The sequence below is a fragment of the Streptomyces sp. NPDC001933 genome, assembly GCF_042890955.1.
GTDB lineage: Bacteria > Actinomycetota > Actinomycetes > Streptomycetales > Streptomycetaceae > Streptomyces.
Genome location: NZ_JBIASS010000004.1, coordinates 1 through 57671 on the forward strand (window position 1 = coordinate 1; position 57671 = coordinate 57671).

Here is a 57671-nt window from a genome sequence, read left to right on the forward strand (position 1 = left end):
ACCCCCGTCGACGCCAACTACACCGCGGCCAACGGCACCTCGATGGCCACCCCGCACGTGTCCGGGGCAGCGGCGATCCTCGCCCAGCGCCACCCCGACTGGTCCGCCGACCGGCTCAAGCAGGTGCTGGTCAGCACCGCCAAGCAGGGCTCGTACAACGCCTACCAGGGCGGTAACGGCCGCGTCGACGTGCCCAAGGCGATCGGCGCCACGACGTACTCGAGCCCCGCCGTCGTCAGCATGGGCAAGAAGTCGGCCGAGAGCGCGCCGGTCACCAAGACGGTCAGCTACGTCAACACCTCCGCTACGGACACCACGCTGTCGCTCCGCCTGTTCAGCGCCGGAGAGACAGCGCCGCCGCCGGAGGGCATGTTCACGCTCAGCGCCGACAGCGTGACGGTCCCGGCCAACTCCACCGCGAGCGTGACGGTGACCTACCACCCCGAGCTCGGCGCCGTGGGCGACTACACCGGTGTCATCACGGCCACCGCGGCCGACGGCACCGCGATCCGCACCACCGTCGGCGCCACGAAGGACGTGCCCACCGTCGACCTCACCCTCAACACGATCGACCGGAACGGAGACCCGGCGCTCGGCGAACTCGTGGTGTTCGACCTGGACAACGGGGTTGCCCTTCAGGTGTTCCCCGAGGGCGGAACCAAGACGGTCGCACTGCCGCAGGGACGCTACTCCGTCATGGGCATCGTGTACACGACGGACAAGGCCACGGGCCGGACCCTGAGCCACACGCTCGCCGGTGAGCCCGTCGTGGATCTGAAGGCGGACCGGACGATCACGATGGACGCCAGGCTGGGCAAGGAGGTCAAGGTCGCGACCCCCAAGGAGTCCGAGTCGAACGGCTACAAGCTCGGGTACCGCCAGAGCCTCCCCGGCAAGCGGGGAGTCGACTACATGAAGGCTGCATCCGACCCGTTGTGGGACCACGCCTACGTGGTGCCCACCGAGCCGGTGACGGACGGCACATTCGAGTTCAGCTTCCAGCAGCGCAGGTACTCGCCGGTGATCCGGGCGTCCTATGCCGGGAAGGGAGACGCGCTCCCGCTTGAGCCGGTGGTCTATGCGGATTGGTTGTACGGCTCCAGCAGGCTCCAGGCGGTCGACGCCGGCACGGGACGGCCGGAGGACTTGACCGGCAAGGACCTCGACGGCAAGCTCGCGGTCGTCACCCGCGATGCCACCTTGAAGGCCGTCGACCAGATTGCCGCTGTGGCCGGTGCCGGCGCGAAGGCAGCGATCATCGTCAACGACCGGCCCGGCCCATATTACGCCGGCGTGCCACGCTCCACCGGCACTGCCATTCCGGCCTGGAGCCTCACCCAGGACGAGGGCGCGGTGCTCTTCGGCCGGATGGCCGACGGTCCCACGCGGATCAACCTGCAGGGCATCAAGAAAGACCCCTCCGTGTACAACATCGCGCTGATGGTTCCCGGTGGAATTCCGGCCGACCCCACCGACGCGGTCACCACGGAGAACTCGGCCGTGGTGAAGTCCCACTACCGCAGCACCAAAGGCACTCTGCTCGGCGACACCGACTCGGCGATCCGCCCGGGAGAGGGCGCGATCTTCCAGTTCGTGGAATCCTTCGAGGCGCCGCTGGACCGGGAGGAGTGGTACTCCACCGGCAGCAAGTGGCCGACGATGAAGGACATGGGGTGGTGGCACACCGTCAAGCCGGACCGCACCGATACCTTCCGCGTCATGCGTGACGTCATCCGCAACTACAGCCCGGGCGAGCGGCGCGAGGAGACCTGGCTGGGTGCGGCGAACGGCCCGGCCGGGCCGATGACCACCAACGCGTTCCGCGACGGTGACCAGGTCACCCTCAATATGTCGGAGATGGGCGACAGCGAGCCGGGACACTACGCCTTCTTCCTGAACGATGGCGACAACCTGGACGATGACGACAAGTCGACGGTGCGGCTGTACCAGGACGGCAAACTCCTCACGGAAACCAACCGGTTCGCGTGGACCACGGTGCCGGTCGGCCCTGACCCAACGACTTACCGGATCACCAAGGACGCCGAGCACCGGGAGTGGTTCCCGCTGTCCACGAGGACCAGCACCGCGTGGACGTTCAAGTCCGCCCGGCCGGCGAACGGCCAGGAAGACCTGGCGCTGCTCTGGCCGAGGTACGGCCTGGACCTGGACGCGGAGAACACCGCCAAGGGCGGCAAGAACTACCACTTCGACCTGGCCTTCGTCCTCCAGAACGGCGCCACCCCGGACATCGACGGGGTGAAGGTGGAGGCGTCCACCGATGACGGTGCCACCTGGCAGCCCGCGAAGCTCAAGAGCAAGAGCGACGGCAGCTACAAGGTGTCCGTCAACAACCCGGCATCGGGCTACGTGTCCCTGCGCATCAAGGCACAGGACACCCACGGCAGCAAGATCGAGCAGACCCTGATCAAGGCCTACGCCGTTCGCTGACCCGCACAGCAGCCCTTCCCCGACCGCGCCCCTGGCGCAAGGCACGCCCTTGCGCCAGGGGCACACTCCTGCCTCAGCGAGCCCAACGCCCGCGTGATCGACCGGACGGCACGCGGCGGCGATTCCTGACACTGTGCTCTCGTCCGGCATCCGGCGCTATGGGCCCGCAGCCTTCAGAAGCCCTCCTTGCCGGCAGTCCCGGCGGTGGCCGCGGCGACGTCGTCGGCCGGCCCCAACCGCAGGGCATCCAGGATCTGGCACCACCAGCCGCCCTGCTCCGGTTGGCCCGGCCCGGGACGGGGTATCGGGTCGGCCGGGCCGGTGCTGGCCTCGGTCTCGTCCTCGACGGCACTGGCGAGCCATGGAGTGGCAGGCCCGCTGCGACCTGCAGGTGCGCCACGACCGTGAACTGACGCAAGTACGGACGGTGTCGGAGATCACGCAGAACGTGGTCATGCGGCCCCTGCCACGCCGGATCGGCCCGCTGCGGGTGGCGTCGATGTACCTGGGGCGCAGGAGCACGCCATGAGTGGTCCCGCTTGAGGTCCTTTAATGCGTGCTGCCCGGAGCGCAGGGGCCGTAGCGTGAGCGTGCCGTCGGGCCCGCCGTCGACGTGGGTGCCGAACTTCCGGCTGTGTCTGTCGAGGACGGCGCGCAGCCACTCGGTGTCCTCGGGTGAGGCGTGTTCCAGTCGCATCCTGCGTGCCTGCAGGGGCACCATACGAGCGTCAATCAGTCGGCCGGTGTCCGCCTCCACCGAGACCAGGTACAGCACTCGCAGGTCGTCCCGGTAGCTCTCGTAGCCGCCGATGCCTTCATAGTCGTCGATGAGGTCGCCGCAGCCGTACAGGACGAGCCTGTCCCGGTACACCTCCAGCGGGCGCGGGTGGTGCGAGGAATGTCCGTACACGACGTCCACGCCTGCGTCGAGGAGCGCGTGGGCGAAGCGGACCTCGGAGCGGGAGACGTCGTAGCCCCAGTTGGGGCCCCAGTGGACCGAGGCGACCGTGATGTCTCCCCGCTGCCTGACCTGCCGAAGACGGTCTGCGAACGCGGACGCGGCGGCCGCCGAAGGCTCCGCGAGGACGTTGACACCGGCCCGCTGCCCGGTGGCGGCCCAGTCCTTCGGGATTCCGCTGGACGGCATCCCGAAGGAGAAGACCAGCACCCGCCCGCAGGCGCCCAGGGGTACGATCGCCGGCTGTCTCGCGCGCACCTCGTCCCGGCCTGCCCCCGCCGTCCGCAGTCCCGCATTCGCCAGGGCGTCGAGCGTCTCGTGGAGGCCGAGTGGGCCGAAGTCGAGCACATGATTGTTGGCCAGCGCGCAGACGTCCGGCCGGGCCGCGGCCAGGCACGGCAGATTGGCCGGGCTCATCCGGTAGTGAACGCTCTTGCCGGGCGCGAAGTCCCCGTCACTGGTGACGGCGGTCTCCAGATTGACCACCCGCACGTCCGGCGCGGCGTCATCCAGGACCAGCAGCGCCACGCCCCACGGCCAGCGGAAGCCGACCGGCCGGGGGATCGGCCCGCTCGCAGCCTCCGCCAGGTCGACGTAGGCACGGGCGTCGCGGATGTACGCCTCCCGCAGCGCCGGGTCACTAGGGTGCGGGAGAATCTGATCGACGCCCCGGCCGAGCATCACGTCCCCGCCGAGGAACAGGGTGACCACGCCCTTGTACACCCTCCCACGCTAAAGCCGTCGCGAGCGATGCGCGAAGAATCCGCGCGACGGGGGCGCCATGCGGCTGTGCGTGTGTGGCGCGCAGAAGCCCTGTGACCGGCGAACCGGCTCCTCGACGGCCCACGGGACGGCGGCAGCAAACCCCTCCTCCGGCTCGACCATGTCCGGGTCGAGCCGGAGGTAGACCAGGATCACCTCGTGCTTCGGACGGAAGATCACCGAGGCGATGTTCACCATGCGCTGGTTGGCGATGTAGTGCCTGAGCGGAGCCACCTCGACCTCGCCCCACACGGTGAGCGCCTCGTCCAGCTCGACGTACAGGTCCTGCAGGCAAGCAGGAGCCACGGTCGAGCTCGCCTGGACCGGCGGCCCTCCGCTGCCCCCGCCGGCACGGACTGCCTCCTCCCGCTCCCGTCGGGGCTGCCGAGCCGGAGCAGGTCGGGGAGAACCAGGCGTGGACTCGATCAGCAGCAGGCTCAACAGCCCACCGTCGAAGATGCGGTAGCGCACCAGGTCGATCCGCTCGTGCAGACGCTGCACCGCGACCCGGTCATGGTGCGAGAAGCTCGCCGCGATGATGGTGAAAGAGGCCGTGAATCGTGTGTTCGAGACCACCCTCACCGAAGGGATCCGCTTCGAACACCGCCTCGTCCACGCTGTCTTCGCTACCGCAGACCAGAAGGAGGGCATGACAGCCTGCACGGAAAAGCGCCCCCGGTGTTCACCCACCGCTGAGCCATGGGCCATCGCGCCCGGACCTTGACGGACCGCGGGCGGTGGCCGTCCACCGGCTCGTTCCGGACAACCGGCCGGTTGCGCCGAGCGGCTCCGTTCGACCCTCGCGGCAGTCGGTCTCGTCCTGGCCGCCTGGCTCACCGAACGGCTCAAGGCCGAGGCCGTCTGCCGGGACTGGGCGCCGTTTTCGCTGGAACCGGCGCCTGGACCTCGGAACCGCTGGTGCTACTTCGGCCTCGCGTACGCGCGTAGCCGCTCCTCGCGGCTTGTCAGACAGCAGCTCGCACAGCGCACCGCCTCCGCGCTCGTGTAGTACAGACAGCAGGTGTTACGCAGATAGACCAGCCGCTCCGGGCCGTCCGGCGCTCGCCGGACCCTTGCGACCTCGCCCAGCGTCGCGAGTCCGCCGGGGGCGGTGTCCACGAACTGCCACCAGCGGGCAGCCAGCAGATCCACCTGGTCGCCGTACGCGCACAGCGCCGTGGCGCAGCCATGGGCGATCCCTCCACTCAACTGCCTGGCCCCGGCGCGGGTACGACGGTGCAACGCATCGGCGATGGGCAGCAGATGCCCGTCGAGCACGGTGCGGTGCAGCAGCCGTACGGAGTCCTCCCCGGCCCGGGGCGCCAACAGCCGGGCACTGCGGACCCGGACTCCGCCGATCCCGTGCGCGGCGGGGAGCACCAGGACATTGCCGGACCGCATGTCCGGGACCTCGTCGTACAGCGCCCAATGGAGCACGGCGGCGGCAGTGACCCAGCCCGCGTACACCGCCATCAGGGTCAGGGCGGTCGCATGGCCGGTGCGGTGGCCACTGCCTGTGCGTTCGCGCTCCAGCAGCGTGGACAACTCCTCGCCCGCCGGATCGGCCAGTCGGTCGGCTGCCAGCCACTGCCCTGTTTCGCTCGCGGGCGGTTCGCCTTCGGTGACCTGCCAGCGTGGTCCGTGCGGCACGGGCGCCCAGACGGAGGAAGTGTCGTCACTCATGACAGCGGGAGGTAGACGACGTTGGGGGAGCCGGTGACCGGGTGGGCGCCGATCCGGGACCGTATCCCGTAGACCTCGGACAGCAGCTCTTCCGTCAGTACCGCGTGCGGGGAACCGGACGCCACCAGTCGTCCGGCGTTGAGGACGAACAGCCGGTCGCAGTAGGAAGCAGCCAGGTTGAGGTCGTGCAGCACCAGCAGATTGGTGGTGCCCAGGGTCCTCACCAGGCCGAGGATCTCCAGCTGATAGCGGATGTCCAGATGGTTCGTGGGTTCGTCGAGCGCAAGCAGCCCCGGTTCCTGGACCAGGGCGCGGGCGATCAGGGCCCGTTGCCGTTCTCCGCCGGACAGTTCTTCGAACCGTCGGTCGGCCAGGGGCGCCGCGCCGACGCGCTGGAGCGACTGGTCTATGCGGCGGGCGTCGTCGGCGTCGTCCTGCTCCCAGAACCGTTTGTGCGGGCTTCGGCCCATCGCCACGACCTGGCGTACGGTCAGGCCGAAGGTGCCGGGGCTGTCCTGCGGTACGACGGCGACGCGGCGGGCCCGTTCCTTCACACCGAGGGTTGCGGCATCCACTCCATCCAGCAGGACCCGACCCGTTGCGGGTCGCAGGGCGCCGTACACACAGCGCAGGAAGGTGGTCTTGCCGCTGCCGTTCGGCCCGACCAGGCCGACGGTCTCGCCGGGGGCGGCGTCCAGCGTGACCGCGTTCAGCAGGGTACGGCCGGCGACCTCGTAGCTGATTCCGTCGGCGGCGAGTGCCGTCGGGGACGGTGCCGGGCTCATCCGGTGATCCCTTCGGTACGGCTGGAGCGGCGCAGCAGCCAGAGGAAGAACGGGCCGCCCACCAGGGCGGTGACCACCCCGGCGGGAATCTCCCGGGGAGCCGCCACCGTCCGCGCCAGCAGATCGGCCAGCAGCAGGAAGACCGCCCCGCCGAGCGCGGTCACCGGCAGCAGCCTGCGGTGGGACGCGCCGACGATCAACCGAGCGGCGTGCGGGACCATCAGGCCGACGAAGCCGATCGCCCCGCTGTAGGCGACCAGCACCCCGATGATCAGCGACACCAGCACGAAGACCCCGCCCCGGAAACGGCCGGGGTCCAGGCCGAGGCTGCGGGCCCCTTCCTCCCCGGTAAGCAGCAGATCCAGCGGACGGGCCAGGCTGATCAGGAGCACGGCCCCGACGCACAGGACCACTGCGGGCAGGGCCAGTTGGTCCCATCGGGCGCCGCCCAGGCCGCCCAGGGTCCAGAACATGATCTCCCGCACATGCTCGGCCCGGGAGGACAGCACCAGGATCAGGCTGGTGAAAGCGGACAGCACGTACTGGATCGCCACCCCGGCCAGGATCAGCCGGCCCGTTGTCATGGTGCCGCCGCGCCGGGCCATCGCGTAGACGGCGACCAGCGCGGTCATGGACCCGGCGAACGCTGCGAGGGGCAGCGCCACGTCGGTGGCCACCCCGGCGCCGACCCCCAGCACGACTACCACGGCGGCGCCCGCCGACGCCCCGGACGAGGCGCCCAGCAGAAACGGATCGGCCAACGGGTTGCGCACCAACGCCTGGAGCACCGCGCCCGACAGCGCCAGACCGGCACCGACGACGGCCCCGAGCAGCACCCTGGGCAGCCGTACTTCCCACACGATCGTCGGGAACGCACCGGAGCGTTCACCGCCCAGGACCGTACTCAATACCTCGCCCGGCGGAATCCGTACCGGGCCGAGCACCAGACCGGCCACCGCCGCCGCGAGCAGCAGCATCGTGAGGGCGCCGATCACGACGGGAGTCGAGCGGAGGACGGACTTCGGGCCGGGGCGGGCGGACCCCGCGCTCACGGAGTGCCGGGGTGCAGCTGCCCGGCCAGGTCCTGTACAGCGTCGGCGACCCGGACACCGAGCACGGCCGAGGACAGCGGGAGTACCGCGAACTTCTCGTTCTTGATCGCCGGCACGTCCGCGAGTGCCGGGTCGTTCAGCAGCCGCTTCTTCTTGGCCTCGACCGTGGTGCCTCCGTAGTCGTAGATCACGACCACTTCGGGCCTGCGCTTGATGACCTGTTCCCAGGACACGTCGCCGAAGGTGGCGTCGAGGTCCCCGAAGACGTTCCGGCCCCCGGCGAGCCGGACGATCTCGTTGCCGATGCCCTTGCCGCCCGCCGTGAACGCGGAGTTGTTGCCGGAGTCGTACACGAACACCGAGGGATGTGCGGAGCCCTTGAGCTCCGTTTCGACCGTCGTGATCTTCTGCCGTTCCTTGGCGATCAGCTTCTTGCCACGCTCCGGTACACCGAAGGTCCTGGCGACTTCGGTGATCTCGGTGGCGAGCTGATCGATGCCGACTTTGCCCCTGGCACAGTTCTCGATGTTCAGCCGGGTGTTGATGCCGTCCTTCTGGAGCCCCGCCCGGTCCTGGCCCTTGGCCTTGTCGAAGGCGCTGCTGTACCCGCCGTAGACGAAGTCGGGGTTGGCGCCGAGCAGCACCTCCTTGGAGGGGTACTCCTTCGCGAGCACCTTGGTCCTGTCGTACGCGGACCGGTACTCCGGCAGGATGCTGTCGTCCAGGTAGGCGGTCCCGGCCAGCCGGTCCTGGAGCCCAAGGGCCAGCATGATCTCGGTGACGTGCTGGTTCATGGTGACGACCCGCTCCGGCGGGGCGTCGAAGGTCGTCTTCGTACCGCAATTGGTGACGGTGTAGGGGAAACCGTCGGCGACCGGTGCGGCCTCTGCCTTGGCTTCGCCGCCGGTGCCGCAGCCGGTGAGAGGCAGCAGAAGCAGGGGTATGAGCGCGAGGGGTACACGGCGTATCGGGGGCATGACCGAGCCTTTCCGGGGGATGTCCTCGTCCCCTGGGTCGTACGAGAAGGCGGCGCGGTCAGTATCTGGCTTCCGGGCTGTTGCAGCCCGGTCACAGTGGCGGGACCGTACCGGATTCACACCGGTTTCCTGACACGCGTCGCCCGAGTTTTCGGAACTCATTCTGTCAGACCGCGTATTCCGCAGGTCATGCCCCTTGTGCTGTCGGCCTTGGGCGGACCCGGACGCCGACATGCGCGACGACGACCGGCGCTGCGGACAGGTTCCGCCCGGACCAGCAGGCTCGCCCGCCCCTGAAGGGCGCCATCCTTAGCTACTGGACGTGGGACAGACACGGCTCGCCACGGAAAGTTCGTCGAGGCCCGGCCGGTTCTGGACATCGAGCACGTGGGTGCAGGGGTTTTCGGGCCGTTGCCGTGAGGCCCGGACACCGCCGCTGGAGGACTGAGAGGTACCGCTCTACGGGTTTCTGGACGACTGCTTCCCCGCAGACGCAGAAGAGGACAGTGGTCGCGCCATCGCCCGCAGCGGTTGTTGTCTGTCGGCAGAAGCGGCTCCAGACGTCGCCACTCCGCCTCTGCCAGATCTCCCCGACCAGTCATACGAGAGCCAACGAATCAGTGGGCGGCATGGGGGCGCGGTCAGCATCTGCGATGCCACCACGCCAACTCCGGGTCTGCCACCGGCTCGTGATGCGTTCGCCCGAGGAGCACCACGTCCAGGCGCTCCACCTGCACCCGGAGTTCGCCGGCGGCCCTCGGCGGAAGCATGAACAGAGCATCTTGCAGCTTGTCCCGGGCCCACCCCTCGCCGCAACACGGGCAGGTGAACTCGGCCTCCCATTGCCTCCACCGGCGCTTGGTGCCGTGGACGCGCAAGGACCACACGCTCAACGCCACTGCCACGATGCCCGGAGACAATCGTTCCCGTTCGAGCATGCGGACGGCGGCATTCGCCGCTCCCGACAGACCTGGGACATCGCGATACCGCACCCAGGGTCTTCCCCAGCCGCGTTCCCGCGACCGAAGTGAAGCTGGTGTACTACGCGGCACGGCCCCTTCGGATGCAAGTCATGGATGGCATCCTCCCACAGCCCAAGATCGACCGGACAGAACCTGGACGTCCGTGATCGCGAGCTGGGGCGAATTCGCCCCGTTATCAGCATTGCGGGTGTTGGTCAGCTTTCGACTTCGGTTTTGTCGCCGCCCCAGAGGGTGTGGAAGGCGCCATCGCGGTCGGGCAGTGCGAGCGCCGGCGGCGCGCCACGCTGCCGCGGTGGGCTGTCATGGTGTCGGCTCATGGGCAAGACATCCTCGCTATGGGCTACTTCCTGGAGGATTCGATGGACGTTCGTTTGGACAGCTGGAAGAGCGCGCGCTGGTGGTGAAGCGGATCTATGACGAGCGGAATCGGCTGGTGGGCCGGGAGTGGACGCGGGAAGAGTTCATGCTCGGGTTCGTCGGAGATGTTGGTGATCTTGCAAAACTTGCCGCCGCGGCGGAGGGCGCACGGCGGATCCCGGGCTGGCGGCCGGCTCTTGAGTATGAACTGTCCGACTGCTTGTGGTCGGTGCTGGTCTTGGCCCACCTGCACGACGTGGATCTGGCGGCTGCGTTCTTCAGAACGATGTCCGAATTGGAGGAGCACGTGGCGGTGAGCATTGAGCGGGCACGTTCGGCCGAGGGGACGGCATGACCTGAGCCGCGACTCGCGTGTGGGCCGCTATCCGCTGGTGTTTCGGGGGCCGAGGACGAGCGGCTGGTTTCCGCCGAACTTTCCCGACCGGTAGGTGCACGAGGAGACCGATTTCGCCTGGCGCGCACTGGATGCCGGCTGGGACATCGAGTACCGGGCCGACATGGTGCTCCGGCACCCCCGGACGTCCCCGGCCCGGCATGCGGCCGGGTGGCGTGTCGGGGGTGCCGGTGCCCGGGGAGGCGCGTGCGGGAGATGTCTGAGGCATCTGCCGACCTAAGGGCTGTCCCGTAATCCCTGGTGGGCGTGCGACGACAGCCACGCCACCTCGCCGCGTTGTCGGAACGCCCGAATACATCCAGTATTCGGGCGTCCCTCCGCCTTGCGATGCACCGCGTCTGACGCCGCACGCTGATCCACCAGGGATTACGGGACAGCCCTTAGGGAACCGGCCCGGGTTGGCGTGCGCTTTCCGGCCCCGGGTAGAGGTGTCCCGGTCAGGGGGAAGGGGTGTCGGGATTCGGACGGCGGAAATCCCTTCGCCGCATCGTGAGCGGAATGCCGCAACACTGCTGAACACCTGACGGTTGCATGACGGGGATGAAAAGTGGGGTAAAGAATAGCGATCATTTTTGGCGATGTAAGGCTTGATTCTGTCGTATCTTGACAGGGGGTGTGGTCGGAGTACGGTAACTCGGTGGCCACTGCACACGTGGACGCTCGGCGTGTTTCATTATTTCTCATGTTTCTACAGGAAAAGTCAGCCTGAAGGAATTGTGAAGTGTTGATGAATATAGGAGTGCTAGGTCCTCTGTGTGTCTCTCTCGATGACACGGTGAACCAGGTGGAGCTGGCGCCGAAACCCCGCACCGTGTTCGCCGTCTTGCTGGCCAATGCCGGTCGGGTCGTCCCCGTCTCGTCCCTGGTGCGCGAGGTCTGGGAGGATGATCCACCCGTGAGCGCGCTGCGCAATATTCAGACCTACATCTTCCAGTCCCGCAAAGTGCTCCAGCGATTCACCGGCCTGTCTGCGCGGGCGGTGGCACGTGAGTTGCTGATGACCAGGCCGGGCGGATACGTGTTCAGCGACAGATTGGCGCAGTTCGACTACGGCGCCTACCGGAGCCTGGTCGTCGACGGCCGCGGGGTGATCCGGCAGGGGAACGACGCGGAAGGGCTGACCATCCTCAGTCGTGCACTCGACATCTGGCGCGGCCCCGCCTTCGTGGACGTGACGACGAGGGCCGCGCTGGAGGCGCAGCGGCGTGAACTGGAGGAGTCGAAACTCGGGGTGATCGAGGATCTCTCCGACGTCAAGATCAGGATGGGGATGTACCACGAGGCCATCGCCGATCTCGCCGTTCCGGTTTTCGAGCATCCGCTGCACGAAGGACTGCATTGCCAGTACATGCGCGCCCTCAGCATGTCGGGGGACCGGGTCCGCGCGCTCGATGTGTTCGGCAGGCTGCGCCTGAATCTCGTCTCGGATCTGGGGATCGAACCGGGTACTCCGGTTCAGAAATTGCAGTACACAATTCTCAATTCCGGCTAGGGCCCTACCGGAAGAGGGCGCCAGGAGGGGTTTCTCGGGAACCGCTTGAGAATGCGGCGGAAATGTGTACTCCGGTTCACACGGCACCGTATCCGCCGTCGACCGGGAGAATGGCGCCCGTGGTGTAGGCGGCCAGCGGTTCCGCGAAGTTGGCGATCCACCAGGCGACCTCCTCGGCGCTCCCCAGCCGGGCCAGCGGGAGCAGCTCCTGCAACCGGTGGATGGTGGTCACGGCCCGGTCGTCCAGCGCGTTGTTCTCCAGGATCGGTGTCTCGACGGGACCGGGCGCCACGGATACGACCCGGATTCCGAGGTCGGCGAGTTCGCCCGCCCACGTTCGGGTGAGGAAGTCGAGGCCGGCCTTGGCCGCGCCGTACAGCGACAGCCCCGGCCATCCGCGCTGCCCGAAGGACGCACTGACGTTGACCACGGTCCCGCGCGACCGGGTCAGCGGCGCCATAGCGGCCTGGGTGAGCAGCAGCGGCGCGCGCAGGTTGACGGCCATGAAGCGGTCGAAGTCGTCGGCGCAGATCGTCCCCAGCGGTGTCTGCCGCAGGCTTCCCGCGCTGTGCACCAGGACATCGATACCGCCGAACGTCTCCAGCGCGGCTTCGATGATGGCGGTGGGCGACGCCCTTCCCGCGACGTCGGCGCTCAGCGGCACGATGGAGGACCTGTCCCGGGCCGTGGCGACCAGCTTCTCCCGGGTCCGGCCGACGGCCAGGACATTGGCGCCGCGGTCGGCGAAGGCGTGTGCGGTCGCCCGCCCGATGCCGCTGCCAGCCCCGGTGACGACCGCTGTCATCCCAGTCAGGGTGTGGGTCAACGCGACGTCTCCTTGTGAGAGGTGAACGAATCCTGCTACCTGGAAGAACACCTGCCGCGCCATTCGGTTGCATCGCCCGCTACCTGCCACCTGCCACCCGCGACCCGCCGCTTCTCGGCCAGCCGGCGGGTGCCCCGCTGCGGGTGAGCGAGCGGGACGCCGTCCGGTCCGAGAGCAGGACGTGGTCGATGCCGCGCGTCAACTGGTGCCGGTCGGCCAGCGGATCGATGCGGTCCAGGATGCGCAGCGCACCGCTGGACGGATCGCGGATCGCCCGGTCCCGGGTGCAGAACCAGCCCGGTCCGTCCGGATTGCCGTCGGGCAGGAACCGGGCGGGCGTCTGCTCCGGCCCCAGGTACGGGGTGCCGGCCATGCGGACCTGGAGTTCACCTTCGACGATCCTGATCCGTACCCCCGGAGCGACCATGCCCACCGACCCTGGGGCGAACCAGCCGGTGGGGTCGGCGGCGACGATGCCGGTCTCCGTGGTGCCGTACGCCTGGCCGATGCGTACCCCGAAGCGTTCGGCGAACCGGGCGTGGACCCGTCCGTCCATCCGGTCGCCACCGGAGACGGCATGCCGCAGTGCGGGCAGCCGCACTGAGTGTTCCCCCCGCACCAGGGCGGCGAAGTGGTCCGGGCGGCCCAGCACGGTGTCCACGCCGGCCCTGATCGCGGTCCGCAGCAGTGCGGGCCGCGAGGCCCGTGTCGGGAAGACGCTGACCGCCCCGACGTCCATGTTGTGCAGGACGCCGCCGACGAGGTTGAAGGAGTGGGCGACGGGGCCCAGCAGCATGACGTTCGAACCCGCGCCCGGCATGCCGTCCATCCGCCGGAAGGCGTCGAGTTCGGCGAGCAGCGACTGCGGGGTGCGGGCGACCGCCTTGGCGAAGCCGGTGCTGCCGGAGGTGAAGTGGATGAGGCAGTGGCCGGTCACCGCCCGCTGGCCGCCGCGCAGTTTGCGGACGAGGAGTTCGGCCTCGTCGTGGAAGGTTCGGTACCGGGGGCCGCCGTTGCCGAAGGCGACGTAGAACTGCGGCCGGCAGTGGTCCAGGAGCCGCTCCAGCTCCCTGCCGCGGATCTCCGGGCCCATGAGCAGTACCTGGGCCCCCTGCGACCACAGCGCGAGGACCGACCACAGCTGGGTGAAGCTCTGCGCGCCCTGGATCGCCACGGTGGCTCCTGGCCGCACACCGTACGCCTCGAAGAGCCGCCGCAGAGAGGTGACCTGCACACGCAGCCGTTCGTAGGTCACCTCGGAGTCGGCCCGCGCCCACACCGCGTCGGCGGGATGACGGGCCAGCAGTCCGGAGCCCCACCAGCGGGGCTCGTCGTCGAGTTTGTCGCGCATGTCGGATGTCCCTCCCGTGCGTCGTGCCGGGGCGGTGAGCGACCGCGCACCGCACACAACGGAACACCAGTGCGCCGGGAAGGGTTGCCCCCGCGTCGTTCGTCCTACCGGACAGCGCGTCGTGCGCCGTACCGGACAGTCCTCAGACGGAGACCGGCCGGCAGCTTCGGCAGGCGCGGTAACCGGCGCCCCTGGCCTCGGCGGCGGTGCGGAAGGGCCGCTGGTGGGGAGGGGTGATCCGGCGGGCGTGGGCACAGGTCGGATGGCAGTAGATGTAGGTGGTGTCGCTGCCGAGCAGGACGCCGCCTCGCCGGAACAGCTCCGCCAGCCGCAGCATGTCGATCCCCTCCGCGGATCGCAGCGCCCTGCCGGTGGCAGGGGTGTACGCGCTGTCGCACGGGGTGCCGTCCTCGTAGGTGACCCGGTGGCAGGGGATCAGCAGTGTCAGCGGGTTCCGCGCCAGAGTCCCGGTGACGAAGCCGTTGACGCCCGGCACGTCCACCACGTCCGCCTCCCGCGCGATCCAGCTGACCGGCCGCAACTGGCCCTTCGGCACGGTCCTGACGGCCTCCAGCACGGCGCGCTCATGGGCGTCGAGGCCGGTGAGGTCGACGGGCAGCGACTTGGCGCGTCCGGTCCGCAGGGCGGGGCGCAGCCCGGGGAAGGGCATGGTGGAGCGGATGGCGGTGCGTCCGGTCCGCTGCCAGTGGATCTCCTCGAACATCTCGGGGCTGACCACCATCGACTCCAGCGCGGAGCCGGTGACCGCGGTCGGGCTGTATGCCGCGTACAGGCCGCCCGCGTCGGTGTCCAGCAGGACATAGGCGTCGTACCGCTCGTGGGAGATCCCGACGTGCCGCAGAATGCGCAGCGTCAGATCCACCGGGCCGGGAGACGTGAGGCCGGCCAGCGCGTCCTCCAGGGAGTGGTCCCAGGGCGCGGGGCCCGCGTTGTCGTTCTGACTCACTTCAGCACCTCCCTCGGGGGTGGACCGCCGGCTTCCAGCAGCTCCCGCAGATTACCGACCCCGCGGGAGACCTGTGCCTTGACGGTGCCCACCGGGCATCCCTGGGACTCGGCGATCTCCCCGTAGCTCATCCCGACGACGTGCCGCAGGACCACCGCGACCCGGGACTTCTCGGGGAGTTCGGTCAGCGCCGAGACCAGCCGGCCCCGGTCGTCGGCGGTGGTGGCCCGTTCCTCCGGCCCGGGGCTCTCGTCGGCCCAGGAATCGGCGGAGTTCTCGACCGGGGTCGGCGACACCGGGTGGCGGACGTTGGTACGGATCTGGTTGCGCCAGACGTTGGCCGCGATAGTCATCAGCCAGGCGCGGCACCGTAACTCCCGTCGGCGCGAAGGGGAGTAGCCCCGCAGGGCCGTGTAGGCGCGCAGGAAGGTGTCCTGTCCCAGGTCCTCCGCTTCGACAGCTGACCCGGTGACCCGGAACAGGAACGCGTGGACCGCCCTGGCGTGGAGGCGTACCAGCTCCGTGAAGCCGTCGTCGAGGTCCACTGCCAGCCGCTCCGTCAGGTGTTCGGCCGTTTCGTCCATCGCCGTTCAGAACACCAGCTGGGCGTAGAAGGTTGCGCGGTCCCTGTCGCCGCAGGTCGTGCCGTCGTTCTCGCCCCTCCCCGTCGGGTGCTCCGGAGCGCCGTCATACGGCGTTCCCGGTGGTGTTCCCGGTTCGGCCGCAAGTTCCGGAGTGCCCGGCACTGATCCGGCTCCTACGTTTGGCACACACGACGCTTGCCCAGAACGACGCCGGACAGGCCAGGAAACCGGACAGGCCAACGAAGGAGACCGATGAGCTCGCAGGACGCCGTACTCACCAAGTTCCGTGAATACACTCTGGGCCCGCTCAGGTTCATGAACCTTCTCAGCTGTTTCGAACTGGGAATCGTCGATTCGCTCAAGGAGGACAGGAGCGGCGGGCTGACTGCAGCTCAGATAGCGGAGAAGGCCGGCGTGACCCCCTCCGCCGCCGAGCAGTTGCTGCACCTGATGGTGAAGGAAGACTTCGTCTCCTTCGACGAGACCGCGTCCACCTACGCGCTGGACGGTCTGCGGGACCTGACGGACGAGGACCTCGCGCGGGTCATCCCGTGGATGAACATGGTCAAGGAGGTCTGCCTGCGACAGCTCTACCACCTGTCCGACAGCGTCAGGACCGGTACCGTCGTCGGCCTCAAGGAACTCTTCGACTTCGACGGCAACTTCTACGAGGCGAGCACGCGGCACCCCGAACTCCAGGCGTCTTGGGGCGCCATGATGGACCAGGTCACCGATTTCATCGACCCGTGGTTCTACGACCAGCTGGACGTCGGCAAGGACACGAAGATCCTGGACCTGGCCGGGAACACCGGTCTCGGCGCGATCCTCGCCTACCGCCACAAGGGCGTCAAGGGTGCCGAGAACCTTCAGGTGACCTGCTTCGACTTCCCGGAGAAGGAGGCCGAGGCCCGGGAGAACTTCCGCGAGCACGGCGTGGAGGAGAACTGCTCGTTCATCGGCGGTGACGTGTTCCAGGGCCTCCCCAAGGGCTTCGACACCATCATGATCAAGCACTTCCTGGACATGTTCGACAAGGAGAACGTCTACCGCATCTTCCAGAGCGCCCATGACGCGCTGGAGGTCGGCGGACAGGTCTACGTCCTGGTGCCCATCCACCCCGAGGACGTGAAGGTCTCGAACTCGGTGGACTTCTTCCCCGCGTACATGCTCGGCTGCACCATGGCCCAGGGCGGACCGCAGAAGATCTCCACGTACGAGCAGTGGATGGAAGCCTGCGGCTTCAAGGTCACCAAGGCGATCTCGCAGGACATCAGCACCATGCCGCCGGATGTGATCCCCGTCCACGGGATCATCTGCGGCACCAAGATGCCCTCCTGAACACCCCTCGGTCCGGTGGGTGCGGACGGGTTCCGGGCAGGGGGCGGGGCACGGCCCCGGCGGTGGTTCCGGCGGTTCCCCCGCCGCCGGGACCGGCCGCCGGGGCCGTGCCCCGCACCGTTCAGCAGCACAGGCAGGTAGCAGCACAAGCAGGTAATAGCACAGATGCGCAGCAGTGCAGGTACGTGAGAGGACATGGAAACACCCGACCGGTGTTCCCACCGCACAGAATGCAGCAAGGAGAGGGAAGATGGCCGTGAGTGCCGGTGAGGTCTACTACAACCCCCCGTGCCGTCAGAAGATCGTCGTCCGTACGGCCGCCGCCGACACCGGCGGAGCCCGGTCGGTACTGGACCTGTACGTCGCTCCCGGTGGCTTCGCCGCCGACTATCACCTCCACCCGGCGAGCGAGGAGCGGTTCACGCTCGTCCGCGGCCGGCTCCGGGTCAGCATGGCCGACCGGGACGTCATCCTGGACGAGACCGGGCAGACGGTGGCGGTCCCGCCGGGCACGTCGCACCGCTTCTACAGCGCGAGCGACGACGAAGAGACCCTGGCGATCGTCGAGTTCACCAACCGGGCGGAACGGTTCGAGGTCCTGCTGCTCCGCGAGCTCTTCGGCCTGGCGGAGGAGGGCCGGAGCGACGACCAGGGGAAGCCGAACCTCATGCAGACCTCCCTGACTCTGCGGGAGTTCTCCGACGTGCTGCGGTTCACCGGTCGCCCGTGGCCGCTGCAGCGCGCCCTGTACGGCGCGGTCGCTCCGCTCGCGCGGCTCAGGGGCTACCACGCCTGCTCGCCCGTCACAGGGTGGAAGCCGGCGCAGCGGGCGGAACTGGAGGAGCTGCCGCCGGAGGTGGAGCGCCAGCTGATAGCGCGTCAGCGCGCGGGCGTGCAGCCGCGGGTTTGAGAGCGCCTGGACGTACGCCGCCCCGCCACCGGAACCGGTGGCGGGGCGGCGTACGTCCAGGCAGTGGCGGTCAGCGGCGCAGCGCCGGTTCGGGGCGCGGCTCCTCGCTCGGCGCGGGGGCCACGGGCCGCGACGGGCGCAGCGCCCACTGGGCGATCACTGCGGCGACGACCGCAGTGCCCGCCAGTGAGGCGGCGACGACGGTGAACGCCGAGACCGCGTCGGCGCGGCCGGCATGCGGGGCGATGTCCAGGTAGACCGTGCCGAACACGGCGACGCCGAGCGAACCACCCACCTGGATGGTGGTGTTGAACAGCCCGCTGACCTCAGCGGCGTACTTGTCGGTGACGGTGCTGGTCAGTCCGGTCAGGGTGCCGCTGAAGGCCGCGCCGTACCCGAGGCCGCCGATGCCCAGCAGGGCGATCAGCAGAGCGTCGTTGCCGGCCTGCCCGGCGGCGAGGGTCACTGCGAGACCGGCGAAGGCGGCACCCAGCACCAGCCGCCCGACCGGAGCGGCGAGCCGCTTCGCACGTGGTCCGGAGCGGCCGAGGAGCGGTCCCGCGACACCGAACGCGGCGACCCAGGACACCAGGGACAGACCGGAGAATCCGGCGCTTCTGCCCAGCCCCTGCTGAAGGTAGAGGGCGAGGGCGAAGAGCAGCCCGAAGTAGGTGGCCACTGTGGCGGCCTGCGAGATCAGCGCCAGGGCCACGGGCCGCCGGGTCAGCAGCGAGAGGGTGACCAGCGGGTTGCCGCCGCGGGCGGCCTGGCGGCGCTCCACCCGGACGAACAGCACGAAAGCGGCCACCGAGGCCGCCAGACTGGCCCAGGTCCACAGCGGCCAGCCGGCCTCCCGGCCCATCACGATCGGCACCACGAGCAGCAGCAGCGCCGCCGACAGGGTCAGTGCGCCCGGGACGTCGAGCCGCTTGCTTCGCTTCGGCGCCACCGCGGGCAGGCAGAACCACGCGACCGCGAACAGGGCGATGCCGACCGGCACGTTGATGATGAAGGCGGGTCGCCAGGCGGTGCCGAACAGGTTGGCCGAAACCAGCACCCCGCCCAGCACCTGGCCGAGGACGGCGCTGGTGGAGAGCACAGCGGTGTAGAGGCCGAGGGCCCGGGCCCGTTCCCGTCCCTCGAAGTGCAGCTGGATCCCGGTCAGCACCTGCGAGGTGGCCATCGCCGCGCCGGCGCCCTGGACGATCCTCGCCCCGATGAGCACCCCTGCCGTCGGGGCGAAGCCGCAGGCGGCGGAGGCGGCGGTGAACACCACGAGGCCGATCAGGTACACCGTGCGGTATCCGTGCCGGTCGCCCAGCCGGGCGCTGGTGATCAGCAGCATCGCGTAGGTCAGTGTGTAGCCCGAGACGATCAGCTCCAACTGGCCTCCGGAGGCCCCGAGATGATCCCGGATCGACGGTGTCGCGATGTTGACGATCGCGATGTCCACGCTGCCGAGAAACATCCCGCCGAGCAGCGAGACCAGGAGCCAGCCCGAGTGCCGGGCGGGCGGTTGTTCTTCCATGAGGAGTCTCCGGATGGGTTGCCATGGGTGTCAGCCGGTAGCGGCACTCAGCCGCTGGTAGGTGAACCCCGGCGGGACGGGGTCCGTTGCAACGGCCGGACCGTCGGCGGTGTTGTTCCCCTGAAAGGGAAGGACACTCAGCAGGTGTCCGTCGGAACATCGAAAGAACGAAGATGGAGACATCGACGTGAGTGACCTCGAGAAGACCGAAACCGCGGTGTTCACCGCCCGGAGTATCAGCCTGGCCGGCGCGCAGCGGGTCATCGGCGCGGCACTGGCCCACGCGGAGGAACTGGACTGCCGGGTCTCGCTCGTGGTGATCGACGCCGGGGGCAACATGACGGCGATGGCCAGGAGGGAGGGTACGGCGAACACAGCCACCACGGTCGCGCTGAACAAGGCCAACACCGCGCTGACCCTGCACACGGCCACCGATGTGTTCGGCAAGGCCATCGAGGACAACACCATGCTGGTGAGCAGCCTGGGCAGCCAGCCCGGTATCGCGCTGATCGCCGGCGGGCTGCCGATCACCGAGGGCGACGATGTGATCGGGGCGATCGGTGTCAGCGGATCGCGCGACGGCAAGGACCTGTTCATCGCCCGCGCCGGGGTGGACGCGCTGCGTTCGGCGGACTGAATCCGGCGCATCCACCCCGTCTGCTCACCCGGCGCCCGTCACCTGCGCCAGCAGGGAGACGGCGTCGCGTGGGAGGCGGTCGCCGCGCCACGCCACGTGCTGGTCGGGCCGGACCAGGGCCAGATCGCGGCCGTACAGCTCACGTCCGACGGGTCCGGGCACGTCCAGGACCGTCAGCGGCACACCACGGTCCGCGGCGGCGGCGCACAGAGCGGCGCCGTCCGGCGGTGACGCCCCGAGGCGCAGCAGCGTGAAGCCGGCACCGAGCCGGTCGTACAGCGAACTGCCGGCGCCGCGCCCCCCGTCCAGCCACAGATGCGGGGCGCGGCCGCCCGGGACGCCGCTCGGCGTGTACGTGGTGAGCGAGTCGGGCGGCGGGGTGTCGTCGTCCTCGGCGCGGATCACGGGGGAGCCGTCGTACCGGGCTCCGAGCTGGACCCCGATGGACGAGAACTGCTCGCCGAGGGTGCCGAGCAGGGCGGCGGCCGCCGCCCGCGCGCTGCGCCCGGCCGCCGAATCGTCCTCCAGGGCGGCCGGGCGTTCGATGGCGCCCAGATTCTGGTTGAGGGCCCGTGCCGCAGCGGTGTTGCGCAGCGCGACCGGACGCCGCTCCGCGCTGTAGGACTCCAACAGCCGGGCGCCGCCCCAGCCCCGCGTCCCGGCGGCCAGTTTCCACGCCAGGTTCGCGACGTCGTCGATCCCGGTGTTCATCCCGAACCCGCCGGTGGGCGTGAACAGATGGGCCGCGTCCCCGGCGAGGAACACCCGGCCGGTACCGAAGCTCCCGGCCACCAGCGCCACCCCGGGCTTCCATGCCCGGTGGCCGAGCACCTCCACCGGCAGGTCGGTGCCTGCCGCGGACCGCACGATCCGTACGAGCTGCTCCGCGTCGAAGGCGTCCGGGTCCAGGGAACTGGTCAGCAGACAGAACTCGTCCGCGCCGTCCAGGGAGATGAGGTTGACCACCACATCGGCGTTGACGGCCCAGTAGCTCCACGCGTCCCGCCCGCCGAGCAGGTCCCGGCGCAGGGTGGGCAGCCGCAGATACGCGGCGGTGGCCTTCCGGCCGAGGACGTCCTGGTCGAGCGTGTGTTCCCCGGTGTACTCGATGCCCGCCGAGCGTCGGACGAGGCTGCGCCCGCCGTCGCAGCCGACGACGTAACGCGCCCTGGTCCGGCGGCCCTGATGGTCCCGGACGGTCACCCCGTCCGCGTCCGGCAGGATCTCGTCGACCCGGACCCCGTACCGCAGGGTGATGTTCGGCCGGGTCCGCGCGTGCCGGACGAGGAACCGCTCGACGTACATCTGGTTGGCGCGGTGCAGTGGCTCCGGGACCTGGCCGTCGGCGGGCGCCGAGGCGACGGCCTTCCGCTTCTCCGCGCCGGACGGCATCGGCAGTCGGGCCAGCTCGTATCCGCTGTAGCGGGTGAAGTAGGCGACGTCCGTCGCCTGGTGCTCCGGCAGCCCCAGGGCGCGGATCGGATCGGCTATGCCCAGCCGCCGGTAGTGCTCCATGGTGCGCGCGTTGTGGGTGTTGCCCCGTGGGTGGTCGAAGGAGGCGTCCCCCTCGTCGTACACCACGCACGCCACGTCCTGGGCGTCCAGCAGGAGGGCGAGGGCCAGACCGACCGGCCCCCCGCCCACGACGACGACAGGGGCCCGTGCGGCGAAGTCCTGTTCCGGCATGCCGACCGTCCTCGAACCGAGTCTGGAAACGCTGACCGGGGCAGGCTACGGACCTCCCCGGCCCGCCACGCTCAGGTTGTTGCGGCCGAATCACCACTGTCGCGTCTGTGCAGGTCAACAGGGTGAACTGGAGGCTTTTGAGCGTCCGGAAACCGTCGAACTCCGTGTCTGATTTCCGCTAGCGCCGGTCTCGGCGACGGAGCACAGTGGAGAGGTGACCGGGTCCGGCGTGACCGGAGCACGGGGAATCGTGAAGCGCCGTGCAACCGAAACGGCGCGGCCGGTGTTCTGTCATCACCGGCTCACACCGGCCAGGACGTCGAGCAGGAGAAGGGAACCTGTCATGCAGGTGCGGACTACGGCCCGCGCGGACGCTTCGGCGGCCGTGACGGACACAACGGCCGGCAAGGCGGGAACCCGTTGGGCGGGAATCGGGCTCGCGCTGATGCTGTGCGCCCAGTTCATGGTCATGCTCGACTCCTCGATCGTGACGGTCGCCATCCCGGACATCCAGCGGGAGCTCGGCTTCTCGCAGGCGGGGGTGCAGGGCGTCATCACCGCGTACAACGTGGCCTTCGGTGGCGCGCTCATCCTGTGCGGACGCATCGGCGATCTGCTGGGCCGGCGCCGGGTCTTCGTGATCGGCATGGTCGGCTTCGCGCTCACCTCACTGATGTGCGGTCTGGCGCAGAGCGCGGTGATGCTGGTGGCCGGACGCGCTCTCCAGGGCTTCTCGGCCGCGCTGATCGCGCCGACCGCCCTGGCGCTGCTGACCACCTCCGTCCCCGAAGGGCCCCAGCGGGTCAAGGCGATGAGCAAGTTCGGTATCGCGACCGTACTGGGATTCGTCAGCGGACTGGTCCTGAGCGGGACCCTGGTACGTGAGTGGGGGTGGCAGGGTGTGTTCTACGCGACCGTGCCCGTCGGGTTCCTGGTGGCCGTGCTCGCGCCGAAGTTCATCGCCCGCGCCCCCCGGCAGCCGCACCGCATCGACGTGGTCGGCGCGATCCTGATCACCGTCGGTGTCTCCCTGGTGGTCGCGGCGCCCGCGCAGGGCGTGGCGTCCGGATGGACGGCGGCCGCCTTCCTCATTCCCCTTCTGGCCGGTGCCGCACTGCTCGCGGTATTTCTCTGGTACGAGACCCGGCACCCTGAGCCGCTGGTCCGACTCGGGCTCTTCCGTTCCCGTTCGCTGCGTGCGGCCAACGTCGTATCGGTATTCTCCGGTGTCAGTTCCGGTTCCGCTTATCTGCTGACGACCATGTATCTCCAGCAGGTGCTGAATTACTCGCCGTTGAAGGCCGGGCTCATTGTTGCGCCGGTCGGGGTCCTGAACATCGCCTTTGGTTTCTTCATCGGACGGCTGATCAACCGCATCGGCCTGCGCGGCTCCATCACGGCCGCGACGGTACTGTCCGGTCTGCTCATCGCGCTGGTCGCCTCCCAGGTGTCCGCCGCGCCCAGCATCGTGCTCTTCGCCGTGGTGCTGCTCCCCATGGGGATGGCGTTCATGGCGACCACGATCACCTCCACCCTCGCCGCCACCTCGGGTGTCGCCAATCATGAGCAGGGGCTCGCGGCGGGTGTGCGCCAGACGTCGTTCCAGCTCGGCATCGCTCTCGGTGTGGCCGTACTGGTGCCCATCGCCTCCAGCCGGGTGCACGGCGCGGGCCCCGGCCACGCGGCCGAACTGGCCGACGGGATCCAGCTGACGCTCTATCTGCTCGGCGCCCTGGTGGTGGCCGCCGGGCTGTTCGCCTTCCACGGCTTCCGGCCGGCCCGGGAGAAGACAGCGCGCTGATCCGGCCCCAGTACGCTGCCCGACCGCAGCCCGCTCGAATTCCGTTCTGGCGGCAATAAAGGTTCAACCATTCCAACAGAGAGGCGGCATGGACCCCTTACCGGGTCCATGCCGCCTCTCTGCTTTCCTTCTCCAAAATCCCCTGGACCTGAGTGTTCCGCTTGTCTGTAGCGGATCTGTGTAATTCCTGGTGTTCTCGGCCGCATGCTATTCGCACGACACGAAGACCTCCTCGGAAAGAGTCTTCCGCTCGATTGGCCGCCACCGAGGTTCCGGAATCGTCGTCGACCAGTCCCAGGGCGCGTTCGCACGAAGGCCCGGACCGCCGTCCTCCAGCACGTGTCGCACAAGGGAGTGCCCGATGATGAGAACCACCTCCACGGGAAAACTGCTGCGTTTGACCAGACTGTCCGGACACGGGGACGGCCGGTACCTGTTTGTGCCGCTCGACCACTCCGTCTCCGACGGACCGATCGCCACTGCCGACCGGTTCGGCGAACTGATCCGGGAAGTGGTGGCCGGCGGTGCCGACGGCATCGTCGTGCACAAGGGCCGGGCCCGCGTCATCGACCCCGAACTGCTCGCGGACTGCTCGCTGATCGTCCACCTGAGCGCCAGCACCGCCCACAGCCCGGACACCGACGCCAAGGTCCTGGTCGGCGACGTCGAGGACGCCCTGCGGCTCGGCGCCGACGCGGTGAGCGTGCATGTGAACATCGGCTCGGACACCGAGGCGGCCCAACTCGCCGACCTGGGAGCGGTCGCCGCGGCCTGCGACCGCTGGGGTATGCCCCTGCTCGCCATGATCTATCCACGCGGCCCCCGGGTCACCGACCCCACCGACCCCGTCCTGCTGTCCCATGTCGTCAACATCGCCGCCGACCTCGGGGTCGACATCGTCAAGACGGTGTTCGCCTCCCCGTCCGAGCGGATGGCCGAAGTGATCGACAGCTCGCCGCTCCCGATCATCGTGGCGGGCGGCGCCCGCGCCGACAACCTGACCGAATTCGCCACCTCGGCGCTCGCCGTCGGGTGCAGCGGGCTCGCCGTCGGACGGCGGGTCTTCGGTGCCACCGCGCCGCGCGCCACCGTCTTCGAACTGGCCGGGATCGTCCACGGACACCCCGGCACCCTCCTCTCTTCTCCTTCTCCGCGAATGGCAGGTGCCCTGTGAAGCTCAGCTGGATAGACGTGCGTTCCATCGGATCGGCGAAAGACGCCATCGTCGAAGAGGCGATCCACGCCCGGATCGACGGGATCCTCGCCGCCGACCCGGCGGACTTCGCCCCGCTGCCGCCGACCGTGAAGAAGATTCTCTTCCCGCAGGGGGAGAAGCTCCCCGAGGACTTCGGCGCCGCCGACATCGTCATCGTCGAGCCGGCCAAGCACGGCGAGCCCGCCGAACTGGCGCTGCGCCACCCCGAGGTGGAGTTCGGCCGCTACGTCGAGATCGTGGACGCCGAGTCGCTGGAGGAGGCCTGCCGCTCCGGCCGTTCCGAGAAGTGGAGCGTGCTGGACTTCCGCGACCCGACGAAGATCCCGCTGGAGATCGTGATCGCGGCCGCCGCCAAGGCGGAGGGCAGCCTCATCACCATCGCCCACGACGTCGAGGAAGCGGAGATCATCTACGGCGTCCTCGAACTCGGCTCCGACGGTGTGCTCATGGCGCCGGCCGCGGTCGGCGACGCCACCGGCCTCAAGCGGGCCGGCGAAGGCGGCGTGCCGGACCTGGAGTTGGTGGAGCTGGAGATCACCGCGACCGCGCACGTCGGCATGGGCGACCGGGCCTGTGTGGACACCGCCGCCTACTTCGGCAAGGACGAGGGCATCCTCGTCGGCTCGTCCTCCAAGGGCATGATCCTCTGCGTCAGCGAGACCCATCCGCTGCCGTACATGCCCACCCGTCCCTTCCGGGTCAACGCCGGGGCCATCCACTCGTACACCCTCGGCCAGAACGAGCGCACCAACTACCTGAGCGAGCTGAAGGCGGGCAGCAAGGTCACGGCCGTGGACATCCACGGGAAGACCCGGCTGGTGGTCGTGGGCCGCGTCAAGATCGAGAGCCGCCCGCTCATCTCCATCGACGCGGTGGGCCCGGACGGCCGTACCGCCAACCTGATCCTCCAGGACGACTGGCATGTGCGGGTGCTCGGCCCCGGCGGCGTCGTGCTCAACAGCACGGAGCTCAAACCGGGCGACAAGGTGCTCGGGTACCTGCCCGTCGCGGACCGTCATGTCGGTTACCCGATCAACGAGTTCTGCCTGGAGACGTGACAGATGCGGGAGCGAGTGTCCGACCCGACGCGCAGAACACGACCGGCCGGCGACTCGCGCCCGCCCCAGGGGGGCGCGGCGGCGGGGCCGCCCCGGACCAGGGAGTTCCCCGACGACGACGCCCGCTGGCGGGCCGTACTGCGGCGTGACCGGCGCGCCGACGAGGCCTTCTGCTACTCGGTGGTGACCACCGGCACCTACAGCCGGCCGTCCTGCGGGTCACGGCACGCCCGCCGCGCCAACACCGTCTTCTTCCCGGACCCCGAGGCCGCCGAACGCGCGGGCTTCCGGCCCTGCCGGCGCTGCCGGCCGGACCAGGCGGTGTACGACCCGCACACCGCCGCGGTCGTCCGGTCGTGCCGGCTGATGGAGGCACCGGGCCCGGCCCCCTCGCTCGGTGAGCTCGCCGACGCGACCGGCTTCAGCCGGTTCCACTTCCACCGGCTGTTCACCGCCCTGACGGGCGTCACCCCCAAGGCGTACGCCGCCGCCTGCCGCGCCGACCGGCTGCGGCGGGAGATCCTCAGGACCGGGACCATCACCGAAGCCATCTACGAGGCCGGGTTCAACTCCAGCGGCAGCTTCTACGCACTGGCGCAGAAGCTGCTGGGCATGACGCCGAGCAGCTTCAAGAACAGCGGACGCGGCGAGCGCATCGGCTACGCGCTCGCCGAGTGCGAACTGGGCCTGCTCCTGGTCGGCACGACGTCCGCGGGTATCTGCTCGATCCAGATCGGCAGCGACGCCGAGACCCTCGTCGGGAGGTTGCGCAGCCGGTTCGCGGAATCCGGGCTGACCGCCGCCGACCCCGGCTTCGGCCGCTGGCTGGCCACGGCCCTGCGCGGCGCGGCCCCCCTCACGGGTGACGGCGGCATCCCCTGCGACATCCGCATCAGGGCGCTGGGGGAGTGGCTGCGGACCGCGCTCAACGAGTCACGGCCCGGGTCCCCCGCACGGCGGGCTGAACCCGCGCTCCCCTCACCGATGGCATGAGTAAGAGAGGAACACGGATGAACATCCTCGGGACCCATCGGTCCGTCACCCAGCGCCTGCGCCTGGCGGCGGACCGGCAGCTCGGTGCGGGCGACTTCTTCTGGCACACCTGGCGGACCGCGCGGGACCGGGATCGGCCGGTCCTGTTCCACCCCGACACCACGTCACCCGCCTGGGACGAAGGAGAGATGCCGGGGGTGTCTCTCAACGACATCCGGATCGCCGCGATCCGCTACGCCCACTGGTACCGCACCCACGGGGTGCGCCCGTCGACCCACGTCGGGGTCTTCACCCGCGACGGGCTGTACGGACTGCTCCACCACATAGCGATCACCGGCCTCGGCGCGGTCGCGGTGCACTGCAACCCCAACATGGCCATCGGTACGGCAGCCGAGTACTTCCGCCGCACCCGGACGACGGTCCTGGTGGGCGACGCGGACCTGCTGGCGGGCTGCGCCGAGTCCTGGTCGCTGCCGGACGCGGCCCCGGACCAGCCGCTCCTGACGGAGGACATCGCACGGTTCGACGAGACGGCCCCGCTGCCGCCCGCGCCGCTGACCGGGTTCCCGTACCGCCACCGGCCCGACGACCTGGTGATGATCTCGCACTCCTCGGGGACCACTGGGCGGCCCAAGGCCCCGGTCTTCACCCACGCGTCGTTCTTCAACGGCAAGCGGGAACGCCTGTGGACCTTCCCCTCGCTGCGCTCCGACCGGATGCTGACCGCGCTGCCGCACAGCCACTCGGCCGGCATCAGCTATCTCAGCATGGCCCTCATGCTCGGCATCCCGACGCTGCTGCTGGACGCGGCGGACGGCGCCTCGGTCGCGCGGGCCGTCAACTGGTTCCACCCCACCTTCGTCCTGGGGTTCCCGCTGACTCTGGCGGAGATCGACGTCTCCCGGATCACCCCGGAGGCGGCCCGGCACATCCACACCTGGAACGGCATGGGAGACGCCTCCCACGAACGCCACATCCGCCCGCTGACCGCGCTGGGCACCCGCCGCGACGGAGGGACGGCACTGGCCGGTTCGGCGTACGTCGACGGGCTGGGCTCGTCCGAGATGGGGATGGTTCTGTTCAAGCAGGTCTTCACCCCGCAGTCGGCCGGCTTCGAGCGGCTCATCGGCCGGCCGGTCAAAGCCGTACAGGACGCCGCGGTCCTCGACGAGCAGGGCCGGCCGCTGCCCGACGGCGAGGCCGGACTGCTCGGCGTCCGCACCCCCAGCATCACCCCCGGCTACTGGGACGACCCGACGCTCGGGAAGGAGTCCCTGCGCAACGGCTACTTCCTGACCGGTGACGTCGTCCGGCGCGAGAGCGACGGCCTGTGGTACCACCTCGACCGCACCCCCGACGTGATCCGCGCCGCCGACGGCCCGGTGTACAGCCTCCCCCTGGAGGAGGTCGTGCTGCTCACCACCCAGGCGCTGGACGCCGCGGTCGTCGCCGTGGCCGACCCCGGCGCCCCCGGGGCCCAGCTGCCGGCCGCCGTCGTGCTCTTCGCCGGCGACTCCGGCGCGGCGCCCGGCCCCGGTGACGCCTCCCCGCAGGACCTGCTGGACCGCTGCAACGAGGCGCTGGCCGGGCGCGGACTCGCACCGCTGAGCGCCCTCGTCATCGCCGCGGACCGCAGCGCCCTGCCGGTCGGCCCGACCGGCAAGGTCCTCAAGCGGCAGCTGCGCGAAGCGCACCGGGACCTGCTCGGCCGGCCGGCGGAAGCGGGCGTGGCCCAGTGCGGGCGGCTGCCCACGGCGTAGACCGCGGCCCGGCAGCGACGCTCGTACAGCGGCCCTCAGCAAGGGCCCGTCCGGCAACTCCGCAGGAAGACCTACACACCGAAAGGCTCGACGACATGGCCGACGGGCAACCCGCACGCCGAGTGGTGGACCTCCTCACCGGCGCTTGGCAGGCCCAAGCGCTCTACGCAGTCGCGGCACTCAACCTCCCCGACCACATCGCCGCCGGGGACACCAGCGCGGCGAAGATCGCCGCGGCGGCCGACTGCGACCAGGACGGCATCGAGCGCCTGCTGCGGCTGGCGACCGCCATGGGCGTCTTCGAGGACACCGCGGAGGGCTACCGGCTCACCGCGGTCGGTGAACTGCTGCGCTCGGACGACGAACGGTCGATGCGCGACATGGCGGTGATCTACGGCGAGGAGTTCCACCGGGCCTGGGGACAGGTGGTCCCCGCTCTGCGCACCGGCACCTCCGGCTTCGCCCTGGCCTTCGGCACCCCGCTGCGCGGCTATCTGGAGACGGAACCGGGCGCGGGGGAGAAGTTCCAGCGGGCGATGAACGCCGGCAACGTGTTCTTCCCCGACGTCCTGAAGGCCTACGACTTCACCCCCTGCCGCACCGTCGTCGACGTCGCCGGGGGCAGCGGAATGCTGCTGGCCACCGTCCTGCGGGAGTACCCGGAACTGCGCGGCGTGCTGTTCGACCTGCCGCACATGACCCCCGTCGCGCGGGAACACCTGCGGAGCACGGTGGGGCCCGACCACTGGCGGACGGTCGGCGGTGACGCCTTTCAGGAGGTCCCTTCGGGAGCGGACGTCTATCTGCTCTCCCGGGTCCTCCAGGACTGGGACGACGAACGGTGCGTACGGCTGCTCTCCGTCATCCGGAAGGCGATGCCCGACACCGGCCGGCTGCTGATCGTGGAGCGGGTCATACCCACGGACGGCTCCGGACTGTTGGCCCTGCTGTGGGACCTGCACCTGCTCATGGCCGCCGGCGGCCGGGAACGCACCCTGGACGGCTACCGGGACGTCCTGGCCGGCGCCGGGCTGCGGCTGGAATCCGTCACACCGATGGCCCTCGAAACGAGCCTGCTGGTCGCGGCACCGGCCTAAGGGCTGTCCCGTAATCCCTGGCGGGCGTGCGACGACAGCCACTTCCCCAAGCTCTCGGCTGCGCTCGAGCAGGGGAGACCCCATCCCTCGCCGCGTTGTCGGAACGCCCGAATACATCCAGTATTCGGGCGTCCCTCCGCCTTGCGATGCACCGCGTCCGACGCCGCACGCTGATCCACCAGGGATTACGGGACAGCCCTTAGGCCGTGTCGTCACGTCCCCGTCCGACCGACGGGGTCCGGCCGGCCCGCGACAACGCGAACCGAAGGAAGCGTGATGAACTCATCCCGGCGACCCGATCCGGCCGACCGGCACACCCCCGTACTCATCGTGGGCGGCGGCGGGTCGGGACTCACCGCCTCCCTGGCCCTGTCAAGGCTCGGAGTCGGCTCCCTGCTCGTCGAACGCCACCCCGGCACCTCGACGCTGCCCAAGGCGCACATCCTCAACGCCCGCACCATGGAGGTCTTCGGGCAGCTGGGCGTGGCCGGTGACATCTACCGCGAAGGCGCGCCGCAGGAGAACTGCGGGGCGATGGTGTGGCTGTCCAGCCTCGGCGGGAACGAGCCCTACGACCGCAAGGTGCTCTACCGGACCAGTGCGTACGGCGGCGGCGAACTGGCCGAACGCTACGCACGCGCCTCCGCCTACCCGCACGCCAACCTCGGCCAGCGGTGGCTGGAGCCGCTGCTGCGCCGGCACGCCGAAGAACGGGCCCCCGGGCAGCTGCTCTTCCACCACGAGCTGGTCGGACTCCGGGAGGACGCGGACGGGGTCACGGCCACCGTGCTGGACCGCACCGCCGACCGGACCTTCCAGGTGCGGGCCGGGTACGTCGTCGCCGCCGACGGCGGCAAGACCATCAGCCGGCTGCGCGGCATCCGCATGGCGGGCACCCCGACGTTCCTGGAGTGGATCAACCTCCATGTGCGCGCCGACTTCTCGGAGTTCATCCCGTACGACGACGCCGTCGTCAACCGCGTGTCGAGTCTGTCGGACGACGGGACGCTGGAGCACTGCGGAGTGGTGCCCATGGGACCGCGCCGCTGGGGGCGGCACTCCGAGGAGTGGACGCTGATGTTCTCCCGACCGCCGGGCGCCGCCGCACTCGACGACGACACGATCGTCAAGATGGTGCGCCGTACCCTGAAACTCCCCGACAACCACGCCATGGATGTCCGGAGCGTGAGCCGGTGGCCGGTGGAGGGCACTGTTGCCGAGCAATTCCGCTCCGGCCGGGTCTTCCTCGTGGGGGACGCAGCCCACCGCCATCCGCCGTCCGGCGCCCTCGGCCTCAACACCGGTGTCCAGGACGCCCACAACCTCGCCTGGAAACTCGCCCACGTCCTCGGTGGGCAGGCCGCCCCCGCGCTGCTCGACAGCTACGAGGCGGAGCGCCGCCCGGTGGCCGAACGGGTCGTCGAGCGGGCGCTGTACTCGCTGTTCAACCAGATCGCGTTCACCTCGGGCACCGGGGTGGTGCAGGGGGCCCGGCCGGAGTGGAACCGCGCTCAGATGACGGCGCTGTTCTCCGACACCCCGGACGGCGCGACCCGGCGGGCCGTGCAGCGCGAGTACTTCGCCACCAACCGGATCACCACCGAGCACCTGGGCCTGGAGATGGGGTACGACTACGGCGACGCCGGCTTCGTCGGCGACGACGGCACCGAGCGTCCCGGACAGGACCCGCTCGGCCTCGACCACGTGCAGGACGCCCGCCCCGGGTCCCGGCTGCCGCACGCCTGGCTGCGGCACGGCGGGCAGCGCGTCTCCACCCACCATCTGCACGCCGGCTGCGACTCGTTCCTGCTGCTCGCCGGCTCCGCGGGCGCCCCCTGGCTCGCGGCCGCCGACGAACTGGCGGACACCTGCGGTGTCCCGGTCACCGCGTACGCCGTCGGGACCGGTGACGACCCCCGGGACGACGACGGCACCTGGACGGAGCTCCGCGGCCATGACGACGAAGGAGCGGTCCTGGTCCGCCCGGACGGCTATGTCGCGATGCGCTGGCTGACGGGGCAGCCGCGGCCCGCCGCGGCTCTCGGGGCGGCGCTCGACCTCGCGCTGGCGCGCGGTGCGGTACGACCGGGAGGGCGTGACTAGATGTGTGAACCGCTGCGGACCCCCGTCGCCATCGCCGGCAGCGGACCGGTCGGACTGATGCTCGCCCTCTTCCTCGACCACCACGGCATCCCCAGCACCGTTTTCGGCACCGGCCGACCCTGGCGCGACGAGCCGCGCGGCACCACCCACGACGCGCGGACGATGGAGCACTACCGGCGGCTGGGCGTCTCCGGCCCGATCCGGCGGCTCGGACTGGCCGCCGGCCACCCCACCGACATCGCCTACTTCACCCGTTACAACAGCCCTGAACTGTCCCGGCTCCCGCAGCCCGCCCGGACCCAGCGGCTGCGACAGGTCGCGGGGGCGCCCCGTACCGACCAGCTCCCCGAGCCGGCCCACCGCGCCGACCAGACGTCCGTCGGGGACCTCCTCTCCGAACACGCCAGGACCCGCCCCAACATCACGCTGCTCGGCGGCCGGCAGATCACCGGGCTCTACCAGGACGCCGGGCAGGTGCGCGTCCGCGCCGGGCACCCGGGCCGCCCCGACGAGGAGTGGACCGCGCGGTACGCCGTCGTCAGCGACGCGGGACCCGGCTTCGTCCAGCAGGAGCTGGGCATCCGCTACGAAGGACCCGCCACCGGCGCTCCCGGCCGGGCGGACACCGGGCCCCGGGCGACAGCCGCGCACCTGCGCCTGCCCACCTTCCACCGAGAGGTGCTCTCCGGACAGCCCGCCTGGAGCTACTGGGCGATCAACGCCGACCTCATGGCGAACCTGATCGCGCTCAACGGCGAGGACGAGTTCCTCCTGCTGACCAGTTCGGTGGATCCCGACACCGCCGACGCGGCCCGGCTCGCCGACCTGGTCCGGTGCGCGGCGGGCACCGACCTGCCCGTCGAGGTGCTCAGCCACAGCTCCTGGGCGCCGGGCGCGGCGCTGGTGGCGGAGCGGTTCGTCAAGGGACGGGTCCTGCTGGCGGGCGACTCAGCTCATCTGTTCACCCCGGACAGCGGGTTCGGCCTGAACACCGGGGTCGACGACGCCGCCAACCTCGCCTGGAAGCTCGCCGCCGTCCTTCAGGGCTGGGGCGGCCCCGGCCTGCTCGCGACGTACGGCAGCGAACGCCGGCCGATCGCCCTGCGCAACACCGCGGCCGCACGTGAACTCCACGCCACGATGGCGGAGATCGAGCGCCCCACGGCCCTGGACACCGACACTCCCGAGGGCATCGAGGCCCGCGACCGGGTGGGGGGCCTCCTGCGCTGCCACGGCCAACGCACCGACTCGATCGGGATCCAACTCGGCGTCCGCTACGACGGATCACCGATCATCGCCCCCGACGCGGACGCCGAGATCCCGGGCGACCCCTGGGGCATGTACCTCCCGACGAGCGTCCCCGGCGGCCGCGCCCCCCACCTGTGGCTGGACGACTGGCACGGCCAGGGCAGCTCCCTGTTCGACCGCTTCACCCCCGGCTTCACCCTGCTGCGGCTGGGCCCGGAACCACCGAGCGGCAAACCGCTGCTCGCGGCGGCCCAGGCGCACGGCATGCCCCTGCAGATCCTGGACGTCGAGGACCGGCCCGCCCGTGACCTCTACGAACGGGACCTGGTCCTCATCCGGCCGGACCAGCACGTGGCCTGGCGCGGAAACCAACTGCCCACCGATCCGGGCGACCTGGTGGCACGGGTGACCGGGGCCGGACGGGCCCTGACCGGGAGGCGGATATGACCGCAGGAGACCTGGAAATCTGTGTGGTGGGCGCGGGACCGCGCGGACTGTCGGTCCTGGAACGGCTCTGCGCCAACGAACGCGCCCGGCCGTCCCACCGATCCGTCGTCATCCACGTCGTCGACCCCTTCCCGCCCGGCCCCGGGCGGGTCTGGCGGACCACGCAGTCCGCGCTGCTGCTGATGAACACCGTCGCCTCGCAGGTCACCGTCTTCACAGACGACAGCGTCGAGATGGACGGGCCCGTGGAACACGGCCCCAGCCTGTACGAATGGGCCAGGTCCGCAGTCCTGGGCCGCAGCGCGGACCGGTACGACGACCGCACCCGGGCCGAGGCCCGCGATCTCACCCCCGACTCGTACCCCACCCGGGCCTTCTACGGCCGCTACCTCGCGGACGTCTACCAGCAGGTGTGGGACCGGGCGCCGGACCACTGCACCCTGCGCGAACACCGCACGCGGGCTGTGGCGCTGGAGGACACCGGCGGTGTCCCCGGCGGCTCGCAGACTCTCACCCTGGCCGACGGCACCCGGCTGCCGGGCCTGGACGCCGTCGTCCTCGCCCAGGGACACGTCCCGTCCCGCCCCACCGCACGCGAGGAGGAGTGGGCCCGCGCCGCCTCCGCCCACGGGCTGACGTACCAGGGCCCGGCCAACCCCGCCGACCTCGACCTGTGCGCCGTCAAGGCCGGCCAGACCGTACTGGTCCGGGGCCTGGGACTGAACTTCTTCGATCAGATGGCACTGCTCACCCGCGGTCGCGGCGGCACCTTCGAACGCCGGGACGACGGCACGCTCGTCTACCACGCCTCAGGACAGGAGCCGTACATCCGGGCCGGCTCACGGCGCGGCATCCCATACCACGCACGCGGCGAGAACGAGAAGGGCGCGCACGGACGGCATGTCCCGCGAGTGCTCACCCCGCTGACGATCGGCGGGCTGCGCCGCCGCGCCGTCGACGCCGAGCGCGTCCACTTCGGGACGGACCTGTGGCCGCTGATCGCCAAGGAGGTCGAGAGCGTCTACTACGAGACGCTGTTGACCGCGCGTGGCCAGACCTCCGCCGCCCTGGATTTCGTCCGCCGCTACCTGGCGGCGCCGGCCGGTGAGGGCGAACGGCTGCTGCTCGACGACTTCGGTATCGACGAACCCGACCGCTGGGACTGGAAGGCCCTCTCCCGGCCCCTCGCGGAGCGCCGGTTCGACGACCGCCACACCTTCCGCGACTGGATGCTCGACCACCTGGCGCAGGACGTACGCGACGCCCGGGCCGGCAACCTCAGCGGACCGCTCAAGGCGGCCCTGGACGTCCTGCGGGATCTGCGCAACGAGATCCGGCTCGCGGTCGACCACGGCGGCCTGGAGGGCAATTCCTACCGTGACGATCTCCAGGGCTGGTACACCCCGCTCAACGCGTATCTGTCCATCGGCCCGCCTGTCTCCCGCGTCGAGGAACTGCGGGCCCTGATCGAGGCCGGCGTGGTGGAGATCATCGGCCCGGACCTGGAGATCGGCATCGACACCGGCAGCCGCCCCGCGTTCGTGGCCGTCTCCAAGACCCTCGACACGGAACCCGTCCGCTCCACCGTCCTCATCGAGGCCCGGCTGCCGGAACCAGACCTCCGGCGCACCGGGGACGCCCTGCTGCGCCAGCTGCTCACCAGCGGACAGGCAGTTCCGTACCGGCTGGAGGGAAACTGCGGCACCGAGTACGAAACCGGCGGCCTGGCGGTCACGGAACGCCCCTACCGGACGGTGGACGTCCACGGCCGCACACACCCCCGCCGCTTCGCGTACGGCGTCCCCACCGAATCCGTCCACTGGGTGACGGCGGCCGGCATCCGGCCCGGCGTCAACTCGGTGATCCTCGGCGACTCCGACGCCATCGCGCACGCGGTCCTGGCGCTCGTCCCCGCACGCGCCGGGTCGGCCGCCGACCGCTACGACGGCGGCCTGGCGGAGGTGGCGTCATGAGTGCGGGCTTCGACGGCGGGACCGACAGCGGGCTGCTGTCACCGGTACGGGTCGGCGTCCCCGTCGAGGAGGCGGTCTGCGACCGCGCCTGGCTCCAGGCGATGCTCGACGCGGAAGCGGCGCTGGCCCGCGCCCAGGCGGCGCTGGGGACGATGCCCGCTCCGGCGGCCGAGGCGATCACCCGCGCCGCCCGCGCCGAGCGGATGGACCTGCGCTCCCTGGCCCTGGCCTGCCGGGAGACCGCCAACCCCGTCGTCGGTCTCGTCCAGGCCCTCACCGCGGCGGTCGCGGCCACCGACCCCGCCGCGGCCGAGTTCGTCCATCGGGGATCGACCAGCCAGGACGTGCTGGACACCGGGGTCATGCTGGTGTGCCGCGACGCGCTGCGGCTGATCGGCGCCGACCTGGAGCGGACCGCCGCGGACCTGGCCGGCCTCGCCGGACAGCACCGGAGCACTGTCATGGCGGGCCGCACCCTGGCCCTGCACGCGGTGCCCACCACCTTCGGCCTCAAGGCCGCTGGATGGCGGGCGCTGGTCCTGGACGCCGGAGCCCGGCTGCGCGCCGTGGAGCGGACGCTGCCGGTTTCGCTCGGCGGCGCGGCGGGCACCCTGGCCGGCTACCTGGAGTACGCGACGCCCGACGGCCCGCCGGACGACCCCGACCGCTATCTCGACCTGCTCGTCGACCGGTTCGCCGCCGAGACCTCGCTGGCCCGCCCGGTGCTGCCCTGGCACGCGCTGCGCACCCCCGTCGCGGACGTGGCGGCGGCGCTGGCCTTCACCGCCGGGGCGCTGGGGAAGATCGCCGCCGATGTGCAGGTGCTGACCCGGACCGAGATCGGCGAGGTCACGGAACCCGCCGTCGCCGGGCGCGGCAGCTCCTCGGCAATGCCCCACAAGCGCAACCCCGTGCTGGCCACCCTGATCCGCAGCGCGGCCCTGCAGGTCCCCCTGCTGGCCACCGGACTGACCCAGTGCCTGATCTCCGAGGACGAGCGCTCCGCCGGCCCCTGGCACGCCGAATGGCTGATGCTGCGCGAAGGCCTGCGGCTGACCGGCGGCGCCGCCCACACGGCCGCCGAACTCGCGGCCGGGCTGGTCGTCAGCCCCGGCCGGATGCGCGCGAACCTGGCGCTCACCGGCAGCCAGGTGGTGACCGAACGGCTGGCGGCGGTCCTGGCCCCGCACTTGGGCCGGGCCCGCGCCAAGGAACTGCTCAGCGACGCCTCACAGACCGCGGTCCGGGAGGGACGGCCGCTGTCCGAGGTCCTGCGCGCACACCCGGACGTCGTCCGCTGCCTCGACGAACCGACCCTGGAGAAGCTGCTCGACCCCACGGCCTACACCGGCGCCGCCGAAGCGCTCGTCGACCGGGCCCTGGCCGCGCCGTCCCCGTTCGCCACCGAGGAGACCACCTCCGGCGTGCGGCCGAGCACATCCGATGCCGAACCGCCCCTGTCAAAGGCCGAATCCACCCTGGCCGACACCGAATCGACCATCCGCTGACCGAAGGGCCTCACTGATGTCGACACGCCTGTTCACCTCGGAGTCCGTCACCGAGGGACACCCCGACAAGATTGCCGACCAGATCAGCGACACGATCCTGGACGCCCTGCTGAAGGAGGACCCGGCCGCCCGGGTCGCCGTGGAGACCCTGATCGCCACCGGTCAGGTGCACATCGCGGGCGAGGTGACCACGTCCGCCTACGCGCCCATCGACCAGCTCGTGCGCAACAAGATCCTTGAGATCGGCTACGACTCCTCCTCGAAGGGATTCGACGGCGCCACCTGCGGCGTCTCGGTCTCCCTCGGCACCCAGTCGCCCGACATCGCCCAGGGCGTCGACAACGCCTACGAACACCGCACCGGCGGCGAGGGCGGGGAACTCGACCAGCAGGGCGCGGGCGACCAGGGCCTGATGTTCGGCTACGCCACCGACGAGACTCCCAATCTGATGCCGCTGCCGATCGAACTCGCCCACCGGCTCTCCCGCCGCCTCTCCCAGGCCCGCAGGGACGGCTCGATCCCCTATCTGCGCCCCGACGGCAAGACCCAGGTCACCATCGAGTACCGGGGCAGCCGGCCGGTACGACTCGACACCGTCGTCGTCTCCTCGCAGCACGCCGCCGACATCAGCCTGGACGGCCTGCTGACCCCGGACATCCGCGAGTACGTCGTCGAACACGTACTGGCCGAACTCGCGGACGATGGCATCAAGCTCGACACCGACGGCCACCGGCTGCTCGTCAACCCGACCGGACGCTTCGAGATCGGCGGCCCGTTGGGCGACGCGGGGCTGACCGGCCGGAAGATCATCATCGACACGTACGGCGGGATGGCCCGGCACGGCGGCGGCGCGTTCTCCGGCAAGGACCCCTCCAAGGTGGACCGTTCGGCCGCCTACGCGATGCGCTGGGTCGCGAAGAACGTCGTCGCCTCCGGTCTCGCGGAGCGCTGCGAGGTCCAGATCGCCTACGCGATCGGCAAGGCCGAACCCGTGGGCCTGTTCGTCGAGACCTTCGGCACCGCCAAGGTCGCCGTCGACCGGATCGAGCACGCCATCGCCGCCGTGTTCGACCTCCGCCCGGCCGCCATCATCCGCGACCTGAATCTGTTGCGTCCGATCTACGCCCAGACGGCCGCCTACGGCCACTTCGGCCGGGAGCACCCCGACTTCACCTGGGAGCGTACCGACCGCGTCCACGCCCTGCGCCAGGCCGTCGGCCTCTGACACCGGGCAACCGGCCCCGGCTCCACCCCGCCGCCCCTCCGGCCGTCCCGCCACGCGAGAGACAGGTTCCCCCGACACAGGACGCCCCCGACACAGGATGAGGAGATGACGTCGTGCGCATCGCCGTCACCGGATCGATCGCCACCGACCATCTGATGGTCTTCCCCGGACGTTTCGCCGACCAACTGATCCCCGAACACCTCGACCGGGTCTCGCTGTCGTTCCTCGCCGACACTCTGGAGGTACGGCGCGGGGGAGTCGCCGCCAACATCGCCGTCGGCCTGGCCCGGCTGGGCCTGCGGCCCGTGCTCGCCGGTGCGGCGGGCACGGACTTCACCGACTACGACGCATGGCTCCGGGAGACCGGAGTGGACACCGGATCCGTCCGCGTCAGCACGACCCTCCACACCGCACGGTTCGTGTGCACCACCGACGCCGACCAGAACCAGATCGCGACGTTCTACGCCGGCGCCATGTCCGAGGCGAAGCACATCGGCCTCGCCTCGATCGCCGAACACGGTGAATCCCCCGGGCTCGTCGTGATCGCGCCCAACGACATCGACGCCATGCTGCGCCACACCGACGAGTGCCGGCTCCTCGGCCTGCCGTTCTCCGCCGACCCCTCACAGCAGCTGGCCCGGCTCGACAGCGACCAGACCCGCCGTCTGGTGGAGGGCGCCACCTACCTGTTCACCAACGAGTACGAGGCGGCGCTGCTCCAGGAACGCACCGGCTGGACCACGGACGACATCCTGCACAGGTCCGGTACCTGGATCACGACCCAGGGCCCCGGCGGCGTGATCATCGCGCGCGAGGGCCAACCCCCGCTGAACGTCCCTGCGGTACTCACCCTGGCCCCGGTCGACCCCACCGGCGTGGGCGACGGCTTCCGGGCCGGCTTCCTGGCCGGCATCGACGCCGGACTTCCCCTCGAAGCAGCGGCCCGGCTCGGCTGCGCACTCGCCACAGTGGTACTCGAATCGGTCGGTCCCCAGGAGTACAAGCTCGTTCCCGCCGAACTCCTGCACCGGATCGAGCGCACCTACGGCCCGGCCGCCGCAACCGAGATCGAGCCGATCCTTGCGGGGCTGTCATGACCGCACGAGGGCAGAGCCTCCGGGCGGCGTTGGCCACGCGGGTGGTGGTGGGCGACGGTGCGATGGGCACGATGCTGCAGGCACAGGATCCGTCGTTGGACGACTTCGAGAACCTGGAGGGTTGCAACGAGGTTCTCAATGTCACCCGGCCGGACATTGTGCGGTCGGTGCACGAGGCGTATTTCGCGGCGGGTGTGGACTGCGTCGAGACGAACACCTTCGGTACGAATCTGGCGGCGCTGGGGGAGTACGGCATACCTGGGCGAATCCACGAACTGGCATTGTCCGGAGCTCGGTTGGCGCGGGAGGTGGCGGATGGTTTCGCCACGCCGGACCGGCCGCGCTGGGTCCTGGGCTCGGTCGGGCCCGGTACGAAGCTGCCGACGCTGGGTCACGCCCCTTACGCCGCACTGCGGGACGGCTACGAGGAGAACGTCGCCGGTCTCGTGGAGGGCGGTGTGGACGCGATCCTGGTGGAGACCAGTCAGGATCTCCTGCAGACCAAGGCCGCGGTTCTCGGCGCGCACCGTGCGCTGCGGAAGCTGGGGACCGCACTGCCGATCATCACGCATGTGACCGTCGAGACGACGGGCGCGATGCTGCTGGGTTCGGAGATCGGTGCGGCGCTGACGGCGCTGGAGCCGCTCGGTATCGACGTGATCGGTCTGAACTGCGCGACGGGGCCGGCCGAGATGGGTGAGCACCTGCGCTATCTGGCGCAGCACGCCCGGATCGCCGTGTCCTGCATGCCGAATGCCGGTCTGCCGGTGCTGGGCAAGGACGGGGCGCACTACCCGTTGTCGCCGGAGGAGCTGGCCGACGCGCACGAGACGTTCGTGCGGGAGTACGGGTTGGCGCTGGTGGGCGGCTGCTGCGGAACGACCCCCGAGCACCTGCGGCAGACCGTGGAGCGGGTGCGGGGCCTGGACCTGTCCCCGCGCAACCCGCGCCCGGAGCCGGGTGCGGCATCGCTCTACCAGACGGTGCCGTTCAAACAGGACGCGTCCTATCTGGCGATCGGTGAGCGCACGAACGCCAACGGGTCGAAGAAGTTCCGCGAAGCGATGCTCGAAGGGCGCTGGGACGACTGCGTGGAGATGGCCCGCGACCAGATCCGCGAGGGCGCGCACCTGCTCGACCTGTGTGTCGACTACGTGGGCCGCGACGGCGCTCTTGACATGAGTGAGATCGCGGGCCGTTTCGCGACGGCCTCCACCCTCCCGATCGTGCTGGACTCCACCGAAGTGCCCGTACTGCGGGCGGGATTGGAGAAGCTCGGCGGCCGTGCCGTCATCAACTCCGTGAACTACGAGGACGGCGACGGGCCTGAGTCACGTTTCGCACAGGTCACCGCACTGGCCTCGGAGCACGGTGCCGCACTGATCGCGCTGACGATCGACGAGCAGGGCCAGGCCCGCACTCCCGGGCACAAAGTCGCGATCGCGGAGCGGCTGATCGAGGACCTGACCGGCAACTGGGGCATCCAGGAGACCGACATCCTGGTGGACTGCCTGACCTTTACGATCGCGACCGGCCAGGAGGAGTCCCGCAAGGACGGCATCGCCACCATCGAGGCGATCCGTGAACTCAAGCGTCGCCACCCGCTGGTGCAGACGACTCTCGGTCTGTCGAACATCTCCTTCGGCCTCAACCCGGCCGCCCGCGTCGTGCTGAACTCGGTGTTCCTCAATGAGTGTGTGGGTGCGGGGTTGGATTCGGCGATCGTGCATGCCGCGAAGATCATCCCGGTGGCGCGGATCCCTGAGGCGCAGCGAGAGATCGCGTTGGATCTGATCTATGACCGGCGGCGGGAGGGTTACGACCCGTTGCAGGCGTTCTTGGAGGCGTTCGAGGGCGTCGACATGAAGTCGGTGAAGGCGGGGCGGGCGGAGGAGTTGGCGGCGCTGCCGCTGGATGAGCGGTTGCAGCGGCGGATCATCGATGGTGAGAAGAACGGTCTGGGGCGGGATCTCGACGAGGCGCTGACCGTTCAATCGGCGCTGCGGATCGTCAACGACACACTGCTGGAGGGCATGAAGGTTGTCGGTGAGCTGTTCGGTTCGGGGCAGATGCAGTTGCCGTTCGTGTTGCAGTCCGCGGAGGTCATGAAGGCCGCGGTGGCGTATCTGGAACCGCACATGGAGAAGTCCGATGCGGAGGGCAAGGGCACGATCGTGCTGGCCACCGTGCGTGGCGACGTCCATGACATCGGCAAGAACCTCGTCGACATCATCTTGTCCAACAATGGCTACAACGTCGTCAACCTCGGAATCAAGCAGCCCGTGGCGGCGATCCTGGACGCGGCGACCGAGCACAAGGCCGACGTGATCGGCATGTCGGGTCTCCTGGTGAAGTCCACGGTGATCATGAAGGAGAACCTTCAGGAGCTCAACCAGCGCAGAATGGCCGGAGATTATCCCGTGATCCTGGGTGGCGCCGCGCTGACCCGCGCCTATGTCGAGCAGGACCTGCACGAGATCTACGAGGGCGAGGTCCGCTACGCCCGCGATGCCTTCGAGGGTCTGCGGCTGATGGACACACTGATCGCCGTCAAGCGCGGCGTCCCCGGCGCCACCCTCCCCGAACTCAAGCAGCGCCGCGTCGCGGCGCGGCCGGTCATCGTCATCGAGGAGCCGGACGAGGAACGCGGCTCGGTCCGGTCGAACGTGGTCACGGACAACCCGGTGCCCACCCCGCCGTTCTGGGGAACGCGGATCATCAAGGGCACACCGCTCAAGGACTACGCGGCCTGGGTCGATGAGGCCGCGTTGTTCAAGGGGCAGTGGGGGTTGAAGTCGGCCCGTGGGAGCGGTCCTTCGTACGAAGAGCTGGTGGAGACCGAGGGCCGGCCGCGGTTGCGGATGTGGTTGGACCGGCTGCACACCGAGAACATGCTGGAAGCGGCGATCGTGTATGGGTACTTCCCGTGCGTGTCCAAGGGCGACGATCTGATCATCCTGGGTGAGGACGGTGGTGAGCGGACGCGCTTCACTTTCCCGCGTCAGCGCCGTGGGCGCCGGTTGTGCCTGGCGGACTTCTTCCGTCCGGAGGACTCCGGCGAGACCGATGTCATCGGGATGCAGGTCGTCACGGTCGGCAACCGGGTGTCGGTGGCGACGAACGAGATCTTCGCCGCGAACGCGTACCGCGACTACATGGAACTGCACGGTCTTTCGGTGCAGTTGACCGAGGCGCTGGCGGAGTACTGGCACGGGCGGGTCAGGACCGAGCTGGGGATAGCGGGCGCCGATCCGGACAACCTGGACGCGATGTTCCGCACCGAGTACCAGGGCTGCCGCTACTCACTGGGCTACCCCGCATGCCCGAACCTGGAGGACCGCGCCAAGATCATGAACCTACTCAAGCCGGAACGCATCGGAGTGAACCTCTCCGAGGAATTCCAGCTGCACCCCGAGCAGTCCACCGACGCAATCACCATCCACCACCCCGAAGCCAGCTACTTCAACGCTCATGGAGGCCCCTCATGAGCGCCCTGCGCGAGATCCTGGCAACTGGCACCCGCACTTTCTCCTTCGAGTTCTTCCCACCCAAGACCGACGCCGGAGAACGCACCCTCTGGCGGACGATCCGGCAGGTCGAATCGCTCTCGCCGACCTTCGTGTCCGTCACCTACGGTGCCGGAGGATCGTCCCGGGACCGCACTGTCGCAGTGACGGAACGGATCGCCTCCGAGACCACGCTGCGTCCGGTCGCCCACCTCACCGCGGTCGGCCATTCGACGACCGAACTGCGGCACATCGTGGGCCGCTACGCCGATGCCGGTATCCGTGACGTCCTTGTTCTGCGTGGTGACCCGCCGGGTGACCCCAGCGGCTCCTGGGCCACCCACCCCGGAGGGCTTGAGTACGCTCACGAGCTTGTCAGCCTCGTCACGGCCCTGGGCGACTTCAGCGTCGGGGTGGCGGCCTTCCCCGAGCGGCACCCGCGTTCGCCGAACTGGGACGACGACATCCGGCACTTCGTCGACAAGTGCCGGGCCGGCGCCGACTACGCCATCACTCAGATGTTCTTCGACGCGGACGACTATCTGCGGCTGCGCGACCGGGTGGCCGCCGCGGGATGCGACACCCCGATCATCCCGGAGATCATGCCCGCCACCGACGCCCGACAGATCCGGCGCTTCGTCGAACTCAGCAACGCGACGTTCCCCGCGCACCTGGCCCGCCGGCTCGAGGCGGCCCGTGACGATCCGGCCGAAGGGCACCGGATCGGGGTCGCCCATGCGACCGGCATGGCGGAGCGGCTGCTCGACGAAGGGGCACCGGGACTGCACTACATCACCCTCAACCACTCGACCGCCGTACTGGAGATCCACCGGAACGTCATCGGGTCCGCAGGCCCCCCGGCCGCTGCTCTCACCAGGGCCGTTGCCACCGTCGGATAGTGCCGGTGGATGCTGAACACCGTGTCCGATTCCCGCCAGTCCCGGCATTCCGGCCGGTGCATAGTGAGGAGGTGAGGACAGCTACGAAAGGACCGCGATCATGACGCTCCACAGCACGATCGGCAGCCCGCTCGGCGAGCTTCTGCTGGTGGGCGAGGAGTCCTCCACGGCCAGGGGCGGCGTCGCGCTGGCATCCGTGTCGATGCCGGGCCAGAAGGGCGCGGCGGTCGTCCAGGACGGCTGGCGGCGTGATGACGCGGCGTTCGCCGACGTGGCGCGCCAGCTCCGGGCCTACTTCGACGGTGCGGTGAAAACGTTCGACCTGGAGTTCCTGCCCACCGGATCGGCGTTCCAGCAACGCGTCTGGGACGCGCTGGACGAGATCCCTTACGGCACCACGACCACCTACGGGCACCTGGCGAAGCAGCTCGGTGTCGAGCGCGCGGAGATCCGCGCCGTGGGCGCGGCGATCGGGGCCAATCCGCTGCTGGTGGTGCGGCCGTGCCACCGGGTCGTCGGGGCCGACGGCTCGATGCGCGGCTACGCGGGCGGCGTCCCCCGCAAGCAGGACCTCCTGATCCACGAAGGGGCCCTGCAGCCCGTTCTCATCTGATGCCCACCCATTCCGGAGCACTGCATGCGTACCGTTTTCACCGCCACCGAGGCCCGCCGCAGGTTGGCAGCCGCCGACTGGGACGGCCGTGGCCGCCGAGCTCGACGCTCAGGACTGTGCCCTGACCCCGCCGCTGCTCACCCCTGACGAGTGCCGTGCCGTGACCGGGCTGTACGACGACGCCGACCGAGAGATCGACAGCTTCGGCAGCCGGCGGGCGAGGCCCAGAACGGAGGCCATGTCCGGGTCCTCCGACAGGGCCTTGACCACACTGGTCCCCGCATTGCCTGTGGCCCCTGTCACCGCAATCCGCAAGCTCTCATGTGTGCTCATCGTCATTCCTTTCCCTTCTCGAAGGGGCCCAGAGTGCTCAGCGACACCGCGGGCGCTGAGCGCTATGAGGCGTTGTGCACAGTGAGCGCCGCGGCGGCCGCAACAGCCGACAGCATTTCTTGATCATTCCGCCCTCCTTGCCCAGGAACAGGGCGGATTCAATCGATCGTCGCAGCACCTTGATCGAGGGGTGAAGCGATGGGTGTCTTGGAGCACCAGAAGCGGGTGCGTGCGTATCGCGGGCAGATTCCGTCGCCGGGTAGGCCGACGGTGGCCTGGCGTGAGGACAGGGTCAAGTTCTGGGCGGCGATTGCCCGTGGTGTCAAGACGGAGGACGCGTGTGTGGAGGCCCGTGTGTCCGCGCCGGTGGGGTTCCGCTGGTTCCGGCACGCCGGCGGTGTGAATCCGCGTCTTCCAGCCGAAGTCTCTGGACGGTACCTGTCGTTCGCCGAACGGGAGGACATCGCGATCTGGCATGCCCAGGGTGTCAGCGGCCGAGAGATCGCCCGCAGACTGGGGCGGGATCCGTTCGATCTCGCGCGAGCTGCGCCGTAACGCGTCTACCCGCACCTACAAGTTGGACTACCGGGCTTCGACTGCGCAGTGGCACGCCGAACGCCGTGCCCGGCGGCCGAAGGCCGTCCGTGATCGCAAGCTGAGGCGAATTCGCCCCGTCATCAGCTTTGCGGGTGTTGGTCAGCTTTCGACTTCGGTTTTGTCGCCGCCCCAGAGGGTGTGGAAGGCGCCGTTGCGGTCGATGCGGTGGTAGGTATGTGCGCCGAAGTAGTCGCGCTGGCCTTGAGTGAGGGCGGCGGGGAGGCGCTCGGCGCGCAGGGAGTCGTAGTAGGCGAGGGTGGCGGCGAAGGCGGGGGTGGGGACGCCCTGGGTTGCGGCGGTGGCGATCACGGTGCGCCAGTCGTTCTGCGCGGCGGCGATTTCCTCGGCGAAGCTCTTGTCCGAGAGGAGGCTTGCCAGCTGAGGCTGGGTTTCGTAGGCGCTGGTGATCCTGTCGAGGAACGCGGCCCGGATGATGCATCCGCCGCGCCAGATCGCGGCGACCTTCCCGAGGTCGATGTCCCAATCGTATTGCTCGCTGCCGGCCGCGATCTCGTGGAAGCCCTGGGTGTAGGCGACGATCTTCGAGGCATACAGTGCCTGCTCGACCTGGTCGGCGAATGCCGCCGCCTTGTCCTCACCGAGCTTGCGGGCGGTCGGTCCTGCGAGGTGGCGTGAGGCATCACGCAGGGTGGCGTGGCCGGAGACGGAGCGGGCGAAGACGGCCTCGGCGATGCCGGAGACAGGAACACCCAGATCGAGGGCGACCTGCACGGTCCAACGGCCGGTGCCCTTCTGCTCCGCCTGGTCGAGCACAACATCCACGAAGGGCTTACCGGTCGCCGCATCGACATGTGAGAGCACTTCTGCGGTGATCTCGATGAGGTAGGAGTTCAGGCGCCCGGTGTTCCAGACGCGGAAGATGTCCGCGATCTGCGCGGGGGAGTATCCGGCCACGTCGCGAAGCAACTGGTAGGCCTCGCCGATGAGCTGCATGTCCGCGTACTCGATGCCGTTGTGCGTCATTTTTACAAAGTGTCCGGCGCCGTCAGGGCCGATATGCGTGACACACGGGGCGCCGTCCTTGGCCTTCGCGGAGATCTTTTCCAGCATCGGCCCGAGCGAGTCATAAGATTCTCTGCTGCCGCCCGGCATGATGCTCGGTCCGTTGAGTGCGCCTTCTTCGCCGCCGGAGACGCCGGTGCCGACGAAGTGGATGCCCTGCTCGCGCAAATCGCGCTCTCGGCGGCGCGTGTCTGCGAAGTGCGCGTTGCCTCCGTCGATGATGACATCGCCGGGCTCCAGGAGAGGCGTGAACTCCGCGATCACTGCGTCCGTGGCCTCTCCGGCCTTCACCATGACGACCAGACGTCGTGGCCTTTCCAGGGCTGCCACGAATTCCTCGGCACTCTCGGTCGCGATGAAATCGCCCTCACTGCCAAACTGTTCGACGAGTTCGTGGGTGCGAGTAACCGTGCGGTTGTGTACAGCAACGGTGTATCCGTTGCGTGCGAAATTCCGGGCCAGATTGCGCCCCATGACGGCAAGTCCCGTGACACCGATCTGCGCTGTGCTGCTCATTGCGGCTCTGCCTGCTTCCGGTTTCGTGGTCTTCGGCAGTTCGACCGACCACCAGGATGGAACGGGCTACTGAGCTTACGAGGTACAGACGATCGCGGACTGGGAGGCTGACATGGTGTCGCAAATGATCCCCGGATGGTCGTTCGCACTCTGTGGTACGACCGTTTGGTCCGTGCGGAGCGTGCCCCGGCGGTGTCACACTCGGGCCGGGTGCGGAGACGCACAGCCGGCGCGTGTTATAGCACCGCGTAGTGGTGATCTCTGAGGGCGAATCGCACGGCGGTGTCGCGCTCGCGGGCTGGCCGGCGCCCGCCTGGATCGTCCATCCCCTCGTAGTTCGCCGGCTGCGTTTACCTTCATGGTGAGGGCGGTTTGGCGCGGCCGAGGAGCGCGGATTTCCGCATGGCCCTGAACTGCGGCTTCGCCGAACTACGCGACGTTGTGGACCATTTTCACGAAGTGGCCGGCCCCGTCGGGACCGATGTGGGTGGTGCAGGGGGTGCCGTCCTTCGCCTTGGCGGCGATCCTCTCCAGCAGTGGCCCCAGCGACTCGTACGACTCGGCCGAACCGCCCGGCATGATGCTCGGCCCGTTCAGCGCGCCCTCCTCGCCGCCCGAGATGCCGACGCCGACGAAGTGGATCCCGCGCTCGCGCAGCTCCTTCTCCCGCCTGCGGATGTCCTCGAAGTGGGCGTTGCCGCCGTCGATGATGATGTCGCCCTCTTCGAGGAGCGGGGCGAATTCCTGGATCACGGCATCGGTGGGATCGCCCGCCTTCACCATGATGACGAGCCTGCGCGGGCGTTCCAGCGGCGCGACGAACTCCTGCGGGGTGTGCGCGGGAACGAAGGAGCCCTCGGCGCCGAACTCCTCGACCGGCGCGTCCGTCTTCGCGGTCGTCCGGTTGTGCACCGCGACCGTGAATCCCTTGCGGGTGAAGTTGCGGGCGAGGTTGCGGGCGAGGTTGCGGCCCACGACCGCGAGCGCTGTGGCGCCGATCTGTGCAGTGCCGCTCATCTGTGTGCTGAGCAATCCGTCTCGGGGATGCCGGGAGCTTCAGGGATGCCGGGATCTTCAGTATGGATACGGGGTGCGGGAACGAGCTGTCCGGCATCGTCCGGATGGCAGAACCTGTGTATATTAGGGAAATGCCTAGGCTGTCTAGGTTGATGGTGGCGGAGGTGGCGGATGGTTCGCGCGGGACTCACGACCGAACGAGTGGTGGAGGCGGCGGCCGATCTGGCCGACTCCATCGGCTTCGACAAGGTCACGATCTCCGCGCTGGCCCGCGGCTTCGGGGTCAAGGACGCCAGCCTGTATTCGCACGTCAGGAATCTGCACGATCTGCGCACCCGGGTCGCGCTGCTGGCCGCCGGGGAGTTCATCGACCGCATCTCCGCCGCCGTCGCGGGCCGGGCCGGGAAGGACGCCCTGGTCGGGTTCGCCGACGCCTACCGGGCCTTCGCGCTGGAGCGGCCCGGTAGGTACGAGGCCACGCAGATGCGGGTCGACCCCGAGATCGTCGCGCAGTCCGCCGCGTACCACCGCACCATCGAGACCACGGGCGCGATGCTGCGCGCATACGGCCTGGCCGAGCCCGATCTCACGGACGCGGTACGGCTGTTGCGCAGCACCTTCCACGGCTACTGCGCCCTGGAGGCGAGCGGGGGCTTCGGTGCGCCCCGCGACGTACAGGCGTCCTGGGAGCGGTCCGTCGAAGCCCTGCACTTCCTGCTGGAGCACTGGCCGTCCGCGACGGGCGGGAAGACGGACGGAAAGACGGACGGGAAGGCGGGCGAGGGGGAGGACGGACATGGCTGACCACATGGACGGCCGCGGCGGGGCGCTGGCCGCTCGGTCGACGGCCCTCGGGGTGTAGCCGTCGACTACGGCCCTGTCCGCAAACATCACCCCATGCACCTTTGAATTGACTTGTACTGCTGGTGAGTTGGCAATAATTCACGTAGTTCTCGTGCCAAAGGTCTGGTGCCGGACCATGCGGGGCGCCACTCTGTCCTCGGCGTCACAACGACGCATCCGAATCCGGCGGAGGCAGGCAGATGGCACCGATCACCCGAAGGGGTTTTGTGGCGCTCGGCGCGGGCGTGGCGGCAGGGGTCGCCATGCCCTCGGAGGCCGCGGGCGCCGCGGTCCGGACGGGCACGGCGAGCGGCACCGCGGCGAGCGGCACCATCAAGGACGTCCGCCATGTCGTGGTGCTGATGCAGGAGAACCGCAGTTTCGACCACTACTTCGGCAGACTCAAGGGCGTACGCGGCTTCTCCGACCGCTCCGGGATCACTCTCGGTGGCGGGCGCACCGTCTTCGACCAGCCCAACGGCGCGGGGCGGCAGCACCCTTGGAAGCTCAGCTCCACACCGGCCGCGGGCGGCGTCGATCCCGAGACGCTCGCCCAGTGCAACGGCGATCTGCCGCACAGCTGGACGTCGCAGCACTCGGCCTGGAACAAGGGCCGGATGGACAACTGGGTGGCGGGCGTGGGGAATGTGCGCACGCTCGGCTACCTCGACCGCTCGGACATCCCCTTCCACTACGCGCTCGCCGACAACTACACGGTCTGCGACGCGTACTTCAGCTCGGCGCTGAGCGCGACCGGTCCGAACCGCACCTTCCTGTGGAGCGGCAAGGTGGACGCGTCCAGCAAGGACGGCGGTGACGAGTCCGGGCTCACCTGGGAGACGTACGCCGAGGCGCTCCAGCGGGCCGGTGTGTCGTGGCGCGTCTATCAGAACGCCGACGACAACTACGGCGACAACGGCCTCGCCTACTTCCGGAAGTTCGAGAAAGCACCCGCGGGTGACCCGTTGCACGACCTCGGGATGGCGTCGGTGAAGAAGGTGACCGGCTCCACGCCCGACGACATCGCCGCCGCCATCAAGTCCGACGTGGTGGCCGGCACCCTGCCGCAGGTCTCCTGGGTCGTCGCCAACCAGGCCTTCTCCGAACACCCCTACGCCCCGCCCGGCGACGGAGCGCACTTCGTCGACCTCGTGTACCGGGCACTCGCCGCCGACCAGGACGTTTTCGACTCCACGGTGCTCTTCCTCAACTACGACGAGAACGACGGCTTCTTCGACCATGTGCCGCCGCCGTCGCCACCCGCCGGGACCGAGGGCGAATTCCTCGACGGGGTGCCCATCGGCCTCGGCTTCCGTGTCCCGATGATCGTCATGTCGCCCTGGACACGCGGTGGCTGGGTCTCCTCCGAAGTCTTCGACCACACCTCCGTACTGCGCTTCCTGGAGACCTGGACCACGGCCATCGGGAAGCCGGCGCCCTGTCCCAACATCAGCGCGTGGCGGCGCAAGGTCAGCGGCGACCTCACCGGCGTGTTCGACTTCGCCCATCCGGTCAACGGTGTGCCGTCCGGCCTGCCGGCCACCCCGGTGATCGGGCTGAGCACCTGCGGCCCCCTGCCCAACCCCGTACCGCAGGACAACGCGCTGCCCGCGCAGGAGCCCGGCACCCGGCCCGCCCGTACGCTGCCGTACCAGCCCGGCGGCGACCTGGACCGGCTGGAGTTCGGTGCCGCGGGAGCCATCAAGGCCTGGCTGACCATGACCAACCGGGGCGCACCCGCGACCCGCGCCGCACACTTCTCGGTGCACCCCAACGCCTACCGCTCGACGGTGCCGTGGCAGTACACCGTGGACGCGGGCGGCACCGCCACGGACTTCTTCAGCATCGGTACGGGCAATGGCGACGGCAAGTACGACCTCACCATGACCGGACCCAACAGATTCCTGCGCCGGTTCACCGGCGACGCCACCACCGCGGGCAAGTCCTGTGAGGTGGCGGCCCGTTACGAGAACGCGCCGGACACCGGCAAGCCCGCCCTGTGGTTCACCTTCAGCAACACCTCGGCGAGTGCAGTCACGTTCACCGTGACGTCCGGGCAGTACCGCGGCGACGGCCCCTGGACCTACACCGTCCCGGCCGGCGGCAGCAAGGAGGACTACTTCAACGCGGTGGCGCTGGCCGAGGGCTGGTACGACTTCACGGTCAGGATCGGCGGCGACGCCTCCTGGTCGCGGCGGTACACCGGACACATCGAGACCGGCGCGGCGAGCGTCAGCGGCTGAGACTGAAGGCGCGAATGCCGGGGCGGCCGGATCAGGCCACCCCGGCATTCGGTGTATCGGGTGTGCCGTGTGCGCCGGGCGTCAGCCCGCGAAGACGGTGTCGTACTGATCGGGAATCACACTGCCGTCACCACGGAGCACGGGCCGGGAAGTCCCGTCCGACGCGGTGTAGCCGGTGGTGGCACACGGATAGACGCCGTTCATCCGGCCCTTCGGCCCGATGAACATGGGGTTGACCAGCCATTTGCCGTCAGCGTCGTCGTAGGAACGGCACATCAGCTCGGCCTTGTTGCGGTTGAGGGCCAGACGCAGACCGGTCGCGTCACGGAGCATCGACACATCCGTGTCGGAGTCCCCGGCGGCGAACACCGGCCGCATCGAGGGGTCCTGGACCCGGGAGGCGGCCGCACCGCGCACGCCGAAGATCTCCTTGTTGATCCAGCAGCGCTTGCCGTCGATGTAGGTGATCTGCGAGTCGTCGCCGGGGCGCGCGGTGCCGCAGGCACTCAGATGCGAGGTGTAGCGACCCCGCTCGGTGGTGGAACGGATCCCGATCACGTTCCCGGGCGCGACATCGACACCCCGGGCCCAGACGTCGACCACGGGCTGCGGCGAAGCGGAGACGATCCAGACGTCGAATCCGGCCCGGCGCAGTGTGCGGATCAGGTCGCGCTGCTGCTCGTAGTAGCGGACGTAACCGGTGGCGTCGGTGGTACCCCCGACCTGCTGGGTGGCGCCCACGGGGGCGGCCAGGTTCTCGGCGCGCGCCGCGGCGGCGAAGGAACGCACCTGTGCGGCCGTCCAGCCGTGGGTGAGCTGTGCCAGCCAGGCGTACGAGGGTTCCATCGTGCGCCGGTCGTACCCGGCGAAGGCGTCCTGCCCCGAGGTGGTGGTGGCCTCGCTGTAGACCGAGAGGATCTCGTCGGCGCAAGCCGTGTCGGTCGCGGTCGGCAGGGTGCGGTCGCGGCCGGTGCCGTCCGGGCAGGCGGCGCGCAGCGAATCGGCCGCCGAGTCAGTGAGGTAGCGGCTGGTGGTGCGCCAGTCGCCGTGCTCGGGCTGCCGGATCCGGGAGTTGCGCAGCAGCCAGAACATGGTGGCGTCGCCGACATCGTTCTTGATGACGGTGTTGTCCCAGTCGAAGACCGCCACCGGAGCGGCACGGCCGTCGCGGTGGAGCGGTGAGCAGCTCCCGTAGCGGTCGATGAGCCGCTGGATACGGGCCTGGTTGGCCCCGTACCAGCCGGTCGACACGGTCAGCTGCGGGCAGGGACGGCCGGATCCCGGGCGGTCGTGGGCTCCGGCGGGTGCGGTGACGGTGGTGAGGGTCGCCGTCAGCGCGAGCGCGGCGACGGCGAGCCGCGCGGCGGAGCGCCGGGCGGACCGGAGTGCGGGACGGAGTACGGGCACGCTGGGGACACTCCTGTGGTGTGAGCGGTCGCCGCGGACGGGGGACGGGACGGGGGTGCCCCGTCCCGCGTCCGCACCGGCCTAGAGCGGTGTGACGTAGGCGCCGGTGAGCCCGCCGTCGACCAGGAAGTCGGTGGCGTTGACGAAGGAGGAGTCGTCGCTGGCCAGGAAGGCCACGGCGGCCGCCATCTCGGTGGGTTCGGCGAACCGGCCGACCGGGATGTGCACCAGCCTGCGGGCGGCCCGCTCCGGGTCCTTGGCGAACAGCTCCTGGAGGAGCGGGGTGTTGACCGGGCCGGGGCACAGCGCGTTGACCCGGATGCCCTCCCGCGCGAACTGCACACCGAGTTCACGCGACATGGCCAGCACGCCGCCCTTGGAGGCGGTGTACGAGATCTGCGAGGTGGCGGCGCCCATCCGGGCCACGAAGGAGGCCGTGTTGATGATGGAGCCCTTGCCCTGGCGCCGCATGTACGGGATGGCGGCCTTGCAGCACAGGTACACGGAGGTGAGGTTGACCTCCTGCACCCGCCGCCAGGCTTCGAGTCCGGTCTCCAGGATCGAGTCGTCCTCGGGCGGCGAGATCCCCGCGTTGTTGAACGCGATGTCGACCGAGCCGTAGGTGTCGAAGGCGGCCTTGAACAGGGCCTCGACCTGCTCGGCGTCCGTGACGTCGGTACGTACGAAGAGGCCGTCGACCTCCTCGGCGGCGGCCTTGCCGCTCGCCTCGTCCACATCGGCGCAGACCACGTGCGCGCCCTCGGCGGCCAGGCGCCGGACGGTGGCCAGTCCGATGCCGCTCCCGGCTCCGGTGACAACGGCGGTGCGGCCGACCAGGCGGCGGCAGACAGCGGTGGTGTCGGTCATGGTGCTCAGGCCTCCGTGCTGATGAAGATGTTCTTGGTTTCGGTGAAGGCGGCGAGTGCGTCGGGGCCGAGCTCGCGGCCCAGTCCGGACTGTTTGTAACCGCCGAAGGGGGTGGCGTAGCGGACGCTGGAGTGCGAGTTGACCGAGAGGTTCCCGGCCCGCAGCCCTTGGCCGACCCGCAGGGCACGGGCCACGTCACGTGTCCAGACCGACCCGGCCAGACCGTACTCCGTGGCGTTCGCCAGCCGTACGGCGTCCGCCTCGTCGTCGAACGGCAGCACCACGGCGACCGGCCCGAAGACCTCGTCGACGGCGACCGGGGCATCCGGGGACACCCCGGCGATGACGGTCGGCGGGTACCAGAACCCGGGTCCGTCGGGTGCCGAGCCCAGGATCGTCCGTACGCCGTCGGGCAGGACGTCCATGAACCCGCTCACGCGATCCCGCTGGACGGCCGAGATCAGCGGACCCATCTGGGTCTTCTCGTCCGAGGGGTCGCCGACCACCACGGCGGCGACGGCCGGTGCCAGCAGGTCGAGGAAGCGGTCGTGGGCCGAGCGCTCGACCAGGATGCGGGTCCGGGCGCAGCAGTCCTGGCCGGCGTTGTCCAGGAAGGACATCGGGGCGGCGGCCGCCGCGGCCTCCAGGTCGGCGTCGGCGAAGACGACGTTGGGGCTCTTGCCGCCGAGCTCCAGGGTGAGGCGCTTCACGCGTTCGGCGCAGCGGGTCATGATGTGCTTGCCGGTCCGCGTGGAGCCGGTGAAGACGATCTTGGCCACGCCGGGGTGGTCCACCAGGGCGCTGCCGGCCACCGGCCCCTCGCCCGGCAGCACCTGGAACAGTCCGCCGGGCAGCCCGGCCTCCAGGGCCAGTTCGGCCAGGCGCAGCGCGGTCAGCGGGGTGGTCTCGGCGGGCTTGAGCAGGACGGCGTTGCCGGCGGCGAGCGCCGGGGCCGCGCCCCAGGCGGCGATCGGCATCGGGAAGTTCCAGGGGGCGATGACCCCGATGACGCCGAGCGGTTCCAGGAGGGTGAAGTCGATGCCGCCGGCGACCGGGATCTGCCGGCCGAGCAGGCGTTCGACGCCGCCCGCGCAATAGTCGAGGAGGTCGCGGACATTGCCCGCCTCCCAGCGGGCGTTGCCGATGGTGTGTCCGGCTTCCCGGACCTCCAGCAGGGCCAGTTCCTCGATGTGTTCGTCGACGGTGGCGGCGAACCGGCGCAGCAGCCGGGCGCGGTCGGCGGGGGCCGCCGCGGCCCAGACGCGCTGGGCGGTGGCGGCGCGGGCGACGGCCGCGTCGACATCGGCGGCGGTGGCGGCCGGGACGGTGGCGATGACCTCGGCGGTGGCCGGGTTCAGGACGTCCAGGCTGTGCGGTGCTGACTGGTGGGACACGTACGGGCCTCGATCGGGGGTGAGGGACGTGAAGGGCGGTGAGGGTGTGCGGGGCGTGCGGGGCGTGCGGGGTGCGAGGGGGGAGTGCGGGACGGGACGGAGGTCACAGGCGCTCGAAGGAGCGGCGCAGCTCCCAGTCGGTCACGGCGGCGTCGTAGGCGGCGAGTTCGACACGCGCCATGTTGAGGTAGTGCGCGACGACCTCCTCGCCGAACGCCTCCTTGGCGATGGGGCTGGCCTCCCACAGGTCGGCGGCCTCGCGCAGGGTGGTCGGCACCTGCTCGTACTCGGAGGTGTAGGCGTTGCCCGTGCAGACCTCCGGCAGCGCCAGCTCGTGCTCCACGCCGTACAGCCCGGCGGCGACCAGTCCGGCGGTGGCGAGGTACGGATTGACGTCCCCGCCGGGCAGCCGGTTCTCGAAGCGGCGGGAGCGGCCGTGGCCGACCACACGCAGGGAGCAGGTGCGGTTGTCGTGGCCCCAGGCGACGGCGGTCGGCGCGAAGGAGCCGGGCTGGAACCGCTTGTAGGAGTTGATGTTCGGTGCGTACAGCAGGGAGAAGTCACGCAGGGCGGCGAGCTGTCCGGCGAGGAAGTGCCGCATCAGATCGGACATGCCGTCCGGGCCGTCACCCGACATCGCGTTGTCACCGTTGTCGTCGGTGAGCGAGAGGTGGATGTGACAGGAGTTGCCTTCGCGCTCGTCGTACTTGGCCATGAAGGTGAGCGAGACGCCCTCCTGAGCGGCGATCTCCTTGGCGCCCGTCTTGTAGATCGCGTGCTGGTCGCAGGTGACCAGCGCCTCGTCGTAGCGGAAGGCGATCTCGTGCTGGCCGAGGTTGCACTCGCCCTTGGCCGACTCGACGGTCAGCCCGGCCGCCTGCATCTCGTTGCGGATGCGGCGCAGCAGGGGTTCGACGCGGCCGGTGCCGAGGATTGAGTAGTCGATGTTGTACTGATTGGCCGGGGTCAGCCCGCGGTAGCCGCGGTCCCAGGCCTGCTCGTAGGTGTCCTTGAAGACGATGAACTCCAGCTCCGTGCCCACCTGGGCGCGGTAGCCGAGGCCGGCCAGCCGGTCCAGCTGACGGCGCAGCACCTGGCGCGGGGCGGCGACGACCGGGCCGCCGTCGTTCCAGGCGAGGTCGGCGACGAGCATCGCGGTGCCCTCGTGCCAGGGCAGCAGGCGCAGCGTTTCGAGGTCCGGGACCATCGCGAAGTCGCCGTAGCCCCGCTCCCAGGAGGACATCGCGTAGCCGTCGACGGTGTTCATGTCGGTGTCGACGGCCAGCAGATAGTTGCAGCCCTCGGTACCGTGCTCCAGAACCTCGTCGAGGAAGAAACCGGCGGCGAACCGCTTGCCCTGGAGCCGGCCCTGCATATCGGGAAAGGCCAGGACGACGGTGTCGATGGCCCCGTTCGCGACGAGCGAGCGCAGCTCCTCGACGGCGAGCGGGGGTTTGCGGTCTGCCACGGGATTCCTCCTTGGGTGCACCGAGATCCATAAGGTATGACAGGGAACCATTGCTTGGGAAGAGGGTCCGGCCGGTGGCGGCGAATCCTCGCCGAGGAGGCGCCCGGCTCACTTGGCACGAGCAAGGCGCACACACGTAACCACTGTTTAACGCGCGCCCCTTGTGTTTCACCTGGCGTTCCATAAAGGTGTGCCGGTGAACCTTTGAACGCGAACCATTGCCTTCGAATCACTGCCTTCGAACCCTTGCCCGCGAACGTCTGCCCGTGAACTCCGACGCGCCCTTTCGCCTGCCACGCCTCGACGCAGCGCCGTCGACACACATCTGGAGCGCCCCATGGCCCAGGGAACCGACACACCCACCAGCCCACCCGGCGGCACAGCCGGCGTGGTGACCGGCGAGGACGAGTACCTGCACCGCCGTACGCTGCGCCGGGGCAGCGCGGGCTGGCTGCTGCTGACCGGACTCGGCGTCGCCTACGTGGTGTCCGGCGACTACTCCGGCTGGAACATCGGCCTGTCCAAGGGCGGATTCGGCGGGCTCGCCGCGGCCACCGTGCTGATGGGCCTGATGTACGCGTGCCTCGTCTTCGCGCTGGCCGAACTCTCCGCCATCCTGCCCACCGCGGGCGGCGGTTACGGCTTCGCGCGACGCGCCCTGGGCACCTGGGGCGGCTTCCTGACCGGTACGGCCATTCTCATCGAGTACATCCTCGCCCCCGCCGCCATCTCGCTGTTCATCGGTGACTACGTCGAATCCCTCGGCCTCTTCGGGCTCACCTCCGGCTGGCCCGTCTACCTCGCCTGCTTCGCGGTCTTCATCGGGATCCACCTCTGGGGTGTCGGCGAGGCGCTCCGGTTCAGCCTGATCGTGACCGCCGTCGCCGTGGCCGCCCTGCTGATCTTCGCCATCGGCGCGTTCACCGATTTCGACGCCGACCGCCTCAACGACATCCCGGTGGACACCGGCGCGCTCGGCTCCTCGTCCTGGCTGCCCTTCGGACTGCTCGGCATCTGGGCCGCATTCCCCTTCGGCATGTGGTTCTTCCTGGGCGTCGAGGGCGTGCCGCTCGCTGCCGAGGAGGCCAAGGACCCGGTCAGGTCGATGCCGAGGGCGCTGGCCATCTCGCTGACCGTGCTGGTGGGCCTCGCGGTGCTCACCTTCCTCTCCGCCACCGGCGCGCAGGGCGCCAAGGCCATTCAGGAGGCGGGCAACCCGCTCGTCGTCGCGCTGGAGGGCAAGGGCGGCCCCACCGGCCTGAGCCGCTTCGTCAACTACGCGGGCCTGGCGGGCCTGGTGGCCTCATTCTTCTCGCTGATCTTCGCCGGCTCCCGCCAGCTGTTCGCGCTCTCCCGGGCCGGCTACCTGCCGCGCTTCCTCTCGCTGACCAACCGCCGCAAGTCCCCCTACCTCGGCCTGCTGATCCCCGGCGCGATCGGCTTCACGCTGGCCGCCTGGATCGGCAACGGCGGCCGGATGCTGAACGTCGCCGTATTCGGCGCCACCATCAGCTACGCGCTGATGGCGCTCTCCCACATCGTGCTGCGCCGGCGCGAACCGCACCTCGAACGGCCCTACCGGACGCCCGGCGGCGCGTTCACCTCGTCCGTGGCCTTCGTGCTGGCATGCTCGGCCCTGGTGGCGACCTTCCTGGTGGACCGGGACGCCGCGTTCATCGC

The 57671-nt window shown here is 69.8% G+C and carries 40 protein-coding genes, 6 pseudogenes and 1 riboswitch (1 of these 47 running past the window's edge); of the genes and pseudogenes, 27 read left to right on the top strand and 19 right to left on the bottom strand.

Features of this window, described 5'->3' with window-relative positions; translation table 11 throughout:
• Positions 1–2448: S8 family serine peptidase (locus tag ACFYY7_RS11065; RefSeq protein ID WP_388659812.1), on the top strand; the 2448-nt coding region annotated here is incomplete at its 5' end.
• Positions 2449–3022: 574 nt separating this feature from the next.
• Here the strand turns inward: ACFYY7_RS11065 and ACFYY7_RS11070 are convergent.
• Both ACFYY7_RS11070 and ACFYY7_RS11075 read right to left on the bottom strand, forming a co-directional pair.
• Positions 3023–4129: pseudogene (locus ACFYY7_RS11070) on the bottom strand (CapA family protein); the annotation flags it as partial.
• A gap of 9 nt (positions 4130–4138) precedes the next feature.
• Positions 4139–4750, bottom strand: coding sequence for a hypothetical protein (locus ACFYY7_RS11075; protein ID WP_388659814.1), 612 nt, complete (start codon positions 4748–4750; stop codon positions 4139–4141).
• Between ACFYY7_RS11075 and ACFYY7_RS11080 the strand changes: the two are divergent.
• A pseudogene (locus ACFYY7_RS11080) lies at positions 4701–4864 on the top strand (enoyl-CoA hydratase-related protein); the annotation flags it as partial. The gene ACFYY7_RS11075 and the pseudogene ACFYY7_RS11080 sit on opposite strands and share 50 nt — an antisense overlap.
• A 225-nt stretch (positions 4865–5089) precedes the next feature.
• On the opposite strand, the gene ACFYY7_RS11085 reads toward ACFYY7_RS11080, so the two are convergent.
• The 4 genes from ACFYY7_RS11085 to ACFYY7_RS11100 all read right to left on the bottom strand — a co-directional run bounded on the left by ACFYY7_RS11085 (position 5090) and on the right by ACFYY7_RS11100 (position 8665).
• On the bottom strand, positions 5090–5851 hold the full coding sequence (locus ACFYY7_RS11085) for a (2Fe-2S)-binding protein (RefSeq protein WP_388659816.1): 762 nt from the start codon (positions 5849–5851) through the stop codon (positions 5090–5092).
• Positions 5848–6636 (bottom strand): ABC transporter ATP-binding protein, encoded by a 789-nt coding sequence (locus ACFYY7_RS11090; RefSeq protein ID WP_388659818.1) that lies wholly within the window; start codon positions 6634–6636, stop codon positions 5848–5850. The genes ACFYY7_RS11085 and ACFYY7_RS11090 overlap by 4 nt, the downstream gene beginning before the upstream one ends.
• Complete coding sequence (locus ACFYY7_RS11095) at positions 6633–7613, bottom strand: FecCD family ABC transporter permease (RefSeq protein WP_388661061.1); 981 nt, start codon at positions 7611–7613, stop codon at positions 6633–6635. The genes ACFYY7_RS11090 and ACFYY7_RS11095 overlap by 4 nt, the downstream gene beginning before the upstream one ends.
• A 71-nt stretch (positions 7614–7684) precedes the next feature.
• Complete coding sequence (locus ACFYY7_RS11100; protein ID WP_388659820.1) at positions 7685–8665, bottom strand: ABC transporter substrate-binding protein; 981 nt, start codon at positions 8663–8665, stop codon at positions 7685–7687.
• Positions 8666–8703: 38 nt separating this feature from the next.
• Positions 8704–8856: riboswitch (cobalamin riboswitch) on the bottom strand.
• Between the two features lie 1189 nt (positions 8857–10045).
• Between ACFYY7_RS11100 and ACFYY7_RS11105 the strand changes: the two genes are divergently transcribed.
• The 3 genes and pseudogenes from ACFYY7_RS11105 to ACFYY7_RS11115 all read left to right on the top strand — a co-directional run bounded on the left by ACFYY7_RS11105 (position 10046) and on the right by ACFYY7_RS11115 (position 11912).
• A complete protein-coding gene (locus tag ACFYY7_RS11105) occupies positions 10046–10360 on the top strand; it encodes a nucleotide pyrophosphohydrolase (protein WP_388659823.1) in 315 nt (104 codons plus the stop codon).
• A 97-nt stretch (positions 10361–10457) separates the two neighbouring features.
• A pseudogene (locus ACFYY7_RS11110) lies at positions 10458–10580 on the top strand (glycosyltransferase family 2 protein); the annotation flags it as partial.
• Positions 10581–11195: 615 nt separating this feature from the next.
• On the top strand, positions 11196–11912 hold the full coding sequence (locus ACFYY7_RS11115) for a BTAD domain-containing putative transcriptional regulator (RefSeq protein ID WP_388659826.1): 717 nt from the start codon (positions 11196–11198) through the stop codon (positions 11910–11912).
• A 76-nt stretch (positions 11913–11988) separates the two neighbouring features.
• On the opposite strand, the gene ACFYY7_RS11120 is transcribed toward ACFYY7_RS11115, so the two are convergent.
• The 4 genes from ACFYY7_RS11120 to ACFYY7_RS11135 form a co-directional block, all read right to left on the bottom strand.
• Positions 11989–12717: an SDR family NAD(P)-dependent oxidoreductase gene (locus tag ACFYY7_RS11120; protein ID WP_388659829.1), complete on the bottom strand. Its 729-nt coding sequence runs from the start codon at positions 12715–12717 to the stop codon at positions 11989–11991.
• Positions 12718–12817: 100 nt separating this feature from the next.
• Positions 12818–14089 (bottom strand): class I adenylate-forming enzyme family protein, encoded by a 1272-nt coding sequence (locus ACFYY7_RS11125; protein ID WP_388659832.1) that lies wholly within the window; start codon positions 14087–14089, stop codon positions 12818–12820.
• 142 nt (positions 14090–14231) lie between these two features.
• Positions 14232–15056 (bottom strand): MGMT family protein, encoded by an 825-nt coding sequence (locus ACFYY7_RS11130; protein WP_388659835.1) that lies wholly within the window; start codon positions 15054–15056, stop codon positions 14232–14234.
• Complete coding sequence (locus ACFYY7_RS11135) at positions 15053–15640, bottom strand: RNA polymerase sigma factor (RefSeq protein WP_388659837.1); 588 nt, start codon at positions 15638–15640, stop codon at positions 15053–15055. The genes ACFYY7_RS11130 and ACFYY7_RS11135 overlap by 4 nt, the downstream gene beginning before the upstream one ends.
• A 252-nt stretch (positions 15641–15892) precedes the next feature.
• On the opposite strand from ACFYY7_RS11135, the gene ACFYY7_RS11140 reads away from it, so the two are divergent.
• Both ACFYY7_RS11140 and ACFYY7_RS11145 read left to right on the top strand, forming a co-directional pair.
• A complete protein-coding gene (locus tag ACFYY7_RS11140; RefSeq protein WP_388659840.1) occupies positions 15893–16978 on the top strand; it encodes a methyltransferase in 1086 nt (361 codons plus the stop codon).
• Positions 16979–17228: 250 nt separating this feature from the next.
• Positions 17229–17888, top strand: a complete 660-nt coding sequence (locus ACFYY7_RS11145; RefSeq protein ID WP_388659845.1) for a cupin domain-containing protein — start codon at positions 17229–17231, stop codon at positions 17886–17888.
• 70 nt (positions 17889–17958) lie between these two features.
• Here ACFYY7_RS11145 and ACFYY7_RS11150 read toward each other — a convergent pair whose 3' ends face one another.
• Positions 17959–19416, bottom strand: coding sequence for an MFS transporter (locus ACFYY7_RS11150; RefSeq protein WP_388659848.1), 1458 nt, complete (start codon positions 19414–19416; stop codon positions 17959–17961).
• A gap of 187 nt (positions 19417–19603) precedes the next feature.
• On the opposite strand from ACFYY7_RS11150, the gene ACFYY7_RS11155 reads away from it, so the two are divergent.
• On the top strand, positions 19604–20053 hold the full coding sequence (locus ACFYY7_RS11155; protein WP_388659851.1) for a heme-binding protein: 450 nt from the start codon (positions 19604–19606) through the stop codon (positions 20051–20053).
• A 24-nt stretch (positions 20054–20077) separates the two neighbouring features.
• Here the strand turns inward: ACFYY7_RS11155 and ACFYY7_RS11160 are convergent, their stop codons facing one another.
• Positions 20078–21739 (bottom strand): FAD-dependent monooxygenase, encoded by a 1662-nt coding sequence (locus ACFYY7_RS11160; RefSeq protein ID WP_388659855.1) that lies wholly within the window; start codon positions 21737–21739, stop codon positions 20078–20080.
• Between the two features lie 343 nt (positions 21740–22082).
• On the opposite strand from ACFYY7_RS11160, the gene ACFYY7_RS11165 reads away from it, so the two are divergent.
• The 15 genes from ACFYY7_RS11165 (at position 22083) to ACFYY7_RS11235 (ending at position 44283) form a co-directional block, all read left to right on the top strand.
• Complete coding sequence (locus tag ACFYY7_RS11165; RefSeq protein ID WP_388659858.1) at positions 22083–23540, top strand: MFS transporter; 1458 nt, start codon at positions 22083–22085, stop codon at positions 23538–23540.
• A 364-nt stretch (positions 23541–23904) separates the two neighbouring features.
• The gene (locus ACFYY7_RS11170; RefSeq protein ID WP_388661064.1) at positions 23905–24714 is read left to right on the top strand and encodes a 2-amino-3,7-dideoxy-D-threo-hept-6-ulosonate synthase; all 810 of its coding nucleotides are present in this window, start codon (positions 23905–23907) and stop codon (positions 24712–24714) included.
• The gene (locus ACFYY7_RS11175; protein WP_388659861.1) at positions 24711–25814 is read left to right on the top strand and encodes a 3-dehydroquinate synthase II family protein; all 1104 of its coding nucleotides are present in this window, start codon (positions 24711–24713) and stop codon (positions 25812–25814) included. The genes ACFYY7_RS11170 and ACFYY7_RS11175 overlap by 4 nt, the downstream gene beginning before the upstream one ends.
• Before the next feature lie 3 nt (positions 25815–25817).
• Positions 25818–26807 (top strand): bifunctional transcriptional activator/DNA repair enzyme AdaA, encoded by a 990-nt coding sequence (locus ACFYY7_RS11180; RefSeq protein WP_388659863.1) that lies wholly within the window; start codon positions 25818–25820, stop codon positions 26805–26807.
• Positions 26808–26824: 17 nt separating this feature from the next.
• Positions 26825–28567, top strand: coding sequence for an AMP-binding protein (locus ACFYY7_RS11185; RefSeq protein ID WP_388659866.1), 1743 nt, complete (start codon positions 26825–26827; stop codon positions 28565–28567).
• 95 nt (positions 28568–28662) lie between these two features.
• Entirely contained in the window at positions 28663–29664 is a 1002-nt protein-coding gene (locus ACFYY7_RS11190) for a methyltransferase (protein WP_388659869.1), read from the top strand.
• 276 nt (positions 29665–29940) lie between these two features.
• Positions 29941–31767 carry an FAD-dependent monooxygenase gene (locus ACFYY7_RS11195; RefSeq protein WP_388659872.1) on the top strand — a complete coding sequence of 609 codons (1827 nt, stop codon included), beginning with the start codon at positions 29941–29943 and terminating at the stop codon, positions 31765–31767.
• Positions 31768–33462 (top strand): FAD-dependent monooxygenase, encoded by a 1695-nt coding sequence (locus ACFYY7_RS11200; protein WP_388659875.1) that lies wholly within the window; start codon positions 31768–31770, stop codon positions 33460–33462.
• Complete coding sequence (locus ACFYY7_RS11205) at positions 33459–35435, top strand: FAD/NAD(P)-binding protein (protein ID WP_388659878.1); 1977 nt, start codon at positions 33459–33461, stop codon at positions 35433–35435. Before ACFYY7_RS11200 ends, ACFYY7_RS11205 begins: the two co-directional genes overlap by 4 nt.
• Entirely contained in the window at positions 35432–36943 is a 1512-nt protein-coding gene (locus ACFYY7_RS11210; protein ID WP_388659881.1) for an adenylosuccinate lyase family protein, read from the top strand. The genes ACFYY7_RS11205 and ACFYY7_RS11210 overlap by 4 nt, the downstream gene beginning before the upstream one ends.
• A 16-nt stretch (positions 36944–36959) precedes the next feature.
• A complete protein-coding gene (gene metK, locus ACFYY7_RS11215) occupies positions 36960–38168 on the top strand; it encodes a methionine adenosyltransferase (protein ID WP_388659884.1) in 1209 nt (402 codons plus the stop codon).
• A gap of 113 nt (positions 38169–38281) precedes the next feature.
• Entirely contained in the window at positions 38282–39265 is a 984-nt protein-coding gene (locus tag ACFYY7_RS11220; RefSeq protein WP_388659887.1) for a carbohydrate kinase family protein, read from the top strand.
• Positions 39262–42753 carry a methionine synthase gene (gene metH / locus ACFYY7_RS11225; RefSeq protein WP_388659890.1) on the top strand — a complete coding sequence of 1164 codons (3492 nt, stop codon included), beginning with the start codon at positions 39262–39264 and terminating at the stop codon, positions 42751–42753. The genes ACFYY7_RS11220 and metH overlap by 4 nt, the downstream gene beginning before the upstream one ends.
• The gene (gene metF, locus ACFYY7_RS11230; RefSeq protein ID WP_388659893.1) at positions 42750–43670 is read left to right on the top strand and encodes a methylenetetrahydrofolate reductase [NAD(P)H]; all 921 of its coding nucleotides are present in this window, start codon (positions 42750–42752) and stop codon (positions 43668–43670) included. The genes metH and metF overlap by 4 nt, the downstream gene beginning before the upstream one ends.
• A 100-nt stretch (positions 43671–43770) precedes the next feature.
• Positions 43771–44283 carry a methylated-DNA--[protein]-cysteine S-methyltransferase gene (locus tag ACFYY7_RS11235; RefSeq protein WP_388659896.1) on the top strand — a complete coding sequence of 171 codons (513 nt, stop codon included), beginning with the start codon at positions 43771–43773 and terminating at the stop codon, positions 44281–44283.
• Positions 44284–44478: 195 nt separating this feature from the next.
• Here ACFYY7_RS11235 and ACFYY7_RS11240 read toward each other — a convergent pair.
• Positions 44479–44616: pseudogene (locus tag ACFYY7_RS11240) on the bottom strand (NAD-dependent epimerase); the annotation flags it as partial.
• A gap of 198 nt (positions 44617–44814) precedes the next feature.
• On the opposite strand from ACFYY7_RS11240, the pseudogene ACFYY7_RS11245 reads away from it, so the two are divergent.
• Positions 44815–45256, top strand: a pseudogene (locus ACFYY7_RS11245) (helix-turn-helix domain-containing protein); the annotation flags it as partial.
• Positions 45257–45312: 56 nt separating this feature from the next.
• On the opposite strand, the gene gndA reads toward ACFYY7_RS11245, so the two are convergent.
• Both gndA and ACFYY7_RS11255 read right to left on the bottom strand, forming a co-directional pair.
• A complete protein-coding gene (gene gndA, locus ACFYY7_RS11250; RefSeq protein ID WP_388659899.1) occupies positions 45313–46752 on the bottom strand; it encodes an NADP-dependent phosphogluconate dehydrogenase in 1440 nt (479 codons plus the stop codon).
• Positions 46753–47190: 438 nt separating this feature from the next.
• Positions 47191–47769 (bottom strand): annotated as a pseudogene (locus ACFYY7_RS11255) (NAD(P)-binding domain-containing protein); the annotation flags it as partial.
• Positions 47770–47940: 171 nt separating this feature from the next.
• Here ACFYY7_RS11255 and ACFYY7_RS11260 point away from each other — a divergent pair.
• Together ACFYY7_RS11260 and ACFYY7_RS11265 are read left to right on the top strand one after the other, a co-directional pair.
• Entirely contained in the window at positions 47941–48573 is a 633-nt protein-coding gene (locus ACFYY7_RS11260) for a TetR/AcrR family transcriptional regulator (protein ID WP_388659902.1), read from the top strand.
• Positions 48574–48812: 239 nt separating this feature from the next.
• Entirely contained in the window at positions 48813–50855 is a 2043-nt protein-coding gene (locus tag ACFYY7_RS11265; protein ID WP_388659905.1) for a phosphocholine-specific phospholipase C, read from the top strand.
• Positions 50856–50936: 81 nt separating this feature from the next.
• On the opposite strand, the gene ACFYY7_RS11270 is transcribed toward ACFYY7_RS11265, so the two are convergent.
• From ACFYY7_RS11270 to ACFYY7_RS11285, 4 genes are all read right to left on the bottom strand, one after another.
• On the bottom strand, positions 50937–52262 hold the full coding sequence (locus ACFYY7_RS11270) for an HAD family hydrolase (protein ID WP_388659907.1): 1326 nt from the start codon (positions 52260–52262) through the stop codon (positions 50937–50939).
• A gap of 81 nt (positions 52263–52343) precedes the next feature.
• The gene (locus tag ACFYY7_RS11275) at positions 52344–53129 is read right to left on the bottom strand and encodes a 3-oxoacyl-ACP reductase (RefSeq protein ID WP_266727553.1); all 786 of its coding nucleotides are present in this window, start codon (positions 53127–53129) and stop codon (positions 52344–52346) included.
• Between the two features lie 5 nt (positions 53130–53134).
• On the bottom strand, positions 53135–54523 hold the full coding sequence (locus ACFYY7_RS11280) for an aldehyde dehydrogenase family protein (RefSeq protein ID WP_388659910.1): 1389 nt from the start codon (positions 54521–54523) through the stop codon (positions 53135–53137).
• A 103-nt stretch (positions 54524–54626) separates the two neighbouring features.
• Positions 54627–55991, bottom strand: coding sequence for a glutamine synthetase family protein (locus ACFYY7_RS11285; protein ID WP_388659913.1), 1365 nt, complete (start codon positions 55989–55991; stop codon positions 54627–54629).
• Positions 55992–56328: 337 nt separating this feature from the next.
• Here ACFYY7_RS11285 and eat point away from each other — a divergent pair, with 337 nt between their 5' ends.
• A protein-coding gene (eat, locus tag ACFYY7_RS11290) for an ethanolamine permease (RefSeq protein WP_376319035.1) crosses the window boundary here: on the top strand, positions 56329–57671 show its 5' portion. The gene runs 127 nt beyond the window's last position; 1343 of the gene's 1470 nt are visible here — the first part of the coding sequence; the start codon lies at positions 56329–56331; the stop codon falls past the right edge of the window.

Coding starts and splice junctions, on each gene's coding strand:
- ACFYY7_RS11170 (WP_388661064.1), top strand. CDS start 23,905: ATGAGAACCACCTCCACGGGAAAACTGCTGCGTTTGACCAGACTGTCC.
- ACFYY7_RS11095 (WP_388661061.1), bottom strand. CDS start 7,613: ATGCTGCTGCTCGCGGCGGCGGTGGCCGGTCTGGTGCTCGGCCCGGTA.
- ACFYY7_RS11190 (WP_388659869.1), top strand. CDS start 28,663: ATGGCCGACGGGCAACCCGCACGCCGAGTGGTGGACCTCCTCACCGGC.
- metF (WP_388659893.1), top strand. CDS start 42,750: ATGAGCGCCCTGCGCGAGATCCTGGCAACTGGCACCCGCACTTTCTCC.
- ACFYY7_RS11125 (WP_388659832.1), bottom strand. CDS start 14,089: ATGCGCGACAAACTCGACGACGAGCCCCGCTGGTGGGGCTCCGGACTG.
- ACFYY7_RS11265 (WP_388659905.1), top strand. CDS start 48,813: ATGGCACCGATCACCCGAAGGGGTTTTGTGGCGCTCGGCGCGGGCGTG.
- metK (WP_388659884.1), top strand. CDS start 36,960: ATGTCGACACGCCTGTTCACCTCGGAGTCCGTCACCGAGGGACACCCC.
- ACFYY7_RS11185 (WP_388659866.1), top strand. CDS start 26,825: ATGAACATCCTCGGGACCCATCGGTCCGTCACCCAGCGCCTGCGCCTG.
- ACFYY7_RS11145 (WP_388659845.1), top strand. CDS start 17,229: ATGGCCGTGAGTGCCGGTGAGGTCTACTACAACCCCCCGTGCCGTCAG.
- ACFYY7_RS11090 (WP_388659818.1), bottom strand. CDS start 6,636: ATGAGCCCGGCACCGTCCCCGACGGCACTCGCCGCCGACGGAATCAGC.
- ACFYY7_RS11180 (WP_388659863.1), top strand. CDS start 25,818: ATGCGGGAGCGAGTGTCCGACCCGACGCGCAGAACACGACCGGCCGGC.
- ACFYY7_RS11165 (WP_388659858.1), top strand. CDS start 22,083: ATGCAGGTGCGGACTACGGCCCGCGCGGACGCTTCGGCGGCCGTGACG.
- ACFYY7_RS11235 (WP_388659896.1), top strand. CDS start 43,771: ATGACGCTCCACAGCACGATCGGCAGCCCGCTCGGCGAGCTTCTGCTG.
- ACFYY7_RS11160 (WP_388659855.1), bottom strand. CDS start 21,739: ATGCCGGAACAGGACTTCGCCGCACGGGCCCCTGTCGTCGTCGTGGGC.
- ACFYY7_RS11205 (WP_388659878.1), top strand. CDS start 33,459: ATGACCGCAGGAGACCTGGAAATCTGTGTGGTGGGCGCGGGACCGCGC.
- ACFYY7_RS11135 (WP_388659837.1), bottom strand. CDS start 15,640: ATGGACGAAACGGCCGAACACCTGACGGAGCGGCTGGCAGTGGACCTC.
- ACFYY7_RS11085 (WP_388659816.1), bottom strand. CDS start 5,851: ATGAGTGACGACACTTCCTCCGTCTGGGCGCCCGTGCCGCACGGACCA.
- ACFYY7_RS11260 (WP_388659902.1), top strand. CDS start 47,941: ATGGTTCGCGCGGGACTCACGACCGAACGAGTGGTGGAGGCGGCGGCC.
- ACFYY7_RS11195 (WP_388659872.1), top strand. CDS start 29,941: ATGAACTCATCCCGGCGACCCGATCCGGCCGACCGGCACACCCCCGTA.
- metH (WP_388659890.1), top strand. CDS start 39,262: ATGACCGCACGAGGGCAGAGCCTCCGGGCGGCGTTGGCCACGCGGGTG.
- ACFYY7_RS11150 (WP_388659848.1), bottom strand. CDS start 19,416: ATGGAAGAACAACCGCCCGCCCGGCACTCGGGCTGGCTCCTGGTCTCG.
- ACFYY7_RS11100 (WP_388659820.1), bottom strand. CDS start 8,665: ATGCCCCCGATACGCCGTGTACCCCTCGCGCTCATACCCCTGCTTCTG.
- ACFYY7_RS11140 (WP_388659840.1), top strand. CDS start 15,893: ATGAGCTCGCAGGACGCCGTACTCACCAAGTTCCGTGAATACACTCTG.
- gndA (WP_388659899.1), bottom strand. CDS start 46,752: ATGAGCAGCACAGCGCAGATCGGTGTCACGGGACTTGCCGTCATGGGG.
- ACFYY7_RS11200 (WP_388659875.1), top strand. CDS start 31,768: ATGTGTGAACCGCTGCGGACCCCCGTCGCCATCGCCGGCAGCGGACCG.
- ACFYY7_RS11210 (WP_388659881.1), top strand. CDS start 35,432: ATGAGTGCGGGCTTCGACGGCGGGACCGACAGCGGGCTGCTGTCACCG.
- ACFYY7_RS11275 (WP_266727553.1), bottom strand. CDS start 53,129: ATGACCGACACCACCGCTGTCTGCCGCCGCCTGGTCGGCCGCACCGCC.
- ACFYY7_RS11120 (WP_388659829.1), bottom strand. CDS start 12,717: ATGACAGCGGTCGTCACCGGGGCTGGCAGCGGCATCGGGCGGGCGACC.